This window comes from Cognatitamlana onchidii (assembly GCF_004804355.1).
Lineage (GTDB): Bacteria > Bacteroidota > Bacteroidia > Flavobacteriales > Flavobacteriaceae > Cognatitamlana > Cognatitamlana onchidii.
In genome coordinates this window covers 346,029-403,699 of the sequence record NZ_SRWZ01000003.1, presented here as the reverse complement: position 1 = coordinate 403,699, position 57,671 = coordinate 346,029, and the positions used below count along the sequence as shown (strand labels likewise).

At 34.6% G+C, this 57,671-nt stretch carries 54 protein-coding genes (2 of these 54 cut by a window edge); 32 read left to right on the top strand and 22 right to left on the bottom strand.

The genetic code is table 11. From position 1 onward, the window contains the following. Positions 1-393, top strand: partial view of a response regulator transcription factor gene (locus E5D58_RS08020; protein ID WP_136481331.1) — the 3' portion only. The gene continues 273 nt to the left of window position 1, outside the view; the window shows 393 of its 666 coding nt (coding positions 274-666); its start codon lies off the left edge, out of view; it ends in the stop codon at positions 391-393. Between the two features lie 143 nt (positions 394-536). Here E5D58_RS08020 and E5D58_RS08015 read toward each other — a convergent pair whose 3' ends face one another. The 7 genes from E5D58_RS08015 to E5D58_RS07985 form a co-directional block, all read right to left on the bottom strand. Beyond that, a complete protein-coding gene (locus tag E5D58_RS08015; RefSeq protein WP_136481330.1) occupies positions 537-1,406 on the bottom strand; it encodes an RNA polymerase sigma factor in 870 nt (289 codons plus the stop codon). Positions 1,407-1,463: 57 nt separating this feature from the next. Continuing rightward, positions 1,464-1,856 (bottom strand): YybH family protein, encoded by a 393-nt coding sequence (locus E5D58_RS08010; RefSeq protein WP_168796660.1) that lies wholly within the window; start codon positions 1,854-1,856, stop codon positions 1,464-1,466. A gap of 227 nt (positions 1,857-2,083) precedes the next feature. Beyond that, a complete protein-coding gene (locus E5D58_RS08005) occupies positions 2,084-2,455 on the bottom strand; it encodes a nuclear transport factor 2-like protein (protein ID WP_136481328.1) in 372 nt (123 codons plus the stop codon). A gap of 149 nt (positions 2,456-2,604) precedes the next feature. Further along, entirely contained in the window at positions 2,605-3,165 is a 561-nt protein-coding gene (locus tag E5D58_RS08000; RefSeq protein WP_136481327.1) for a Crp/Fnr family transcriptional regulator, read from the bottom strand. Between the two features lie 130 nt (positions 3,166-3,295). Further along, positions 3,296-3,757: a carboxymuconolactone decarboxylase family protein gene (locus tag E5D58_RS07995; RefSeq protein ID WP_136481326.1), complete on the bottom strand. Its 462-nt coding sequence runs from the start codon at positions 3,755-3,757 to the stop codon at positions 3,296-3,298. A 79-nt stretch (positions 3,758-3,836) separates the two neighbouring features. Continuing rightward, the gene (locus E5D58_RS07990) at positions 3,837-4,412 is read right to left on the bottom strand and encodes a Crp/Fnr family transcriptional regulator (RefSeq protein ID WP_136481325.1); all 576 of its coding nucleotides are present in this window, start codon (positions 4,410-4,412) and stop codon (positions 3,837-3,839) included. Continuing rightward, positions 4,409-4,708 carry a DUF1905 domain-containing protein gene (locus E5D58_RS07985; protein WP_168796659.1) on the bottom strand — a complete coding sequence of 100 codons (300 nt, stop codon included), beginning with the start codon at positions 4,706-4,708 and terminating at the stop codon, positions 4,409-4,411. Before E5D58_RS07985 ends, E5D58_RS07990 begins: the two co-directional genes overlap by 4 nt. Before the next feature lie 85 nt (positions 4,709-4,793). Here E5D58_RS07985 and E5D58_RS07980 point away from each other — a divergent pair, with 85 nt between their 5' ends. Genes E5D58_RS07980 through E5D58_RS07960 form a run of 5 tightly spaced genes read left to right on the top strand, consistent with a single transcriptional unit; the run spans position 4,794 to position 10,582 of the window. Further along, the gene (locus E5D58_RS07980; RefSeq protein WP_136481324.1) at positions 4,794-5,195 is read left to right on the top strand and encodes a MarR family winged helix-turn-helix transcriptional regulator; all 402 of its coding nucleotides are present in this window, start codon (positions 4,794-4,796) and stop codon (positions 5,193-5,195) included. A 46-nt stretch (positions 5,196-5,241) separates the two neighbouring features. Then, on the top strand, positions 5,242-6,033 hold the full coding sequence (locus E5D58_RS07975) for an SDR family NAD(P)-dependent oxidoreductase (RefSeq protein ID WP_168796658.1): 792 nt from the start codon (positions 5,242-5,244) through the stop codon (positions 6,031-6,033). Positions 6,034-6,042: 9 nt separating this feature from the next. Next, positions 6,043-8,373: an efflux RND transporter permease subunit gene (locus tag E5D58_RS07970; protein ID WP_136481322.1), complete on the top strand. Its 2,331-nt coding sequence runs from the start codon at positions 6,043-6,045 to the stop codon at positions 8,371-8,373. A gap of 27 nt (positions 8,374-8,400) precedes the next feature. Beyond that, positions 8,401-9,204 carry an outer membrane lipoprotein-sorting protein gene (locus tag E5D58_RS07965; protein WP_136481321.1) on the top strand — a complete coding sequence of 268 codons (804 nt, stop codon included), beginning with the start codon at positions 8,401-8,403 and terminating at the stop codon, positions 9,202-9,204. A 40-nt stretch (positions 9,205-9,244) separates the two neighbouring features. Beyond that, complete coding sequence (locus tag E5D58_RS07960; RefSeq protein WP_136481320.1) at positions 9,245-10,582, top strand: DUF1302 family protein; 1,338 nt, start codon at positions 9,245-9,247, stop codon at positions 10,580-10,582. Positions 10,583-10,988: 406 nt separating this feature from the next. Here E5D58_RS07960 and E5D58_RS07955 read toward each other — a convergent pair whose 3' ends face one another. After that, positions 10,989-12,329 (bottom strand): serine hydrolase domain-containing protein, encoded by a 1,341-nt coding sequence (locus tag E5D58_RS07955; RefSeq protein WP_136481319.1) that lies wholly within the window; start codon positions 12,327-12,329, stop codon positions 10,989-10,991. Between the two features lie 267 nt (positions 12,330-12,596). Further along, positions 12,597-12,815: a hypothetical protein gene (locus tag E5D58_RS15130; RefSeq protein WP_235835868.1), complete on the bottom strand. Its 219-nt coding sequence runs from the start codon at positions 12,813-12,815 to the stop codon at positions 12,597-12,599. 649 nt (positions 12,816-13,464) lie between these two features. Between E5D58_RS15130 and E5D58_RS07945 the strand changes: the two genes are divergently transcribed. The 3 genes from E5D58_RS07945 (at position 13,465) to E5D58_RS07935 (ending at position 19,970) form a co-directional block, all read left to right on the top strand. Beyond that, the gene (locus E5D58_RS07945) at positions 13,465-14,886 is read left to right on the top strand and encodes an MFS transporter (RefSeq protein ID WP_136481318.1); all 1,422 of its coding nucleotides are present in this window, start codon (positions 13,465-13,467) and stop codon (positions 14,884-14,886) included. Between the two features lie 126 nt (positions 14,887-15,012). Then, positions 15,013-18,534, top strand: coding sequence for a nitrate reductase (locus E5D58_RS07940; protein WP_136481317.1), 3,522 nt, complete (start codon positions 15,013-15,015; stop codon positions 18,532-18,534). After that, positions 18,534-19,970, top strand: coding sequence for a rubredoxin domain-containing protein (locus tag E5D58_RS07935; RefSeq protein ID WP_136481316.1), 1,437 nt, complete (start codon positions 18,534-18,536; stop codon positions 19,968-19,970). The genes E5D58_RS07940 and E5D58_RS07935 overlap by 1 nt, the downstream gene beginning before the upstream one ends. Before the next feature lie 121 nt (positions 19,971-20,091). On the opposite strand, the gene E5D58_RS07930 is transcribed toward E5D58_RS07935, so the two are convergent. From E5D58_RS07930 to E5D58_RS07870, 13 genes are all read right to left on the bottom strand, one after another. Continuing rightward, positions 20,092-20,643 carry a hypothetical protein gene (locus E5D58_RS07930; RefSeq protein ID WP_136481315.1) on the bottom strand — a complete coding sequence of 184 codons (552 nt, stop codon included), beginning with the start codon at positions 20,641-20,643 and terminating at the stop codon, positions 20,092-20,094. A gap of 12 nt (positions 20,644-20,655) precedes the next feature. Beyond that, positions 20,656-21,393 carry a methyltransferase family protein gene (locus E5D58_RS07925; protein ID WP_136481314.1) on the bottom strand — a complete coding sequence of 246 codons (738 nt, stop codon included), beginning with the start codon at positions 21,391-21,393 and terminating at the stop codon, positions 20,656-20,658. 103 nt (positions 21,394-21,496) lie between these two features. After that, a complete protein-coding gene (locus E5D58_RS07920; RefSeq protein WP_136481313.1) occupies positions 21,497-22,369 on the bottom strand; it encodes a helix-turn-helix domain-containing protein in 873 nt (290 codons plus the stop codon). Positions 22,370-22,401: 32 nt separating this feature from the next. Then, positions 22,402-23,409, bottom strand: a complete 1,008-nt coding sequence (gene moaA / locus E5D58_RS07915) for a GTP 3',8-cyclase MoaA (RefSeq protein WP_136481455.1) — start codon at positions 23,407-23,409, stop codon at positions 22,402-22,404. A gap of 77 nt (positions 23,410-23,486) precedes the next feature. Next, positions 23,487-24,398 carry a bifunctional molybdenum cofactor biosynthesis protein MoaC/MoaB gene (gene moaCB, locus E5D58_RS07910; RefSeq protein WP_136481312.1) on the bottom strand — a complete coding sequence of 304 codons (912 nt, stop codon included), beginning with the start codon at positions 24,396-24,398 and terminating at the stop codon, positions 23,487-23,489. 34 nt (positions 24,399-24,432) lie between these two features. Further along, positions 24,433-24,780: a four helix bundle protein gene (locus tag E5D58_RS07905; protein WP_136481311.1), complete on the bottom strand. Its 348-nt coding sequence runs from the start codon at positions 24,778-24,780 to the stop codon at positions 24,433-24,435. A 54-nt stretch (positions 24,781-24,834) separates the two neighbouring features. After that, positions 24,835-25,278, bottom strand: a complete 444-nt coding sequence (locus tag E5D58_RS07900) for a molybdenum cofactor biosynthesis protein MoaE (protein WP_136481310.1) — start codon at positions 25,276-25,278, stop codon at positions 24,835-24,837. 63 nt (positions 25,279-25,341) lie between these two features. After that, positions 25,342-26,433, bottom strand: coding sequence for a HesA/MoeB/ThiF family protein (gene moeB / locus E5D58_RS07895; RefSeq protein WP_136481309.1), 1,092 nt, complete (start codon positions 26,431-26,433; stop codon positions 25,342-25,344). A gap of 70 nt (positions 26,434-26,503) precedes the next feature. Next, positions 26,504-26,737 (bottom strand): MoaD/ThiS family protein, encoded by a 234-nt coding sequence (locus E5D58_RS07890; protein ID WP_136481308.1) that lies wholly within the window; start codon positions 26,735-26,737, stop codon positions 26,504-26,506. Further along, the gene (gene mobA, locus E5D58_RS07885; protein WP_136481307.1) at positions 26,721-27,305 is read right to left on the bottom strand and encodes a molybdenum cofactor guanylyltransferase; all 585 of its coding nucleotides are present in this window, start codon (positions 27,303-27,305) and stop codon (positions 26,721-26,723) included. Before mobA ends, E5D58_RS07890 begins: the two co-directional genes overlap by 17 nt. Position 27,306: 1 nt before the next feature. Continuing rightward, positions 27,307-28,047, bottom strand: a complete 741-nt coding sequence (locus tag E5D58_RS07880) for a sulfite exporter TauE/SafE family protein (protein WP_136481306.1) — start codon at positions 28,045-28,047, stop codon at positions 27,307-27,309. 53 nt (positions 28,048-28,100) lie between these two features. Then, complete coding sequence (locus tag E5D58_RS07875; RefSeq protein WP_136481305.1) at positions 28,101-28,439, bottom strand: winged helix-turn-helix domain-containing protein; 339 nt, start codon at positions 28,437-28,439, stop codon at positions 28,101-28,103. Positions 28,440-28,445: 6 nt separating this feature from the next. Beyond that, a complete protein-coding gene (locus E5D58_RS07870; protein ID WP_235835867.1) occupies positions 28,446-29,681 on the bottom strand; it encodes a molybdopterin molybdotransferase MoeA in 1,236 nt (411 codons plus the stop codon). Between the two features lie 69 nt (positions 29,682-29,750). On the opposite strand from E5D58_RS07870, the gene E5D58_RS07865 reads away from it, so the two are divergent. The 23 genes from E5D58_RS07865 to E5D58_RS07755 all read left to right on the top strand — a co-directional run. Beyond that, on the top strand, positions 29,751-29,990 hold the full coding sequence (locus tag E5D58_RS07865; RefSeq protein WP_136481303.1) for a hypothetical protein: 240 nt from the start codon (positions 29,751-29,753) through the stop codon (positions 29,988-29,990). Positions 29,991-29,992: 2 nt separating this feature from the next. Further along, positions 29,993-32,320, top strand: coding sequence for a molybdopterin-dependent oxidoreductase (locus E5D58_RS07860; protein ID WP_136481302.1), 2,328 nt, complete (start codon positions 29,993-29,995; stop codon positions 32,318-32,320). A 3-nt stretch (positions 32,321-32,323) separates the two neighbouring features. After that, complete coding sequence (locus E5D58_RS07855; protein WP_136481301.1) at positions 32,324-33,019, top strand: multiheme c-type cytochrome; 696 nt, start codon at positions 32,324-32,326, stop codon at positions 33,017-33,019. Beyond that, a complete protein-coding gene (locus E5D58_RS07850) occupies positions 33,006-33,635 on the top strand; it encodes a cytochrome c3 family protein (protein WP_235835866.1) in 630 nt (209 codons plus the stop codon). Before E5D58_RS07855 ends, E5D58_RS07850 begins: the two co-directional genes overlap by 14 nt. Before the next feature lies 1 nt (position 33,636). After that, positions 33,637-34,767, top strand: coding sequence for a 4Fe-4S dicluster domain-containing protein (locus E5D58_RS07845; RefSeq protein WP_136481300.1), 1,131 nt, complete (start codon positions 33,637-33,639; stop codon positions 34,765-34,767). Between the two features lie 221 nt (positions 34,768-34,988). Further along, a complete protein-coding gene (gene dsrP, locus E5D58_RS07840) occupies positions 34,989-36,209 on the top strand; it encodes a sulfate reduction electron transfer complex DsrMKJOP subunit DsrP (RefSeq protein WP_136481299.1) in 1,221 nt (406 codons plus the stop codon). Positions 36,210-36,350: 141 nt separating this feature from the next. Next, positions 36,351-37,100 carry a Crp/Fnr family transcriptional regulator gene (locus E5D58_RS07835; protein WP_136481298.1) on the top strand — a complete coding sequence of 250 codons (750 nt, stop codon included), beginning with the start codon at positions 36,351-36,353 and terminating at the stop codon, positions 37,098-37,100. A 194-nt stretch (positions 37,101-37,294) separates the two neighbouring features. Next, a complete protein-coding gene (locus E5D58_RS07830) occupies positions 37,295-37,708 on the top strand; it encodes a globin family protein (protein ID WP_136481297.1) in 414 nt (137 codons plus the stop codon). Positions 37,709-37,727: 19 nt separating this feature from the next. Next, positions 37,728-38,540, top strand: coding sequence for a c-type heme family protein (locus E5D58_RS07825; protein WP_136481296.1), 813 nt, complete (start codon positions 37,728-37,730; stop codon positions 38,538-38,540). A gap of 96 nt (positions 38,541-38,636) precedes the next feature. Then, on the top strand, positions 38,637-39,119 hold the full coding sequence (locus tag E5D58_RS07820; protein WP_136481295.1) for a hypothetical protein: 483 nt from the start codon (positions 38,637-38,639) through the stop codon (positions 39,117-39,119). A gap of 7 nt (positions 39,120-39,126) precedes the next feature. After that, on the top strand, positions 39,127-40,155 hold the full coding sequence (locus tag E5D58_RS07815) for a ferredoxin--NADP reductase (protein WP_136481294.1): 1,029 nt from the start codon (positions 39,127-39,129) through the stop codon (positions 40,153-40,155). Between the two features lie 18 nt (positions 40,156-40,173). Further along, entirely contained in the window at positions 40,174-40,881 is a 708-nt protein-coding gene (locus tag E5D58_RS07810) for a cytochrome c3 family protein (protein ID WP_136481293.1), read from the top strand. Between the two features lie 619 nt (positions 40,882-41,500). Next, a complete protein-coding gene (locus E5D58_RS07805) occupies positions 41,501-43,207 on the top strand; it encodes a DNA cytosine methyltransferase (RefSeq protein WP_136481292.1) in 1,707 nt (568 codons plus the stop codon). A 2-nt stretch (positions 43,208-43,209) separates the two neighbouring features. Further along, a complete protein-coding gene (locus E5D58_RS07800; RefSeq protein WP_136481291.1) occupies positions 43,210-44,628 on the top strand; it encodes a hypothetical protein in 1,419 nt (472 codons plus the stop codon). Beyond that, entirely contained in the window at positions 44,628-46,607 is a 1,980-nt protein-coding gene (locus tag E5D58_RS07795; RefSeq protein WP_136481290.1) for an SNF2-related protein, read from the top strand. The genes E5D58_RS07800 and E5D58_RS07795 overlap by 1 nt, the downstream gene beginning before the upstream one ends. Continuing rightward, a complete protein-coding gene (locus E5D58_RS07790; RefSeq protein WP_136481289.1) occupies positions 46,591-47,571 on the top strand; it encodes a DUF3883 domain-containing protein in 981 nt (326 codons plus the stop codon). The genes E5D58_RS07795 and E5D58_RS07790 overlap by 17 nt, the downstream gene beginning before the upstream one ends. A 708-nt stretch (positions 47,572-48,279) precedes the next feature. Further along, positions 48,280-49,674, top strand: coding sequence for a CmpA/NrtA family ABC transporter substrate-binding protein (locus E5D58_RS07785; protein ID WP_136481288.1), 1,395 nt, complete (start codon positions 48,280-48,282; stop codon positions 49,672-49,674). Between the two features lie 85 nt (positions 49,675-49,759). Then, a complete protein-coding gene (locus E5D58_RS07780) occupies positions 49,760-50,866 on the top strand; it encodes an ABC transporter permease (RefSeq protein WP_136481287.1) in 1,107 nt (368 codons plus the stop codon). 89 nt (positions 50,867-50,955) lie between these two features. Then, on the top strand, positions 50,956-51,801 hold the full coding sequence (locus tag E5D58_RS07775) for an ABC transporter ATP-binding protein (protein ID WP_136481286.1): 846 nt from the start codon (positions 50,956-50,958) through the stop codon (positions 51,799-51,801). Positions 51,802-51,812: 11 nt separating this feature from the next. Beyond that, positions 51,813-52,637: an ABC transporter ATP-binding protein gene (locus E5D58_RS07770; RefSeq protein ID WP_136481285.1), complete on the top strand. Its 825-nt coding sequence runs from the start codon at positions 51,813-51,815 to the stop codon at positions 52,635-52,637. 151 nt (positions 52,638-52,788) lie between these two features. Beyond that, a complete protein-coding gene (locus E5D58_RS07765) occupies positions 52,789-54,075 on the top strand; it encodes an alginate export family protein (RefSeq protein WP_136481284.1) in 1,287 nt (428 codons plus the stop codon). A gap of 110 nt (positions 54,076-54,185) precedes the next feature. Further along, the gene (locus tag E5D58_RS07760) at positions 54,186-55,721 is read left to right on the top strand and encodes a YifB family Mg chelatase-like AAA ATPase (protein ID WP_136481283.1); all 1,536 of its coding nucleotides are present in this window, start codon (positions 54,186-54,188) and stop codon (positions 55,719-55,721) included. 135 nt (positions 55,722-55,856) lie between these two features. Next, on the top strand, positions 55,857-57,671 hold the 5' portion of the coding sequence (locus E5D58_RS07755) for a S41 family peptidase (protein WP_136481282.1). Its footprint extends 1,404 nt past the window's final position; only the first 1,815 of its 3,219 coding nucleotides appear in the window; its start codon is at positions 55,857-55,859; its stop codon lies beyond the right edge, outside the window.

Sequence of the window (57,671 nt, the reverse complement as noted above, 5' to 3'; positions counted from 1 at the left end):
GTAGTACAAGCCATTCAAGCAGGTGCCGATGGGTACTTGTTAAAAGGCGCCAGTAAAGAAGAATTCTTAAAGGCCTTAAATAAAGTAGCATCTGGGGGTAAGTATTTTACAGGAGATGTTTCTGCAATTATCATGAATAACTTTGTAAACGGTAATACTAACACGGTTGTAGCAGCTAAGCCTGCACCTAAAGAGGCACCATTTAAGCTCACCAAGCGTGAAAAACAGATTTTAGGTTTGGTTTTGGAACTCAAAAATAATAAGGATATTGCCGACGAACTTCAAATTAGTAAACGTACAGCAGAGGTACATCGATTTAACTTAATGAAGAAATTAGAAGTCTCTAACTTAAAAGAACTTACAGATAAGGCTAAGGAATTCGGGTTAGTTTAAGAGTTTTTTTCCTCTTATTGATTGACGCTTCATAAATCTAATAATTAACCATAGAGCAAAGAGAGAAATCGTATAGAAGTTTTTACACTGTAATAATTCCTTCTGTTTTATTTTTGATTTTTTTAGCTGAGATTCTGTTTTTGTTAATCGAAATTAAATGTTTTATTTACAATTTTTGAAGATAATAATTTCCTTATAGAGTCTAACTTGTCTGGACTTTGTAAAAATGGATGTTCTTGATATAATTTTTGATATTCAGAAGTTATTTGACCTTTATAAGTTGCTATTTTTTTATCAATTACCTTGTCTATACTGTTAATAGTATTCTTTTGAAAATGTAAGTTTATTGGGTCGACAAATCCCATTTTTATAAAACCTGCTGTTTTTCGTGCGCAGCGACAAGGGTTATTTTTATTTATAAGTCCGCATTTATTATCCATAAAATTGTAAAGCTGTTTTTTTGCTCTATGCAGTTTAACTCTGAAATTTTCTTTTGAAATTTCCATTATTTCACTTCCAACTACATCAGTAAATTCAAACAATTCTCCAATGATATAAATTAGTCGTTGTTCCCTATCAAGACATAGTAACATGCCTTTCATACAACTAATTTTGGCTTCTTTTACTAATAATTTTTCTTCAACTTCGTAAGAATAATTAGAAAGCGCTTCATTTGGTAATTCGTCTATTCCCTGCCCAAATTGTTCGAATGTTGTTGCATTGATTTCATACTTACCTCTCTTCATATTCAAAAAATGGTTTTTAGCAATTCTATATACCCAAGTTCTAAAACTACTTTTTCTATTAAAAGAGTCTAGTTTTACAATAATTTTGATTAAAACTTCTTGGGTTAAATCTGCCGCCTCATCTTTGTCTCCTAGAAAAGTAAATGCAATATTATATATCCAATCTTGATGTTTTTTAACAAGGTTTTCCAACGCTTTTTTACTTCCTGAAAGAGATTGTTCAATTAGAACAGAGTCTGAAGTTGTAATGTTGATTGAATTAGTCATCTTATATTGTTAAAAATAGCATTTTGTGGTATTTAGGCAAAATGCTATTTTAGGTTGTTACTTTTTCATTAAGAATTGTCCGTGCGGATTATCTATGACCAGTAACCATTCTCCACTTTTTTGTTTTCTTAGTACGGCAATAGAAAGACCACTTTGTTTGATTTGAGTTCCGTCTTGTGTTTTCGCGGTCATTTCCCAAGGAGCTATATGAGTAGCAATGTCTCCAGCGATAAATACTTCGTGACCACTGTATGTGAAAACAGGATTTACTTGCGACATTCCTGTAAACATTTCTCTTAAAGTATTAGTGTTAGACACGGGTAATTCGGGCTCAAAGACCACGACCGAATTGGATTCATAACAAGATATAACCTTGTCAATATCTTTATTTTCAAAGGCTTTTGTCATTCTTTGGATTGTGTTTAATACGTTTTGTTGTTCTACTGTCATTTTTTTTGTTTTACTTGTTTGTGCTTTAATACTGATTGAAGTCATACAGAAAAGTATGAGGATTAATAATTTTGATTGCATTTTGTAAGTCATAAATTTTGTTTTTATTAAATATGTACTTGCTTTATGATTTAGACACAACCCAGAGATGGCTGTTACAGTAGATCTTAAATTATTCTGAAAAAATGCGTTTTCTTTAGAAAGCTTAATGGTTATATGGCAATAGTTTATTTACTTTTCATCTGCTTATAAAATTTTCGCCATTCAGAAGTGTCATAAATTAAGTGAGATTCTTTAATAATTCCATTTTCAAGTCTAAACCATTCTGAAGCTAAGTTTGATTCTAATCCAGGTATAGATGATTTGAAAATATAAAATGTGGCTACCCAATCAGAGTTTTCAATGATATTTGTAATATTTATACCAGTTACTACAGCACCAATTTCTTTAGCCAATGCGATAAATTCTGTTTTAGAATTTAACTGAATCATTGGATTTTTAAATTTATAATCCTCTGCTAACAAGTCTAATGAAGCTTTAATTTGTGTAGGGTTATTAAACCCATTTAAGAACTTGATTACAATGTCTTGATTTGTCATGGTTTCATTTTTTTGAGCTAAAGAATTAAGGCTAAACATTAAAATTGGTATTAAGAATAGTTGTTTCATTGATTTCATTTCCATTATTAATTTGTTTTAGACAAAACTCTTAAAAATGAATCACCTAAATCTTGGTATAAACCAAGATTTTAAATAGTAATTGAGTTAACCAACTTACTAAAATTAGTTGGGTCAATACGAAGATAGGATGCGATGTCTTTTTGTGGAACCATATTGAGGAGATGCGCACTTCTTTGCGTAAATTTTTTGAAACGTGTTTCAACATTAAAAGCCATTAATTCATGATGTCTTTCTATAACCTCTGATAAAAAGGTTTCCGTTATTTTTGCAAATAAATGTTCTAATTCTCTATTAGCTTTTATTAATTTACAATGTTTTGCATAAGATATACGCAAAAACGTACTATCAGTAATAGCTTCAAGATAGTATTTGGAAGGTGTTTGCGTGAGAAAAGATTCTACTATCCCACTAAATGAAGGGCTGTAAGCAAAAAACATAACATGTTGCTTTTCCTCATTTAAGAAGTAGGATTTTTGAATGCCTTCGTTTACAAAATATAGATAACGCTCTATCTTACCACATTCAGTAATTATTGATTTTTTAGGAACTGAATATTCTGACCAATGTGAGAGATATTCTTCTAGGGTGGATTCATTAACTCTATAAAATGATGACAGGAACTGTTTCAATGGGAAATTTATTTATTACAGTAATGTTTTACCAAATATAACAACTTGGGTTAAGTCATTTTTTTAGTGTTGAAGAATTATATAAAAAAGCATAAGCTCAATGCGCTTATGCTTTTCTTATTGATTTATTTCATGGCTTTTTAGTCTTTACAGAATAATTCCCTGGAGTAAATCTGAAAGTTTTCATTAATCTAGTCCAAGTATTAATTTGCGAAATGGCTAGAGTTAAATAGCTTATTTCTTCCTTGGTAAAGAATTCTAAAAGTCGGTTAAAAATATCATTCGAAATGGGTTTACCGTTTAATGTAGTTAACCTATCTGTAAACTCTAAAACAGCTCTTTCTTTGTCTGTAAAGTATGGAGTAGCTTCCCATACACAAAGTGAAGACAACCTTAGGTCTGTTTCATTTAATTCTTTCAATTCTTTGTGGTGCATATCCACACAATATGCACATCCATTTATTTGTCCCACTCTTAATCTTATAATTTCGAGTAAGTGCATTTCTAGAGTCGAGTTATTAATAAAACTTTCTACACTCAATAAATTTTCAAACATCCCTTTGGGAATGTCTTTATAAGAAATTCGTTCCATAATATGTATTGTTTTTAAATTAGAACACAAAACTATCGATGTAATTTTCTATTCTTCTTAAGCTATCTTAAGAAATATGTTATGAGTTGTTTTTTCTAATTTCACTTAAATATTCGGGCGTAATATTTAGGTAAGAAGCTATCATATATTGTGGGACTCTTTGTGCAAAGTTTGGAATAGATTTCACCAAATTAAAGTAGCGTTCCTTACTTGTTTTTTTCATATAAACTTCATCTTTTCTTTGAATGGCAATCAACATATTTTCTGTAATAATCCTAAAAGCTCTTTCTAGTTTTGGGACAGCTCTATATAAATAATCTAAGTTTGTTTTAGTTACAGCAAACACAACTGTTTTTTCAAGCGCTTGTATTGAAAGCCTTGAAGGTGTTTTATTTATAAAGCTATCTAAATTAGTAATCCACCAATGTTCTACGCCAAACTGCGTTATGGTTTCATTACCATTGCTAGTAATCTCATAAACTCTTATAAGACCTTCAAGAATAAAATATTTACTATTACATACTGCGCCTGCTGTTAATAGAAAATCTTTTTTATTAAATTGAACAACTTCTAATTTTTCAAATATGAGTTCTAATTCGTCATCAGAAAGATTGACATATTTATCAAAATATGCTTTTAATTTATGCTTCATCATATCGAAATGCTTACATTAATCAAATCGTTTAATTCTAAATGGGCCTTTTTTCTTATTACAGCCTTAACTGGTAATAAATAGGTATCCGTTTTGGTATCGAACCAAATTGCCGTGTCCCACTCAACATTCTTGATTGATGCAGAAGCTTTCATGCGTCCCCATCCTTCTTCTTGCCATTTAAGGTTGTCTCTAATTTCCTTTGAGATATTTTTAGGTAATGAGACAAAAACCCATCCTCCAGATGATGTATCTTTCCACAAATTGGCAGAAAACTTATAATTAATTTTAGCTTGCATTTGCTCAATTTTAAGTAAAAATAATAATTTATGTTGTATATGCAACATATTTTTATATATTTGTAGCATCATTTAAACAAATAGAATGAAGTTTGACGTAACACAATGTATTGGAAATAGGCTAAGATGTTTATCACGCATTGTAGATAACGAATTTAGAATAATGCTCAAGGATTTTGATATTACTGAAAGTCAGTTGAGTATTTTGTTTGCATTGTCTAAGTTAGGGAAAACGGAACAAGGCAAAATAGGTGAAACGCTTTTTCTAGAACGCTCTACTGTGAGTAGAAATATAAAATTGTTGGAGAACAGGGGAGTGGTATCACGTACCATGGCTTACCGACCAGAAATAGAAATGACTAAGCAGGGAGAAGTACTATTAAGACAAATTTTACCGATTTGGGAATCACTAATGACTAATCTATGTGATACTCTCGGGGAAGAAGGCTTATCGGGTTTAAAGACTTTAGAACAAAGACTAAATTAAAAAAAATTTAATCTAAATGTTGTATATACAACATAAATCAATAAAGATGAATACAAAAAAATATGGACCATGGGCTCTAATAACTGGGGCTTCGTCTGGAATAGGTAAAGCCTTTGCAGAAAAAACAGCTTCTGCAGGTTTTAATCTAGTAATCGTTGCAAGAAATGAGAACAAGTTAAATCAATTAACGAGCAGCTTAGAAAAGCAGTTTAATATTAGCGCTAGAGTGGTTGTAGCCAATTTAACAAATCATGACGACATTATTAATGTTTTACAGTTTACTGAAGACCTTGAAGTAGGGTTGCTTATTAACAATGCTGGTCGTGAAGATTCTAATGACTTTTTAAGTGTCACATCAGAAGAGCACATAAATACTATAGATTTAAATGTGAAGGCGCCTCTACAATTAATACATCATTTTGGGTCCAAAATGGTAACTAGAAAAAGAGGTGGAATTATAAACATGTCCTCGATTGTGGCTTTTCAAGGCGTGCCTTACATATCAAATTATGCCGCAACAAAGTCATATAACCTGATTTTTTCCGAAGGTATTTCAGCAGAATTTAGCAAACATAATATTGATGTTTTAGCAGTAACACCTGGTTTTACAGCAACAGATTTAGCTAGTGTTTATGATTTTGAAGGAACGCCATTTAAACCTTTAGAACCATCTTTTGTAGCTACAGAAGCACTTAAGGCTTTAGGCAAAAAACGTGTCGTTATTCCTGGTGGTGTAAATAAATTTCTTTTTTCTAGCGGAAAATTTCTCTTCTCCCGAAAACTTAACACAAAATCTTTTGGAATGGTATTTAAAAAAGTTCTAAGAAAAACATTATAAAATTCAATTATGAAAACTCAAAACAACACAGTAGTTTCATTTTTTAACTATGTAACTTCTCATCACAAAGTTATTCTTTTTATAAGTGCCGCACTAATTATATGTAGTGCCTTGTTTATCCCCAAAATGACTAAAGACACAAGTTATGATGCATTCTTGCCTAAAGATGACCCTATTCTTACGTTTAGAAATAAGACAAAAGAAGTTTTTGGATTAAAAGACCCTATGGTTATTGCTATAGTTAATGAAAATGGCGTGTTTAATACCAAAACACTAAAATTAGTTCAGGAATTAAGTGATGCTTTAAAGACTGTAAAAGGTATCGACCCAGACCAAATAACCAGCCTGTATACCGAAAACAATATTGTAGGTACAGAAGATGGTTTAGAGGTCAACCCCTTTTACGAAATTGATGAATTATCTAATGATAAAGCTAAAGACGTTAAACATGCTATTAATGATTTTGAGTTATATCAAGGAAGTTTAGTATCAAAAGACCATACCACTACGCTTATTCTTGCAGAAATGCTTGACACTTATGATAAAAAACAACATGAAGTTTATAAGAGCCTAATTAAACTATTAGATACCTATCAACCGAATAATTCAAAACTGTATTTGGCAGGAGAAGGTGCTGTAAGTGGTTACTTGATAAAGTATATTGATGAAGATGCGATGAAAACAAATCCATTTGCAGCAGTCGTTATTTCCATCATTTTAATTTTTGCGTATCGCAGGTTAAGAGGTGTAGTGATACCCAATATTATGGTGTTAGCCTCTGTCGGAATTGCATTGGGTACCATGGCTGCATTTGGTGTAGATTTTTATGTAATTACCAACGGTTTACCAGTAGTACTCATTGCTATTGCTGTAGCAGACGGCATTCATATTCTAGGTGAATATTACGAGGCTACCTCAATGCACCCTGAGTTTTCCCAAAAGGAACTAGTAATGCACACCATGGTAAATATGTGGCGTCCCATTGTAATAACTTCCATAACCACAATCGCAGGATTTTTGGCAGTTTCGGCATCTTCATATATGCCGCCAATGACCTATTTTGGTTTATTTGGAGCCTTAGGCGTTTTTGCTGCTTTGGTTTATGCAGTTTTCTTTATTCCGTCTGCTTTGATGCTTGTAAAACCTCAAACTAGCAAGGCTTATAAGTCCGACCAAAAGGTAGACCGATTTGGCAAAATAATGGAATTTGTTGGTGTTTTGGTTATCAAATATCCTAGAGTGATATTGGCCGTTGCTTTTCTAATTATTTTATTTGGAATTAATGGGGCGTCTAAGTTAGAAATAAATGAAGATAGAATTACCAATTTTCAGTCTGATGAATCTATTGTTAAAGCTGATGCCATAATTAATTCGAAAACAGATGGTACGTCTTATCTAGATATTTATGTAGAAACTCCAGAAAATGAAGATATTTTCAAACCTAATAATCTTCAGAAAATACAAGATTTACAATATTATGCAGAAACCTTACCTCATGTAAAAGGAAGCATTTCGATTGTAGATTTTCTAAAAAAAATGAATCAATCGTTACATGAAAACAATCCAGAATATTATAAGGTTCCAGAAAACAAGGATTTAATAGCGCAATACTTTTTACTGTATTCTGCAAGTGGAGACCCAACCGATTTTGATAATTATGTAGACTACGATTATCGTCTTGCTAATATCAGGTTACGTATGGATACAGGTAAGTACGAATTTGAGAAACCTGTTGTAGACGCTATAAATTCGTACTTAGGTAACAATTTTAATAGCGATACTATAAAGGCAACTACCACAGGGAAAGTTACCGTAGATGCATATTGGATAAATCGCTTAGGCTTCAATCATTTTTTAGGCGCAGGATTAGCATTATTGGTTGTGTTATTGGTTAGTGCTTTAAGTTTTAGGTCTTTTTCCGCTGGCTTATTAACCATTATTCCTGTATCTATTTCGGTACTGTTTATTTATACAGTTATGGGATTACTAAATATCTGGTTGGCCGTTGGCACTTCAATGTTTGCTGCGATAGCTATTGGAATAGGCGTTGATTTTGCGGTGCATACAGTTGATAGGTTAAAGTTTCTTTTAAATGACCAAGGTTTACCAGTTAAACAGGCTTATTCAGAGTTTTACAAATCTGCTGGACGTGCTTTGCTCTTTAATTTTCTAGCCTTAGCGCTCGGATTTAGTGTTTTAATGACAAGTTCAGTGCCACCACTTAGTAAGTTTGGGTTTCTAGTTGCAGTGGCTGTGTCTGTTAGCTTTATTGGTAGCATGACACTTTTACCAGCAATAGTTCTGGTGAGCAAACCCAAATTTTTCAACATTAACAAGTAATAGAATTAATAGTAAACCATTTAGATTATGAAAACATATAAAATTATTTCAGTAACAGTGCTAATGCTAATATTAAGTACAACAACTAATGCTCAAAATTTACCATTAGGGCAGCATATTGCCGAAAAAACACATGAAAGAAATGAGGGGATTTCAATGAAAAGAAAGCTAACCATGGCGCTTAAAGATAAGCGTGGTAAAGTTAGAATTAGAGAGACTATTTCTTTAAGAAAGTACTATGGAAAAGAAAAGCGTCTCGCCATATTTTACGAAACACCAAGAAGCGTTCAAGGAACAGCATTTTTAACCTATGATTATCCAAATGCTTCTGTAGATGATGACCAATGGTTGTATATGCCTGCATTACGGAAAACACGACGAATTTCCGCAGCTAATAGAGGGGATTATTTTCTGGGTACCGACCTTACTTATGAAGATATAAAGTTAGAAACACGAATTAGTTTAGACGATTATAATTACAAAACCCTTGGTAAAGAAATTATTAAAGGGCAAGCATGTTTTATTGTTGAAGGTACACCAAAAACGAAAGAAATTGCCAAAGAATTGGGCTATGGAAAAGTGAAATTTTGGATTGATGCTAAGATTTGGATGCTTAGAAAAGCTGAAAGTTGGGATGTTGCTCAAAATCATTTAAAAACAATTGAAATAACAGATGTTAAACAAGTTCAAGGTATTTGGACATATCATAAAATCTTTGTCAAAAATCACAAGACTGGCCATGAAACCATATTCTTAAATAGTGATATTGATTATCAGACAAATATTAGTGATGATACTTTCACTAAAGAAGCTTTAGTCAACGGACTCTAAGAAAACATTTCAAGAAACAACATACTAATAAAAAATAACTGTGTTTAGAACGTTTAGCTTAGTTATTACAGTTCTGCTTTTATGCATAAAAACTAATGCCCAAGCAAATAGAAGAAAATTTAAAGATGCTTTTAAGGCAAGCTTGGTTGCATTAACAGATTTTTCCTATGAATTTAAAGGAAATAAAATGCAGAAATCGGAAATAGTTTTAAAGCCAAGATTTGAATATCACATTAATCATGCATCTAAACTAGTCTTAATTGGCCAGGTTTATTCAGAATTGAATGATAATTTAGAACCAGGGAAATCTAAGGATTATTCTGCTTCTAAGTTTAGTAGACGTTTGTTTATTGGAGACCGAACGAATCTTGAGTTAAGGGAACTTTATTATCATGCTAAAGTGGGTAAAAACCTAAGAATTATGCTGGGTAAACAACAAATCGTTTGGGGAGAAACAGATGGATTAAAACTTTTAGACGTTGTTAATCCGCAAAATTTCAGAGAATTTATTCTGGATGATTTTGAAGATAGTAGAATACCCTTATGGTCCGCAAAAAGTGAATTTAATATTCTCAATATTGGAGTACAGTTGGTTTGGGTTCCTGATAATACATATCATATTATCCCTAGTTTTGATGCGCCTTTCTTTACTTCAAGTATATTTCCAAAACCGCCTGATGGTATTTCAACAATTATTAGGCGACCCAAAAGACCAAATCGGTTTTTAGAAGACTCTGATTATGGTTTTAAGCTTAGTTCCTTTATCAAAGGGTGGGATGTTTCGGTAAATTACTTTTATTATTATGACGATTTACCAGCATTTTACAATAGATTAGATTTAGATAATGAAAACGGACCAAGTGTTATATTCACACCAGAATATGAAAGGCAACATTTAATAGGAGGAACATTGAATAAGGTAATAGGTTCTTCTACTTTAAGAGCTGAATTGGCGTATGTTTTTAATCAAAATTTTATAACTACTAATCCTATTATTAGTAATGGGGTACAAATATCAAATGTTTATAAGTCCGCATTTGGAGTTGATTATGTAAAGGGTGAACATGTAATTAGTGCTCAATTGTTTAGTGATGTTATTACCGACGATATCTCGGCATATAATAGAGATCGATTTGAAACAAATACCTCGTTAAAATTGCAGCAAGAGATGATGAACGATAATTTAACTCTTGACGTTTTATGGGGTCATAATTACAATCATGGAGACGGCTATATCAGACCGCAAGTTGGGTATTGGATGAATTCTTCAGTTCGGCTGCATTTAGAAAGTAGCTTTTTTTACGGAAATGAAAATCAACTTTTCGGACAGTTTAAAGATAGAAATAGAGTGTCTTTGGGTTTTATGTGGGGACTTTGATCTTATAAGTATAAATTTTTTTGGTAACTAAACAGTCTCGAGAATGACAACGTTGTTGTTCTAAAAATTGCTTGAGACGCGATTAGAAAGTATCAGTTGTTTTTTCAGATATACATTTATTACTTTTTAATGATGAATAAGAATAGTTCTGTACGTTCGCTGAATATGTTAAATCTGCGTTTAAGTCTGCATACCAAAAGTTGGCCAATGCAATTCTAATTGATAAACCTCATTCCATTTTATTTGTCATATAAATAGCTCAATGCAAAGATGCAGACACAAAGAAGGAGGTAATGTGATTGGTTCGAAGGACAACTGTCGTGAGCATTGAATTTTGTAGTTATAAGCGACAAACAAACGAACTATAGCATTATCCTAATATAAACTAATTTCTATTTTTTTATATTCAGTCTAATTCATTCAAAATTGTCGGTAACGTCTGGTAAAAAATAAGGTTGGCCATACGAGGAGTTTCTGTTTGTGTATAGCCACTATTCATGGTAATTACTACATTTTTGTCTTTATCTACAGCCACTACCTGCCCATGAATACCAACCATGCATAGAAGTTTATGGCCTTTAATGTTCAGTATTCTAAATTGGTCTTTATACCAAGCGTCAGCAGCTAAATGACTTTCTTTACTGTCTTTCCAAGCGTTGCGAACTAATTCATTCCCTTCCCAAATCGCATCAATAAATTCCTTTGGAATAATGTTTTCACCAATATAATTGTTTCCATCATTAAGTAGCATTTTGCCTACTCTGGCTAAATCGCGAGTTGTCATATTTAAACCGCCGGAAGCAACAACATATCCGGAGGGATCGGCCATCCAGAAAGCATCGTTTTCTACACCAAGTTTGGTCCACATTTTATCTTGAAAATAGTCGGCCAAGTTTTTTCCTGTGGCTATTTCTACCACCATACCCAACACTTCTGTATTAGGGTCTTGATACTGGTATTTTTCACCAATGGGGTACTTTCGATCCTTAATAAGACTTAAGTATTCAGATATTCCAAATAGGCCGCTATCATTAGGACCATTCCACTCTTGTGACAAGGTAAATCTCGGGTCCCATGACAGGTGCTCTGGGGTTGGAATATCCAATCCTGTGCGCATGTCGGCAACTTCTTGAACCGTGGTACCATCGAATGCAGTTTCTTTAAGATAAGGTAAATAGTTAGTAGTTTGCTTGCTCATATCGAGCTTACCTTCTTTAACCGCAATTGATGCGCACATTGAAGTAAACGATTTGGTAACAGTCATATCTAAGTGAGTAGCGTTGTTGTCCATTCCATTCCAAAAGTGTTGATGTACAATATTATCATCTTTGATAATAACCATGGAATGATTCTTTAACCGTTCTCTTAACAAAGTTTCAAGATCCAGTTCCTGATCAGCATCATAAGCTTTTAACTGTTTAAGATTAAGTGTATTCGTAACTTCTAATACTTCTGGAGTAAGTACGGCCTCGGAAGCACCCAGCACGCCATGTGAAATTCGGTAATGACGTGTGTATTTGTAGGCATTAGTAAAGCTATACGCAGCATACTCTGGAGCATCCCACTTGGCGTGAGGGATACCGCCTTTTTCTGAATTCTGAATGAACTGCTCATTGGCTTCTAAGAGTTCCAACTTGGCTTTAACGCCATTGTGCTTCACAGTAGGTGTTTGTTTTGTTGTTTTAGTTTGACACCCATTCAGCAACAGAATGCATAAAAGGCCTAAGTAAAAAATATTTTTTTTCATGTTTGATAATTAAATTTTCATCAATTGTTATTTGAAGGTTCTCAATACCGTCTGATGACTTTGTCGTTTTTATACATAATGTTTAAAATTATGTAGCCTTTATTCAGGACGGGTCAAATGTTGGGTAACGGTCTCGTATAACCGTCAGTTACGGATTTATATGCGTTAATTTTCGGTTAAGCACTGACATTAGCAATTCCGAGTGGATTCGGACGTAGTCGAATCCGCCGTAATTGCGGTTATACATTGTTGGCAATAGTATTTTTTTCATTCAGTCAGATTTTCGCTCATAGATTTCAGAGTATCAATTTTCGGCATTTCCGTAATATCTGATTCTCCGTCTACTGAGTAAAATTCCAATTCGGTCGGCATTTGGTCAGTTCCGAACAGAGAAATTCCGACTAATTCTCCGTTTTTACCTTTTCCTGAGTAATCAATTATTAAATTTCCTTTTTGAATTTCCGAGTCAAATGTTTTTCCAAACATTATAGTCGGACATTTTCCGCAACACATCTCGCAATAACTTTAAGATTACCAATTAACTTATTCCATTCTGATTTTTCTTTCCCAAACAGATAAGTCAAAAATTCTATTTCAGATTTTGTCAATTCTCTTTTATCTGGAATGCTGTATTTCATTCAGAAAGCAGCTTTTTTCCTTTGGTAATCCATATTATTGGGCCAATAATTCCAATCATTGAAATCAAAATCCAAGTTGTTTTGTCTCCTTTAAATTCTTTTGTCAAAATCAGATAGATTGCTCTAAAAGTTGTTATTACTGACCAAAAGGCTATAATGATAAATGTTAGTATTAAAACTGGTTTCATCAGGTTGTTTTATATTATTGCCAACGTATGGATAAACGCAATTGCGTTTATCTACACTATGTTTATTTGAGTAAATATACGTATAATTCTTACAAAATAATTAAATATAGATATTGTATTACACCTTAAATCTTAGATAATCAAAGTATCTAATTCCAATATTTGGTAACAATGAACAGAATCATTTTATCAAATCAACAAAATCAGCACATCAAAATTGTCAACCTCATAATTTTTATATGATACTTAATTTTTGATACACGTAATTAAGTATAAATACGTAGTTTTGTACGTATAAAGTACTTAATTATGAACACACAAACTAAATCAACAACATTAAATTTATTAAATTTTAAGAACGTTTCAATTCGTACGTTTTGGATAACGGCCATATCATTTTTTCTATGCTTCTTTTCATGGTTTGGTATCGTGCCTTTTATGCCAGACGTTGTACGAGACCTAGGCTTAACACCCGATCAAAAATGGAACTCCATTATTTTAGCGGTTACAGGAACTGTATTTGCGCGTTTACTCATTGGTAAATTGTGTGATAAATATGGTCCAAGACTGTGCTATACTTGGTTATTAATGTTAGGTGCTATTCCTGTTATATTATGTGGCTTAGTGCAAACACCTACACAGTTTTTAGTATGTAGACTTTTTATTGGTTTTATTGGAGCATCGTTTGTAATTACCCAAGTGCATACTTCTTTAATGTTTGCGCCAAACATTGTAGGTACAGCAAATGCGACGTCTGCAGGTTGGGGAAATCTTGGTGGTGGAGCTAATAGATTAGGGATGCCTATTATTGCTGCTGCCGTAATAGGTTTTGGAGTTGCCGAAGGAGAGGCTTGGAGATATTCAATGGTAATTGCTGGTGCGGTTTGTTTTCTTATGGGTCTTGTATATTTCTTTTTTACCCAAGATACACCACAAGGGAATTTTAAAGATTTAAAAGCGTCAGGAATTAAAATTGATAAAAAGAAAGATCAAGTAGGTTTCGGTACTGTTTTAAAAGACTACAGAACATGGATTTTGTTTTTGGTATATGCCTCATGTTTTGGAATTGAACTGACTGTTTATGGAACCATGGATGATTACCTTCAAAATACATTTCAGTTAGAAAGAGTAACAGCTGGTAATATTGTATTATCGTTTGCTTTAATGAATATTTTCGCAAGAACTTTAGGTGGTTTCTTTGGAGACAGATTTGGTAAGTTAAAGGGTTTAAGAGGTCGTGTTTTATTCTTAGCAGCGATATTAGCTGTTCAAGGTGTTATGTTAATGACATTCTCAACGGCAACCAGCATTTATGTAGGCATAGCCTTTTTAATATTATTTAGTTTATCGGTACAAATGGCAGAAGGTGCTACTTTCTCTGTTGTGCCATTCATTAATAAAAAAGCTATAGGTTCTGTATCTGGAATCGTTGGAGCCGGAGGTAATGTAGGGGCATTTTTAGCTGCTATGTTGTTAAAATCTCAATCGGCCGTTGCAGAAAAAGCAGCTATTATGTCTAATCAAGGGTTAGGTGAAGAGGTTATAAAGGCTGCTCAATCGGCAGCATCAGCTACCGCAGTATCTAGTGGTTATTTCATAATTGGAGCCATTGTGGTTGTGACTGCGGTAGTTTCTTTAGCGATTCGCTTTTCAACGGAAGACGAAGAAGTAGAAGAAATAAACACAAATCTTAGCGAAGAAAACCTAGTACCTATAAAAGTGAAAAGCTAATTTTTCATTGTGAAATTTTATCAAATTTGAAATTAAATGAACCTTTTTTATGGTTTTCAAAATAATAGCTTAAGCATTTGTTTGCTGAAAAAAGATTGTATTATTTAGTATAAAAGATGAATCTGGATGATTAAAAGTAAGGTGAAAACAACGTGTTCATATTGTGGTGTAGGCTGCGGTATCATTGTTAAAAAGGACAATAACAACAAGGTTTTTGTTGAAGGCGATAAAGATCATCCAGTAAATAAAGGCATGTTATGTTCTAAGGGTATGAATTTGCATTATGTGGCAAACGATACGTCCGATAGAATTTTATACCCAGAAATGCGTTGGAGTCGATCGCATCCTCGAGAGCGTGTTAATTGGGATGATGCACTAGACAGAGCAGCCAGTGTTTTTAAATCTATTATAAAAAAATATGGTCCAGATAGTGTTGGTTTTTATGTATCAGGACAGAGCTTAACAGAGGAGTATTACATAGCCAATAAACTAACAAAGGGTTTTATTGGAACCAATAATATAGATACCAACTCACGTTTGTGCATGAGTTCTGCAGTTGTAGGGTATAAAAAAACCTTTGGAGAAGATAGTGTCCCAATTTCTTATGCGGATATCGAACTGGCCGATACATTTTTAATTACAGGAGCTAATCCAGCTTGGTGCCATCCTATATTATTTCGCAGGTTAGAAAAGCATAAAGAAGAAAACCCTGATGTTAAAATTATTGTGGTAGATCCGCGTAAAACGGATACTGCTAATTTTGCAGATTTGCATTTACAATTACTTCCAGGAACCGATGTGGTTTTATATAATGCTATTGGAAGATGCTTGTATAAAAGCGGGTTGATTGATGAAGAATTCATTGCTAAGCATACAGACGGATTTAAGGGATACAAAGAGTTAATCCTTTCTACTTCCTTAAGAGAAGCCTCGAAAATATGTGGAGTTGAAGAAGATGATATTAAAAAAGCGGCTAAGTACATAGGACTTTCTAAAGGGTTTATTAGTATGTGGGCTATGGGACTTAATCAAAGTGTTGTAGGAACCGATAAAAATGTATCGCTTTTAAACTTGTCGTTAATTACAGGACAGGTTGGAAAACCTGGAGCAGGTCCTTTTTCATTAACTGGGCAGCCCAACGCGATGGGAGGACGTGAGGTTGGTGGCATGGCAAATTTATTAGCTGTTCACAAAGACTTAATGAATGAAGAGCATCGTCGTGAAGTTGCACAATTTTGGGGTGTAGATAAAATAAACCCGAAACCGGGTTTAACAGCTACCGAAATGTTTGATGCTCTTGAAAGTGGAAAGCTCAAAGCTGTTTGGATTGCTTGTACCAATCCTTTGGTAAGTTTACCCAACTTAAATAGAGTTGAAAAAGCCATGAAAAATGCCAAGTTTGTAGTGGTTCAAGATATATCTCATAAATCGGATACCGTGGCATTTGCCGATTTAGTATTACCCGCAGCTGCTTGGTTAGAAAAGGAAGGTACTATGACTAATTCCGAGCGCAGGATTTCATATTTACCAAAAGAAATTGATCCCCCAGGAGAGGCTAGACCTGATGTTGAAATATTTTGCGATTTTGCACAACGTATGGGCTTTAGAGGATTTAACTTTAACAGTTCTAGCGAAATCTATGATGAGTATGCCTCAATGACCAAAGGAACTAACATAGATGTTTCTTTCTTGAATTATGATAGACTAAAAGCCGAGGGTACTTTTCAGTGGCCAGTGCCAGAGCATAGACATCAAGGAACTCCAAGACTTTTTGAAGATAAAAAATTCTATACGCCTTCTCAAAACGCACAGTTTAATTTACCAAGTACCACAAAAAATACTTCGGTCTTACCCAATGCCGATTACCCTTTAATACTAACCACAGGTAGGGTAAGAGACCAATGGCATACAATGACCAAAACAGGAAAGGTTTCTCGATTAAAAACACATTACCCAACACCAGTTTTAGAAATAAACCCTGTAGATGCCTACCTATATAAAATTATGGATGGGGATATTACAGAAATAAAGGGAGAAAATGGTGTGGTAAGAGTACGAGCAAAAATTACAGAAACCATTAAAAAAGGTGTGGTTTTTTTACCAATGCATTGGGGGAAGCAATTGCAAAGTAACCTAAATAGAGCTAATAATCTAACAAATACACATGTAGACCCCACCTCTAAAGAGCCAGATTTTAAGTTTACCAGAGTATCAGTTTCAAGATATAAAAAAGACTTTGAAAAAATTATTATTGTTGGAGCAGGAGCTGCCGCCTTTAGGTTTGTGCAAAACTATAGAGAGTTTAACGGAGTAGACGAAATTCACGTGTTTTCAAAAGAACCTAACTTATTTTATAACAGGGTTTTACTTCCTGAATATGTAACTGAAGAATTAAGTTGGGATCAGTTACTTAAAATCAAAGAAAAAGAATTAGGAAAGTTAAATATTCAGTTGCATCCTGAAACCTATATCACTAATATTGATAAGGGCTCAAAAGCGGTTACAGATAGTCGTGGTGAAACGCATAACTTCGATAAATTAATCTTGGCAACAGGAAGTCGCGCATTTATTCCAAAGGATGTTCAAATTGACTTACCCGGTCGTTTTACCATGCGTAATAAAATTGATGCAGATAAGTTTAAGTCCTATCTCGATGCTACAGGCTTGCCTCCAGAAGAGCAGCATGTAGTAATTGTAGGTGGTGGTCTTCTAGGTTTAGAGCTGGCAGCGGCCATGAAGCATAAAAATGCTAAGATTACCATTATTCAAAGAGCATCTCGTTTAATGGAGCGTCAATTAGATAAAATTTCAAGTAAGTTATTGGCCTTAGATGTTCAAGAGCGAGGTATTCAAATTTACTTTGATAACGAGGTGAGTACTGTCTTTGACGACGCAGATACAGGGGAGTTAAATATTACTTTAAAGAGTGGTAAATTAATTACGGCCAATGCCATAGTATATGCTATTGGTACGATTCCAAATGTGGAGATTGCACGAGAGAATGGTATAGCATGTAGAAGAGGGGTTATTGTAAATCAGCATTTGCAGTCGTCTCACCCAGATATTTTTGCTATAGGTGAAATAGCCGAGTTTAATAACCAGTTGTTTGGTATTACGTCGGCAGCAGAAGAGCAGGCCAACATTTTGGCTAATTTTATTGCTGGTGATATTAGTGTGGCCTACAATGGGTCTGTACTCATGAACATACTCAAGTTTAATGATTTAAGCCTTTGTAGTATTGGCGATATCTCTGTACCAGAACATGATGATAGCTACGAAGAAGTTATCTTTACCGACATTAAAAAGCGCTACTACAAAAAATGTATTGTTAAGGACGATTTGCTGGTGGGTGCAGTTTTAATGGGAGATAAGAATGAGTTTGCCGAATTTAAGACCCTTATCGATAGTAAGATTGAAATGGCCGATAAGCGTGATAAATTGCTTAGAGGATCATCAAACGATACGCCTGTTCTTGGTAAATTAGTATGTTCTTGTAGTCAAGTTGGTGCTGGAAACATAGAAGAAACGATTGCACAAGGTTGCACCGATTTTACAGAGCTATGCGATAAAACAGGGGCTGGATTGGGCTGTGGTAGTTGTAAAACAGAAGTTAGAGAAATACTTCATAATTCAAAAGTACTTGCATAATGATTGAGCCATATAGATTAATGATTAATGGAGGTGTATTGTCGCCAGGTGAACTAAAGTATATTTGTGAAGCAGCCGAAACCCTCGGTTTAGATGCTATCTCTTTCGGGTCACGGCAAGACATTATCTTTCCAGAGGAAATTGATGAAAGTAAGTTTAGTCAGTTTGATAAAATACAATTTGTTAAACCCAAGCATGATGGTGTTGAAAACATCGCCTCTTCCTATGTGTCTGCCGAAATTTTGCCAAGTACATCGTGGCTAACCAGTGATAAGTACCTCTATGTACTCGAGCAGTTTAAGCATAACCCAAAATTGCGCATTAATGTTATCGATCCTAAGCAGCGATTGGTTCCTTTATTTACTGGTAATGTTAACTTTATAGCTTCAGAACACGAGGATTACTGGTACCTATATGTAAGATTACCAGAATGGAATAAAACAAAAATGTATCCAGCACTTATTTACAGTTGGGATATGGATAAAATTGAACTGGCCATTGAAAACATATTGATTGAAGAGCCAGAATCTATTGAAATGGTGTTCGATTTAGTTAGCGATGCTATAGATACAAACAATAGAACGGTCGACAAACCATTAGAAGTTCCTTTTTACCCATTTCCATATTATGAGGGTATGAATAGAATTGGAACAGATAGGTATTGGTTAGGTTTGTATTGGAGAAACAACAGATACGATATTCCGTTTTTAAAAGCTATGTGCGAGTTGTGTTCAGACAATAAAATTGGAAAAATTTCAATCACACCATGGAAATCCTTCATTGTAAAAGGGATTCCACTAAAATCGAAACTTCAGTGGGAGAAGTTTTTAGGTAAATATGGTATTAATGTTCGCCATTCTATGTTGGAAATGAACTGGCATTTACCAGTAAATGATAAAGATGCCTTGAGTTTAAAAAAGTATTTAGTTACTAATTTTGACCAAAATGATATTAGTACTTATGGCTTAACCTTTGGAATTACAAGCTTTGAGAGTGATACTTATAACTTTACCTCCATAGTTATAGAAAAAAACAAACAACCCGAACTTAAAGGAAGTTTTAAAGTTAGAGACACCTATAATTTGCTCTATGCCAAAAACTTTGATCCTAATACCAGGGAGTATATTATGCATGTGCAAGATGTTGATAAAGTAGAATTACCTGGGTTGTTAATGGAGTTAAGTCAGCTGTATTTCGAACAACTGGGGACGGAAAGAGAGGAGGAGGACACTGAAATAGCGGTTAAGGAGACTTCAGAGGAAGAAGTATTCCAATGTTCAGACTGTCTTACCGTTTATAATGAAGCATATGGTGATATCACCCAGAATATTGGGCCTAATACACCGTTTGTAGATCTACCAGAGACCTACGAATGTTCACTTTGCGAAGCTCCAAAAAGCAGTTTTAAAAAGAAAGTTTTAATTAAGACCACTTAGTTTATAGTGCTCTAAATACCATAATAATTATTACGGCTATTATTCCATTAATTCCTGAACAATGGTTTGTTGCTCAGGAATTTTTATATCTCAAAAGAACTGTGCAATGAGAGTTGCTAGTTTAAATGGAATTAAAAACCTTATCAAATTTTAAAACCTTTCTTTCTCCCTTTTTATTTAAAGTGACTTTATATATAGTATAGGCTCCTTGATTTTGATGGTATTTAACAATAACCTTGTTGCCTGAAATTGTATATTCTGGATACGTTTTTTCTATGATTTGGACCAGTTTGAAAGGTAGTTTTATGTCCTTATACACTTCTTTACTTTTGGTTATGTTTCCAAGGTTGTTATAAGTTACCAGTGCCTTTGCATTTTTCTTTTTAAACGAAACTTCATAAGATGCGCTCTCAGAATTATCATAGATTGCCTTTGCTTTTAGATCATAATGGATAATCTCTTGTACCAATGTTCTGTATTTTTCATGTGTTTTTATCTTACCAAGAGCTTTGCTATAATCAATACTTTTCAGAGTAGAGGTGTTACCTTGATTGTTTACATTATTAAATAAGGTATGTAATGTTTTGTAGTTAACGGATGCAACTTTATACTCCTGAGCGCTTAACTTAAGTAGCATTAAGAAACATACGATTGTTAGAACTGTAGTTTTCATGATTTTATGGTTTTAGTTGTTATACTTGGTAAAAGGAATAAGCATCGGGGTATTCTTTTGGTACGATGTGTATTTGTTTCCAAACGCTTCTTTTAAGTCCTTTTCTTCAAATAAGGTCCCGATAATGAAGTATGCCGTTAAGCTAAGTGCAAATACTAAATGTGTAACAGTCATAGATGGAGTAGCCCATAGGCCTATTATGCCTCCAAAGTATAACGGGTGACGAACATATTTGTAAAACGATACCACTTTGAATGTGAGTGGTTTGTATGGTTTGTTTTGAAGTTCTAAATAAGTTTGTCTTAAACCGAATAAGTCAAAATGATTTATTAAAAATGTACTTATAAATAGGATGCTCCAACCCAAAAAGAATAAGGTATATAGTATGTAATATAGGCTGTTTTCTTTTGAAACCGTCCAGATAGAACCGCCCATTGGTTCCCATTGAAAGACCAGTAGAGTTAACAAAACACCAGATACTAATACAAAGGTACTACGCTCAACAGGTTTTGGGAAATGCTCAGCAAACTTTTCCTTGAAGGTTTTACGGGCCATAATACTATGTTGTAGGCCAAAAAGAAAAACGAGACCCAAGTTCTTCAAAAGAGCATAAAGAAATGGTTTAGTTGGAGGTTGGTCAATAGAAATTTCTGGAATGAGATGACTAACAGAAATAATCCATAATAGTAGGGAAGCAAACCCAATGAGGTAGGCTATTATTGAATACGAGAACATTAATACTTTTTTCATGACATATAGTTTTTAGTTACATGTCAAAAGTATTTCTAACCCGCCGATCTAGGTTTTCTTAAAAGTTCAAAAAGTTTGTTTTAAGGTTCAGACTTAAAATCTCTTATTTAGAAGCTGAAAACTGCCTACGAAATTGGTTTGGTGGATAACCGAATTTATTTTTAAAGCGGCTATTAAAATGTGAGGTGTTCTTAAACCCGCATTCATAGCAAACCTCATTGGTATTTAATTCGGAATTTTCAAGTAATGTTTTGGCGTACTCCAGTCGTTTGTTATTTAACCACCTACCAGGTGTTTCATTAAAGTAGGTCTTAAAATCTCTTTTGAAAGTAGACAAACTCCTCCCTGATAATCGGGCAAATTCTTCAAGTTGAAGATCGTGATGAAAGTGCTTCATCATAACATCATGAATACTTGTTTTTTCAATATGTTTAAGAGAGTTAAAGTAGCCTACTAAATCTTTATTTAAAGGGTTTAGAGTAATGTTAAACAAAAGTTCATTAAACTTAATTTCCACCAATTCTCTGGGAACATCCCCTCCCATGTTAAAATAATTAAATACAGAGAGAAATAAGGAATTTAATGAGTTTGTAACGTCAATGGGATAGATTAGACTATCATTAAAACTTGTAGCTTTTTTTTGTATTAATTTGTCATTATCTTTAATAAATCGTCTTATGAAATCCTCGGTTATAAAGAATAAAATGGTACAATAGTCTTCTTCAAAGTACTGTTTGGTGTTATAAATACCTTTCCTAATAAATAGTGCTTCACCGGATTTTAGGCTGTAAGTTTTGTTTACAGAGGTCCAATCCTTTTTTCCACTTATTACGTAGGTGAGAAGAGGGGTGCCTGTCCATAGCTTAAACTTTTCAACATCAATAGGGCACTTATACTCCACAAACATATAATCGTTGCCAACAAGTCGGTTATACTGCGGACTGTTCTTAAAATACTTATAAACATCAAGTGTCATATACCAAATTTAAGAAATAATTAATAGGGAAGTCAACCACCAATAGTAATCATACTTCTGTTTTTACCATGTAGTTGTGGTTTCTGAAGCTTTTCTAAAGTATCCATACCGCCACGGGCTTTAAACTTGGCCCTTACTGCTTTTTGAATAATAGGTTCGATGGATTTCCCTGCTCTTAGTGTAGTTAATAAATCAGATTCGGTAGCTGAAAACAAGCAGTTTTTTAACTGTCCATTGGCAGTTAAGCGCAGTCTGTTGCAGGAATCACAAAACGGATTAGTAACAGAACTGATAATAGCAAAACTGCCTTGATAACCTTTAATTTTGTAGTTTTTTGAGGTGTCGTTAGGCGCATCTTTTAAACGTAAGATATCGTCTTTGTGGTAGGCTTCATTGACATATTCCATGACTTTGGCATAAGAAACCATTTTACTAATATCCCACTTGTTACCATCAAAAGGCATGAATTCAATGAAACGAATAGATACAGGTAAATTTTTAGTGAAGTTAATAAAGTCAATAATTTCATCGTCATTAAAACCTTTCATTAATACCGCATTGACTTTAACCGTAAAGCCTTCTTTTACTAATAATAAAATGTTGTTGTACACCCGTTTAAATTCGTGGCGTCTGGTAATGTGTTTAAACTTGCCTTCATCCAAAGAATCTAAACTTACATTTACTTTTTTTATACCATTACGTTTTAAATCGTCGATAAACCTATCAATAATTACAGCGTTTGAAGTGATAGATAATTCTACGGGGAGGGTAGCTAGTTTTTCTAAAATTACAGGAATATCTTTTCTTACCAAGGGTTCGCCACCTGTTAACCGTATTTTAGTGACACCATGGTCAACAAAGGTTTTGGCAATATCATAGATTTCCTCATAGGTCATTAAATGGCTTTTTGGTGATAGTTGAACACCATCAGCAGGCATACAATACGTACATCGTAAATTGCATCTCTCAGTTAGAGAAATACGCAAATAGGCATGGTCTCTGCCGTGAGTATCTTTTAGTATGTTTTTGTTTTCGCTCATATCTTCACTTTGCTTAATCGTTGAACTGTTAAACTTGTAATCCACTAAACGATTTAGCGATTCCAAGTATAACCATTTTAGTCATGCCTCGCGCCCTTCAAAATTCTAAAGCTATGTAAAACAGCCGGAAATATAGCATCCATAGATTCTTTAGCGCCATTGGTAGAACCTGGTAAGGCTAAAACTAAAGTGTCTCCAATAGTACCTGCAACGCTTCTGGATAACATGGCAAAAGGCATACGTCCTTGTCCGTAGCTTCTAATAGCTTCTTCAATACCGGGAATTCTTCGGTCTAATATGGGTATTAAAGCTTCAGGTGTAACATCTCTGCCTGAAAGTCCTGTACCACCAGTATATATTACCATATCAAAACCTTGCTCATGGAACGCTTTCGCTTTGTTTTGTATGAGGTCTTTTTCATCTGGAATGATAACATATTCCTTAATGCTAACATCACAAGATTTAAGTTTTTCTATAATAGCTTTTCCTGCTTTATCTTCCTTTTGACCAGCAGAAATGGTGTCACTGCAAACCACAACAGCAGCTGTTAAATCTTTTCGAAATTTATCTCTAAAATCAGATTTTCCACCTTTCTTTTTCAGAAGTTTAATGGCATGAATTTCTATGCCTTTATCAATGGGTTTCAGCATATCATACATATTTAGTGCTACTACACTGGCACCATGCATGGCTTCAACTTCAACCCCAGTTTTATAGATGGTTTTTACGGTAAATAGTATGGTAATTTCTAAACCATCAATTTTATATTCCACCCCAGTAAATTCAATAGGTAAAGGGTGGCAATCGGGTAAAAGGTCTGGCGTGCGTTTAACACCAAGTAACCCTGCTGCTTTGCTCATGGCAAAAACATTTCCTTTTGGCACCGTATCGTTTTTAATAGCAGTAATAGTTTCTGGTTTACTAACCTTAACGACAGCTTGTGCAATTGCAGTTCTCAATGTGGTATTTTTATTTGTAATGTCTACCATTTCTTATGATTGATTATTGATTATTGAAAATTGATTATTTCTTACTTGCCGTCTTTCTGGAGGCCATAAATATCGCTGTCAGTTCGCTGGATTCTTTTAATAATAGTTCTATTTTATGTTTTTGAACTAAGTTTTCGTCTTGAGCGAATTCCAGCCAAAAGTTTGCCTCATCTACTTCTTCAATCACAATACTAATTTTAGCAATAAAACTTGCTTTTGATTGCGCAATACAAGTAGCTCTATAATTTGCTGCAACTGATGTTGAACACCTAATCAATTGTCCTTTAATATGATTGGCTAAATATTCGTTTGGTAGTAATTTTGTTAGCTTAACGCAATTATGCGCAAATATTTTTGTTCTATGTTTTAATACTTCTTTCATTGATAATCAATTATAGAGTATGAGTGATAATAATCAATAATAATTAGTCAATAATCAATTATTAACTTTCCACTTGTGAGTTTCATCCTCAAAAATCTCTTTACCAAATACTGGAACATCGGCTTTAATAGCTTCAACAATATATTCTAGAGCTTCAAATACTACCTTGCGCCTTGGTGATGACACGAATACAAAAAGGCATATTTCACCAGCGTTCACTCTTCCTAAACTATGGTAAATATGCATGCATGTTAATTCGAATTTTTCAAAAGCAGACTCTCTAATGTCATGGAACTTTTGGTTTGCCATGTCTTCGTAAGCCGTGTAATCAATGGCAGCTACCGTTTTTCCATCAATCTCATCGGCGCGTACTTGTCCGAGGAAAATATTATGGGCACCAATGCTTGTTTTTGTTTGGTGTTTGTAAATGGAGTTACCTATAAAATCAGAAGAAATTGGGCCTTCTCTAAATACGTTTTTTGGTTTTTTATCTTTCATAATTATAAATTTTTTGTCAGTTATGAAGCAATCTCTTCCTTAACCAGAAGATTACTTTAGCCGTTACTCCTTTGTAATGACATTATAATGTTCTAAATAGTTTTTTATATCTGCTGCACTTTCTTTCATACTGTAGCAGTTTTTAATACCTTGTGATTTTAAAAAATTAACGGCTTTTTTACTTCGTATTCCAGATTGACAGAAAAAGACTTTTTTCTTAATTGGATCAATACTATTTGTATGTGTTTCTAATTCGCTTAAAGGAATGTATGTTACATTCAATTCTGTCACTTTGGGTATTTCATGGGGCTCTCTAACATCAATAAATTGTATGCCATTTTCAAATTGAAAATCGGTAATTGAGATTTCCTCGGTTTCGTTGGTACAGTTTAGATTGATTTGATTGTCTTCGAAGGTATCTTTATCATTTAAAACCTTCTGAATGATAGATTCATTTCGCTTAATTTTTAAGGTTGAACTTTTAGATTTTAGAGCATTATAGCACAATAATTCCCCTGAAAGCACATCGCCTAAACCTAAAACAAGCTTTAATATTTCGTTGGCTTGCATACTGCCAATTATTCCAGGAAGTACGCCTAACACACCAATATCAGAACAGTTTAGAACCGTATCTTTTTGAGGTGGCGTAGGGAACAAACAACGATAACTAGGGCCGTTATTATGATTAAAAACAGATACCTGACCTTCAAACTTGTATATAGCGCCAAACACTAAAGGCGTATTGGTGATAATACAAGCATCATTTACCAAATAGCGGGTTTCAAAATTATCAGAACCGTCTACAATAATATCATATTGATTGAATAAGTTGATGGCATTCTGATAGGTGAGTGCTTCTGGGTAAGCAATGATAGTAATCTCTGAATTTAAATCCTTTAGGCGCTCTTTAGCAGCTATAGCTTTATTTTTTCCAATTGAACTAGACCCAAATAAAACTTGACGTTGCAGATTAGATAATTCAACTACATCAAAATCAATAACACCTAAAGTGCCTATACCGGCCGCAGTAAGATATTGTAGTACAGGGCAACCCAAACCACCGGCACCAATTACCAATACTTTGGCGTTCGAAATTTTATCCTGACCTTCAGGTCCGATTTCTGATAGAATAATATGTCTGTTATATCTGCTCACTTTTGTGTAATTGTTTATTTGTGAACCATTTAAACGGTTAAACGTATGAACGATTCAACATAGATTTAGATTACCCACCAGCAAAAGGCGGTAATAGTGCTATTTCGGCACCACTTATTGCTGTTTCATTGGTTACCAATTCATGGTTTTGTGCTATTTGAAAATCTTTCGATTTTAGTCCGTCATATTTTGAATATAATAGTTCCAATAGTTCAGAAATTAAGGTTTCTTTAATCTCAATTTGCTCTTCCTCTTTTTGAGTGACCTCGGCTATTTGTCCGAAATATTTAAGGGTTACTACCATTTGTAATTTGTTTAAATTCTTCTTTTGTGTTCACATTTATGGTGGTGTGTTCTAACGTTTTGTTTAACACAACGTTTTTATAGGCACAATTTTTAATGACGACTCTTAACCGACGTTCATCTTTTTGCAAATATTGGTAAAAGGTCTCTTTGACTTGCTTTTTATATAGCCCTACCAATGGCATAGATTTGCCCTGACTTTCTGCTTGAATAATTTCAGTGGTATCATCAATAGCTTCAATGAGTTTTTGCAATACTTCTGAAGAGATTAAAGGAATGTCGCAACTCAACACTAAATTGTATTTTGTTTTCGAAGCTTCCAATCCAGAATATATTCCAGAGACAGGCCCCGCTTCCTTAATACAATCGGTTACACGTTTATAACCTAAACTATCGTAAGTTGAATGGTCAGAAACTATAATAATTTCAGAAACCAAAGGCGTTAATGCATCAATGCTATACGCTACAAATAGTTTGTTGTTGAGTTCCAAAAATCCTTTATCAGAACCCATACGAGAACTTTTACCACCTGCTAAAATAATACCCGTTATGTTCTTTTTTTCTATCATTTTAAGTGAAAAATAATTTTGCACAAGCCACGATTAGTACTAAGGCTAACATATATCGTAGTTTCTGATTATTCATTTTTTTACTACCAAAGTAGCCACCTAGAATTCCACCAATTAAAGCGATGGCCACTAAGAGAAACGAGCCACTTTCAATAGACACCCCGCTATTTAGTTGCCCTACGAGTCCAGCAGCTGAATTTACCCATATAAATAAAGCAGAAACTGCCGCGGCTTCTTTCATTTTTCCCCAATGGAGTAATAGGATTATAGGGGTTAATATAATACCACCACCAATGCCTATAAGTCCTGAAAAGAAACCAATAACCCCTCCAACTAAAAGTCCTTGCCAAAGTTTAACAGCTTTAATGTTATTACTTTCTTTTCCAAAAACGTCGAGCATTTTCAGGATGGCAAAAATTAAAAGTAAGGCTAGTATTTTCTTGTAAAGGGAAGCGTTAACCTCTAACGTACCTCCAATATATGCTAAGGGAACAGAGGAAATAGCAAATGATAAAAAAAGTTTTCTGTTAAAATAACCTGCTTTAAAATAGTAGTAAAACGAAATGCCTGCCACAAAAATATTTAATAAGAGAGCAGTAGGTTTCATACTTTCTGGAGAAAACGAAAATAAGGCCATTAAAGCTAAATAACCACTTGCGCCACCATGACCTACACTAGCATACAGGAATGATACTATGGGTAGTATGATGATGAATAGGTATATATTTTCTATTTGTAACATTTTTGAGTTGTAAGTACTCTAAGTATTTCAGGCACTTTAAGTACTGTTTAATTTTATAATCTCTCAATTCTAGCCAATTCCTTATCCAAAAAAGCCCAACAATTACGATTAATTTCATTAAAAGCCTGAATTAATGACTGCCCATATTCTGTGAGTTCAGCACCGCCACCACCTTTACCACCAATACTGTTTATAGTCACTGGTTTTTTTGCGGATTTATTTACGGAATCTAAGAGTTGCCAAGCTTTCTTGTATGAAATATTTAACGATTTTGCAGCTTTTGACAGCGACCCTGTTTCATGAATGGCTTTGAGTAAATGAACTCTGCCTTCGCCTAAAAGCACATTGTTTTCAGATTCAATCCAGATTCTGCTTTTTATTTTGTAACCCATAACTATTTATTTTGGTAGTAAAATGACTTCTATGTGATCTCCAGCGTTAATGTTGTTAATGTCTTCAGGGGCTAATACCAAGGCATTGGCAAGAGCAAAAGTTTGTAACATTGAAGAATTTTGTCCATCCAAAATTTCAACCTTACCGGCGTTGTAGATGCCTTTTAAAAATTGGGGTCTGTCTCCTTTCTTTTTAAACTGGTTGGTTACAGTTGCAGTTATCCTTGGTAATTCTAAAGTGTCACGATTCATCATTTGTTGCAAAGCAATGTATACATAAACATAAAAACAAGATAAGGCGGCAGCAGGATTTCCTGGTAAAGCAAAAATTTTAGAAGTCTCACTTTTACCAAAAAATAAAGGTTTTCCTGGTTTTTGCTTCACCTTATAGAAGAGCTCTTCTACTTGCAATTCTTTAAGTGCCTTTCCAACAAAATCGTAATCACCCACCGAAATACCTCCTGTAATTAGCACTAAATCATTGTCGTTTATTGCTGAGTTTAAAGTATCAACGGTCTTAGTATAATCATCTTCAACTTTATAAAGCCTTACATCGTAAAACTTTAAATTATATAGCGCACTTAGCAACATCTTAGAATTGCTTTCGTATATTTTTCCGTGTGTTAATTCTTGGCCTGCTTCGATTAATTCGTTTCCCGTAGTGACAATGGCAATATTTGGTTTTTTGTAAACAGACGCCTTTGTTATACCAAGCGAAATTAAATAACCAATTGCTGCAGGGGTAAGCTTCGTACCTTTTTTTAAAGCAATAGCTCCTTTTTTAACTTGTTCGCCCAGAGGCCGAATGTTATGCTCTAAAGGAATGTGTTCTATAATTGAAATGTATTTGCCGTTTACTTCAACTTTTTCTTGCATCATAACGGCATTGGCCGAGTCGGGAACAGGGGCGCCAGTAAATATTCTAACCGCCTCACCAGGTTTTAGTTTTGGTTCATAATCATCGCCAGCCTTTATTTCTCCAATTAATTTATACGATAAATTGTCGTGTAAGTTTAAAGCGTAACCATCCATGGCCGATTGTCTAAAAGGAGGCATGTTTATAGGGGATAAAACATCTTCAAATAAGAGGTAACCACCAGCCTTTTCAACTAATTTTACAATAGGTTGTAATAAGGGAGCGCCATTTTGTTTAACAATGGAAATGGCTTCAGAAATAGAAATCATAAAAGAGGTTTCGTTATGTCTGGTCAAATATAACGAAAATATAGAAGTCCTAAACATGACAAAAGTCAGTTTTTTTTCTTATTTTAAAAGAGATATTTACATCCGAAATACTAAACTAAACCACACATGCCTATCAAAAGTTACTTGGCTCATCCACATGATGGGCAAAAGGATGAGCTGATAAAAGCACTGTCGCAGCTCTCCGTTTGCGACGTGATTCCTGCAGAGAATAGAGATTTGCTTATTGTCGTTACAGATACCGATAATAAAGATCAAGACCAACAAATAAAAGAAAAAATAGAAGCCATAGATAGCCTAAAATTATTAGCTATGGTCTCTGGATTTGATACACCTAAACAAAAATAAGTATGTACACCTCGTTAACAAACAGACGTAGTTTTATAAAAAAAATGGCTGTATTGTCGGCAATGACAGCAGCAGCTTCCATGTTCCCCGGTATTTTATTTGCAGAAGAGCAAGAAAAGAACTTACCAAAGGGCGGTAATTTAGATTGGAAAAAAGCACCTTGTAGGTTTTGTGGTGTAGGTTGTGGTGTACTTGTTGGTATAGACGACGGAAAAGCCGTTGCTGTAAAAGGAGACCCTAAATCTCCTGTAAACAAAGGGCTTTGTTGTGTGAAAGGCTACCATTCTATTATGGCTCTTTATGGAAAAGACCGATTAACAAAACCGTTAGTTAAGAAGAATGGTAAATATGTAGAAACTACTATGGAAGAAGCACTCGATTTGGTGGCTTCTAAAATGCAGGAAACCATTAAAGATCATGGAAAAGATGCCGTTTCCATATACGGATCTGGTCAATGGACCATTCCTGATGGCTATGCGGCTTCAAAATTGTTTAAGGGTTGTATTGGAACTAATAATGTTGAAGCCAATGCACGTTTATGTATGGCGAGTGCAGTAACTGGGTTTTTAACGTCTTTTGGTATTGACGAGCCAATGGGCTGTTATGAGGATATTGACCATGCCGATGTGTTTGTGTTATGGGGTAACAACATGGCAGAAATGCATCCTGTTTTGTTCTCCAGATTGTTAGATCAACGGTTAAAGCGAGGGGTTAAGATTATAGATTTTGCCACAAGAACTACGCGTACCAGTATGGCGGCAGACAAATCTATTTTGTTTTTGCCTCAAACCGACTTAGCAGTTGCTAATGCTATTTGCTATGAAATTATAAAGAATGGCTGGGTAAATAAATCGTTTGTAGATAAGCACTGTAACTTTAGTAAAGGGTTAACCAATATGGGCTACGGGCTTGAGGATAAATACAAATTTACCGACAAACCCGAAGGTATCAGTTTTGAAGATTTTAAAACCTTCTTAGAAGATTACACACCAGAAAAAGTTGAAAAAATCTCAGGGGTCTCTGCTAAGGATATCAAATATATGGCTTCCTATTATGGCGACCCAAATAAAAAAGTGATGTCTTTGTGGTGTATGGGAATGAATCAGCATTCTCGTGGTACATGGATTAATAATTTAGTGTACAACATTCACTTACTTACTGGAAAAATTTCAACCCCAGGAAATAGTCCGTTTTCATTAACTGGTCAACCCAGTGCTTGTGGAACAGTAAGGGAGGTAGGAACGCTTACTCATAAATTGCCTCATGGCGTAGTGATGAAACAAGAACATCGTGAGTTTGCAGCAAAAATTTGGGATGTCCCAGTTGAAAATATAGACCCTAAACCAACATATCATACGGTTGAAATGTTTAGAGCCTTGGATAGAGGTGACATTAAATTCATGTGGATTCAGGTAACTAACCCAATGGTTACGATGCCCAAGTTGAAACGTTATCGTGATGGTGCAAAAAAAGAAGGCCGTTTTGTTGTGGTGTCCGATATTTATCCAACGCCAACGACAGACATTGCTGATGTTATTTTGCCATCGGCGATGTGGATTGAACGCGAAGGGCTCTTTGGAAATTCTGAGCGTCGTACTCAATATTTTGAACAAATGGTGACGCCTCCGGGTGAAGCTATGAGTGATACTTGGCAGCTTGTTGAAGTGGCAAAGCGTATGGGCTTTGAAAAACAATTCTACTACAATGAGGAAAGCCATATAGAAGAAATCTATACGGAATACAGAAAGCATCACGATAACAAAAAGCATAATATGGCACCGTTGGAGGTGTTGAAAAACCAACCAGGAGCCATGTGGCCGTATGTAGATGGTAAGGAAACTAAATGGCGTTTTAATGCAAAGTACGATCCGGCCTGTAGTAATGGTGAGGACTTTCATTTTTATGGAAAACCTGATGGTAAAGCTGTCATATGGCAGCGTCCGTACGAGCCTGCTGCAGAAGAGCCGGATGCAGAATATCCATATTGGTTAAATACTGGGCGTGTGGTGGAGCACTGGCATACAGGGTCTATGACCAGGCGTATTCCGGTATTACACAAAGCCATGCCGCACAGTTATGTGGAATTAAATCCAGACGATGCTAAACGTTTACAAATAAGAACTGGTGATAAAGTAAAACTAACTACTAGAAGAGGAGAGATTGTATTACCAGCCTCTGTAAATCAACGCGGGGTGCCTGCGCCCATGCAAGTGTTTGTGCCATTCTTTGATGAGAATATGCTCATTAACGATATTACATTAGATTCTTTTTGTCCTATTTCAAAAGAACCAGATTATAAAAAATGTGCTGTTAACATCGAAAAAGTGTAACACATGAAAAAACGATTAGGTATCATATCATTGTTCGTTATCCTGTTCATTGCTTTTATAGTAGTTTGGAATATAAGCTATCAAGCAGGAAGAGAAGAGGCCTATGTGCCAGTAGAAGCAAAAAGTTCTGTAGATTTAATTCCGTCTGAAAGTGGTGTTTTTGAACGTTCTGAATATGCTTTAGATTATGCTAATATGCCTGTTGATATAAACCACGAGCGCTCTTTAAATAATTATTATGATAACAGAGCATTTCATGGGGCCCCACCAAGTATTCCGCACCCCGTAGAAGATGAATGTAATATGGGTGATAATGCCTGTTTAAAATGCCATCAAAATGGTGGGTATGTTGAGAAATTTAAGGCCTATACACCCGTAACACCGCATCCTGAGATGATAAACTGCAGGCAATGTCATGTGCCGCAACATACGGATAAATTATTTAAGGGAACGAATTTTTATAAGGCAGAGGCTCCTAAAGTTGGTGTAAACAGTGCTTTACAGGGCAGTCCGCCAGTGATACCACATCAGGTTCAAATGCATGAAAACTGTTTATCATGTCATGCTGGACCTAGTGCTCCAAGAGAAATAAGAGTGTCTCATCCAGAACGAATTAATTGTCGCCAATGTCATGTGCCTAATAACAAAGAGGTAAAAGATATAGGCATATTTAAAAGAGCGAATCATGAAATACAATAAAGATATTATGAGGCATTTATGTTTTGGTTTTGCTTTTTTACTATTGCTTTTTTCATGTAAGCATGGCGAAGGCGAATACCATGGTGTAAGCGAGCGTATTGAAGCTGAAAGTGAACATTATAAAGGGACATCTTTATCTTCAGAGAAATATCTTGAAGGTATGGAGACTATTGAAATTACTGAAGGCGGACACACGTTTTTAATTCCTGAGCGAAAAGGACAAATAAGATCTTATGCTTGTACAGAATGTCACACAGAACCGTTGCATAAAATGCAAAGTAAGGATGTAAAAAAGGCGCATTGGGATATAAAACTGGTACATGCTAACGAAAATACCATGAACTGTATCACCTGTCATAATCCAGATAATATGGACAATTTAAGGAGTTTAACAGGGAAGCAGATAGACTTTAATAACAGTTACAATTTGTGTAACCAGTGCCATACCAAACAGTTTGAAGATTGGAAAGGTGGGGCGCATGGTAAACGTATTGGCGGCTGGGCACCACCAAGAGCTTCTATGACATGTGTAAACTGTCATAACCCTCATAAACCACATTTTGAGAGTAAATGGCCAGCACGCTTTAATACCCAAAAAGTAAAAGAAAGAGAATAGTATGAGCAGCAATAACAAAAAATGGTTTTCATTAAACCTAGGTACCAAACCAAAAGCATCTAATAAATCTTGTTCTTGCGGAAAAACTTCTGGCGGTTGTGGCGGTGCACATTCAGAGCAACAACAACTGTCTGATGAAGAATTTGCAAAAGCAGCCATAAATGCCTCAATAGGAGAGGAGCGTGTTAAAGATGGTTTTGATCAAGTGTTTGATGTAAAAATGGACAGACGTTCTGCGTTTAAAAAATTAACAGCAAGTTTGTTAATTGGAGCCGGAGCTGTGAGTACGTCGTGCAGTGTAATAAGTGGTGATGAGGCCAAGGAAAAAGCGCAAATAGATTGGGAGGAACAGTTTAAGGGCAACTATAAACTGATGACGGATAAGGAGAAAGAAGCAACAGTAAACAGATTGGTGCGTTCTTACCAGTTAAGAACTGGAAAAACTATTAGTATGTCTTCTAAAAATGCAGAAGAAGATGTGTTGTTTGGCTATGCTTTTAATATTTCTAAATGCCAAGGATATATGGACTGTGTAAATGCTTGTGTTGAGGAAAACAACCAAGATAGAAATTCGCAGATGCAGTACATTAGAATTCATGAAATGAAGGATGGTAACGGATTTAGTTTTGATGAAGCCGACGATAATTATTATCACGAAGTACCTGCAGAAGGGCATTTTTATATGGGAACACAGTGTTTCCATTGCGATAACCCACCTTGTGTAAATGTTTGTCCCGTGCAGGCTACATGGAGAGAAGACGATGGTTTGGTAGTAGTAGATTACGATTGGTGTGTGGGCTGCCGCTACTGTATGGCCGCTTGTCCTTATGATGGTAGACGCTTTAACTGGAGTAAGCCAGAAGTTCCTGAAGCTGAGGTTAACCATAATCAGCATTATTTAGGTAACCGCATGCGTAAAAAGGGCGTCATGGAAAAGTGTACTTTCTGTGTGCAGCGTTCTAGAGCTGGAAAAAACCCAGCTTGCGTAGAAGCTTGCCCTACAGGAGCAAGAATTTTTGGAAACTTACTAGACCCAAATAGTACGATTAGATGGGTTTTAGAGAATAAGAAAGTATTTAGATTAAAAGAAGATCTGGGAACAGAACCAAAGTTCTGGTATTTTATGGACTAGATAAGGTGGCGTGTTGAATTGTATAATCGTTTAATCGGTTAGGTTTTGATTAAATAAATAAACAGTTTAAGGAATAAGCACAAAACATCGGATAACCCCTTGTTAGGGATTGCAAAGGAAAGCCCACAGCGGGATACGAGCAAGGACTTGGAATGGAAAACTTACCTACCGGCAGGCAGGTGTCCAAATCATAAAAAACGAAACGTACAATATACAGTTACATGAGTAGATTAAGAGTTTTTAGAAGTTTAGTAAAAGACAGCTTAGACGCCATAACGCATGGTTCTAAGCGCTATCATTTATGGATGGCGGCGTTAACCTTTATCATGCTGGTAGGAATGTATTGTTATTCCATTCAGTTAGATGAAGGCTTGAGTGTAACAGGGATGACAGACCGCGTAAGTTGGGGGCTATATATTTCTAACTTTACCTTTTTAGTTGGAGTGGCCGCAGCAGCAGTGATGCTAGTTATGCCTACCTATGTACTGAAAGATGTCGATTTTAAGCAAGCTGTTTTAATAGGTGAAGGTTTAGCTGTAGCTGCCTTAATAATGTGTTTAGCATTTGTTGTAGCCGATATGGGCGGACCGTCAGTATTGTGGCATATGATACCCGGAATTGGCGTGTTTAACTTTCCTAACTCCATGCTTACATGGGATGTATTAGTGCTTAATGGCTATCTGTTCTTAAACATAACTATTCCGTTTTACATTTTATTTAGACATTATCAAGGTAAGGAGTCTAAAAAGAGTGTGTATGTTCCTGGGGCTATTTTATCGGTGTTTTGGGCCGTAGGGATTCATTTGGTAACGGCTTTTTTATACCAAGGCTTGCAGGCAAGACCATTTTGGAATAATGCGTTGTTAGGTCCTCGTTTCTTAGCATCAGCTTTTGCTGCAGGACCCGCACTAATTATTCTGGTTTTGGCCATTATAAGAAACTTTACCGAGTTTAAAATTCAGGATAAAACCATAAAAAAAATAGCAATGGTGGTTACTGTTGCAGCACAAATTAACCTTATAATGTTGGTGTCTGAGTTGTTTAAAGAGTTTTATGCACCGACGCATCATAGTGAAAGTGCCTATTATTTGTTCTTTGGATTGCATGGTAAAAACGCTTTATTACCATGGATATGGACGGCTATTCCTTTAAATGTGTTAGCGACTGTATTATTAACCTTCCATAAATTAAGGAATAATTTTAAGGTTTTATATTTCTGTTGCTTTATATTATTTATAGCTATTTGGATAGAAAAAGGCTTTGGTTTAATCGTTCCTGGTTTTATCCCAGGACCTTATGGTAAAATTGCAGAATATACGCCCACAGGTATTGAGATAGGCGTTACGCTGGGTATTTGGGCATTAGGTGCCTTCGTATTTACTGTTTTAGCCAAAACAGCTATAGGTATTGAACTTGGGAAATTACGTTATAAGAAGCAGTAGTCTTATAAATTTCACATTTTAAATGTTCAAAAAACACCAATTGATTAATTTCGGTTGGTGTTTTTTGTTAGACTCGTAAAAATGAGCGCAAGACATTAAAAACTAAGTATTATTACTTATTTTTGATTTAGTTTAAAATTTATGACTTCAACTAGCCCTTATATTAGTACTAAATCTAAAGCAAAAACCAATGTGTCTTGTGAGGCTTGTATGAATGATAATTGTCTTATTAAACGCAGTTTACCTACACTTTCAGATTCAGAATTCACCAAAAACAAGAGTACTTTAAAGTGTAAAAAAGGGCAACAATTTATTATGGAAGGCGCACCTGTTAACGGGTTGTTTTTTATTTTAAAAGGTACCGTTAAGGTATTTAGAACAGGTATTAACGGTAGAGAACAAATAGTACGTTTTGCCAAAGAAGGTGAAATTATTGGACATCGTGGATTTGGAACAGAAGAGTATTATTCTATTGGAGCTATTGCTTTACAAGACTCTGTACTTTGCTATTTTTCTAAAGATAGTTTACAGAGTAAATTACTTGAAACTCCTAAGTTTGCTTATGATATGATGTTGTTTTATGCCAATGAATTAAACCGAAGCGAGAACAAGGTGAAGTCCATTTCACAAATGACGGTTCGAGAGCGTGTTATTGATTCCTTGCTGTACATTCATAGAAAGTTTGGAGACTTAAATGGGTACTTAAATTTACCATTAAGTAGAAGAGAATATGCAGATTACGCAGGTACTACAGAAGAGCAAGTTATTCGCGTGTTTTCGGCATTAAAAAAAGAAGACTTAATTACAGCAAAAGGAAAAAAGATTGGTATTAACGATGTGCGTATGCTTAAACAGGAAATAAGCGATCATAATTACTTTTTAGATACTTAATTTCAAGATGGGCCAAAGGCCTATTTTTTTTGCTCTTTTATAGACTTCCTGCTTTTTCACAGTTTTTTGCATGGCGTAAAAGATGCTTCCCTACTGCTATATTTCATAATTGGTTAAACATATACACTATACATTTGTCTTATGTAAGTATTAATACTTATTAGTTTAAGTAAGCAAACCAAAAAATAAATCTTATGGAAGCAAAAACAGTTACACTTGTACAAGAGTCATTTGAAAAAGTAAAACCTATAGCCCCTGCAGCTGCAGAAATATTCTATTCTAAGTTATTTGAATTAGATCCTGCAATAAAACCATTATTCCCAAGTAGTGATGAGGCTATGAAGGTTCAAGGTAATAAACTAATGAGCATGCTTGGAGCGGCTGTAGCTGGACTTAGTAACCTAGATGCATTAATTCCTGTATTAAAAGATTTAGGCAAGCGACATGTTGAGTATAAGGTGGAAGCTTATCATTACGAAACAGTGGGTGCTGCACTACTAGGCACTTTAGAAGCTGGTTTAGGTGATGCTTTTACTCCAGAAGTAAAAACAGCCTGGGCAGATGTATATGGAACTATGGCCGATGTTATGATTGACGCAGCCTATTAATAAATTAAAAAAGAAGACTATGAAGCGTATTTTAAAAACAATATTAGTTGGATCAGGTGTTATGTTATTAAATGGTTGTGGTGGGGTACCAGAGGAAAAAGCAGCTTCGGAGGCAGAAGAAAAAGCTTTTGCCGTCGAGGAAGTTTTAGAAATGGTGTCTAAGGAGAACGATGTAACCAGAACATTATATACTAAAGCTATAGTTGGAAAGGGTAAAAAGCAAGGGATGAAGTTTGATGAAGATTGGAGAAAAGATGATGTTGAGGCAGGCCCGCTTCCAGCCTTATTTTTAAGAGGTGTAGCCACAAGTATTAGGAAAAGCCCTGTGCCTCTTGGTTTGTACTTGGGGTCTGATTTCCCTGTAAATGCCGCCAATAAATTTGAAGGCAAACAAGCCGAACTTTTCAACCAAATAAAAGAAGATCAAAAACCACAGTTTTTTTACGACGAAGACCAAAAATTACACACCGCTATGTTTGCCGATTTAGCAAGCGCCGGGGCCTGTGTAACGTGTCATAACGACCATCCACAAACCGCAAAATCCGACTGGAAATTAGGAGATGTTATGGGAGCAACCACCTGGCAATATCCCAAAGATTCTTTAACCTATAAAGAAACCGTAGCTGTTTTAAATTCTTATGCTAAGGGTACCGTTGATATTTACATGGAATACTTAGATGAAATTGAAAACTTTAAAGACAGCGAAAAACCAGAAATTGGTGATAAATGGCCTGCAGAAGGAAATTATTTGCCCACAGCCGAGGTCTTTTTAGATAGTGTGAAAAAGCTATCATCTTACGAAACAATGAAGCACCTTGTTGCAATAAAATAGAGTTTAGTGTTCAGGTTGTAATCCTAACTTCCATTGCTTTTATGTTGTTGGCAATGGGAGGGATTACAACTATTAAATTACAAATCATCACTATTTATGGTTTTAAGTACTAACAAATCTACAGTACTAGGATTGGTATTACTCGTGGCTTTTCTGCTTCAATACGTTTTAAAGTTAGAGTGGGAATGGCTATATATATTGCAAGAGCAACAAATGTACAAACGCTGGTCTGGTTTAGCTTTAGCCCTTCTTATTACCTTTCAGTGGGTGCTAACGCTTACAAGAACTATAGGTAAATGGAGAAAACATGCCATGAACATGCAAACCATCCATAAATGGTTGGGGGCAGTAAGTCCGTTGTTCTTTTATATCCATAGCATGGCCTTGGGTTATGGTTATTTACTGCTATTATCATATATATTCTTCTCAAACACCCTGTTAGGATATCTTAACCTTGATGTCATAAAAAATAATAGTGATGCCTTATTTAAAGGATGGATGATTGCTCATGTGGCCTTATCTATCATAGTAACTATACTCATGCTGTTCCATATAGTCATGGTGTTTTATTATAAATAAATGAAGAATGAAGTTATTGGTAAAAGATATAATTAAAGAAACAGATGATGCCGTAAGTATTTGTTTTAAAAATGGTAACTTTTTTAGAAAGTTAAAATATAAACCCGGGCAATTTTTAACCATAAACGTTCCAATTGAGGGGGTTACCCATAAGCGGGCCTATTCATTTAGCAGTAACCCGTATACCGATAAAGAATTAAAAATTACTATAAAGCGAGTAGAACAGGGGTTGGTGTCTAATTACGTTCATGATTTTGTAAAGTCAGGAGACAAACTTAAGGTAGATCCTCCAGCAGGATCGTTTTGTGTTACCCCAGATAGTAAAGCTCAAAAACAATATGTGCTGTTTGCAGGAGGTAGTGGTATAACCCCTATGTTTTCTATAGTAAAATCGGTATTAACAGAAGAGAAGAACTCTAAAGTGCTCCTTATTTATGCCAATCAAAGTGAAGCCTCTATTATTTTTCATGATGAAATAAAAGCTTTAGAAAAAGCCTATCCGGATCATTTTAAGGCAGAACATATTATCTCATCAAACAAAACTTATAAGGATAACTACCACCCAGGTTTAGCAACACGACTAGTTGTAGATCGTATTATGATTATGCATAACCTTGAGTATAAAGATCATGTGTACATGATTTGCGGTCCTTTTGGTTATATGGAAAAGGTTAAGGAAATTCTAAAAGAAAATGGCATCACCAGAGATAAGATTAAAGTTGAGGTTTTTAAAGCGCCAACTATTAAGGTAACGGGTAAAAATTTATTGAGTGATGTGACGCTAAAACAGGATAATGAAGCGTTCACTATAAAAGTACGTGGTGATAAGTCTATTTTACAGCAAGCCATGTCTGATAATATAACGATACCATATTCTTGCAGATCGGGGATGTGCTCAACCTGCAAAGCCAAATGTGTAGAAGGTGAGGTTAAAATGGTTGACGGCCATTTACTACCAGAGAGCGAAGTAGCAGAAGGCGCTATACTAACCTGTGTTAGTTATCCGGTAAGCGAAAAAGTAGTTATTGAATTATAAACCAAAGCATAAAACCGAATGTTTAAAGTAAGTCCGTTACGTAAAAGACAAGTTATTGGAGGCATTATAGGGGTGGTGGTAGGCGTATCTTTATTCTATATGTTTACCTTAGAAGCTACTGAGGAATATGTGTCTATTGGTCCTATGAATACAGGACATCAAGAGCTTAATTGTTTTGCATGTCATGCCGATGCCAAAGGTAATTTGCTGCAGCAAGTACAATCTAATATAGCGCATGCCGTAGGAGCAAGAAGCACAGGTGTAGACTTTGGAACCCAAGATGTAACCGTAGATAATTGTTTGCAATGTCATGATCGTCCTAACGATAGGCATCCAACCTATCGATTTTCTGAGCCTCGATTTAAAGAAGCGGTGCAACATATTGATGCCACTACCTGTATTACTTGCCATACCGAACATGAAAACGAACGCGTATCTGTAGCAAATATCAATTACTGTATGAATTGCCACCAAGAGCTAGACGTTGAAAATGATCCGTTAGATATATCGCATAAACAATTAATTGCAGATGAGCAGTGGTCTACCTGTATTCAATGTCATGATTTTCACGGTAACCACAGGTACGAAGTACCTGAAAAGTTAAAAGATACCATTCCTATGAAACTCATACAAAGCTATTTTGATGGTGGCGACGACCCTTACGGAACCAACAAAAAATACATCGCCTTATCTCAAGAAGCATGGCTTAAAACCTTAGAAGAATAAAAAGCTAATTTTTGCTTTATACATCATGTGTATGTATGCTTCAGCAACCAGCCTTTATACCAAAAGGCTGGTTTTTTGTGTTTTTATTTCGAGCGTTATCTATATCCTGAATTTAGTTTAGGACTTACCGTGAATTTAGTTCAGGTATAGGTCGGTCCTGCCTGCCGGAAGGCAGGCTTTCATTACTCGCGCTCTGAGAGGAGCTCTAACATGCCGTTCTATCCCTAACGCGGGTGTACTAACTAACACCGTTACTAAAATTACAGTTACTCTAATCTTCATTTTGTTATTGCGAACGTAGTGAAGTAATATAGGGTTACCTAAGATGCTGTTGTCGTTGGCATCTCATGACTTGTAATGGTCATTTTGTTAATAAGTACATACAGTATATGTTGATTTTCTTGTAGGAAAGTTTGAACTTCGCTTATCATGCAATATAGTTCATTAAAATGGAACTATATTTTACCGTTGTGTTTCATACTGAAAAAAGCCAACCGCACAAACAGCACATTTGGTTTTTCCAGAAACACGAACCAACGCATAAAAAACCAAAAGAGCTGTTTTTTTGCCTATGCCGAACTGAATTAAAAAAAGAAAAAATCGTAGATTTGACCTACATATGAATAAACTAACTGTAATAGATTTTTTTTGTGGAGCTGGTGGATTTTCAGAAGGTTTTAGACAACAAGGTTATAAAATTGTTGCTGGATACGACCAATGGAAACCTGCTGTTGAAACTTATAATCATAATTTCGAACTAGAATGTAATCCAAAAAATATACTTGACTTTGAAAGTTCTACTGAAGAAATAGAACAAATCCCAGATACAGACATTATCTTGGGAAGTCCTCCTTGTGTAAGCTTTTCAAGTTCAAATAAATCTGGAAAAGCAGATAAATCTCTTGGAGTAAAACTTACAGAAACATTTTTAAAAATTGTAGCGGTAAAAAAACATAAGCCAAACTCTACACTTAAAGCTTGGTTTATGGAAAATGTTGTAAACTCTAAACGCTATCTTCAAACCGAGTATACATTTAAAGATTTAGGATTGTCTGACTGGGCTAATTCTCACAAAATAAGTCCTAACAAAATAGCAATTAATTTATACCAAAACACTACAATTGTAAACTCTGCTGATTACGGATCAATACAAGCTCGAAAAAGAGTTATTTCTGGTGAAATTATAAAGAAGAAAAAACTTATAATTCCGAAAAAGACTCATAGAAGTCCAAAAAATAAAGGAAGTTTACCTATTTATCGATCTATAAAAGAAATAAAAGAAAATTTTCCCAATCCTTACGAGCATAAATCAACAAATAAAATTAGTGATATAAATTACAAAATTTCAATACCCAAAAATGAAATAACGGATCATTTCTATGATACAGGGATATATGAAGTTGAATGGAAATTTTCTAGATTTTGGAAACAGAATCATCCTTATATGGGAAGAATGTCATTCCCTGAAAACAACGATAATCCTAGCCGCACAATAACAGCAACGAAAATTGCCAATTCAAGAGAATCAATAATATATAAATCAGAAATAAGAAGAAAAGGTAATGGCGAATATAGATTACCAACAGTCCGTGAAGCAGCTTTAATAATGGGATTCCCAATAACTTACCAATTTTTAGGGAGCGAAAATACCAAGTGGCGTTTAGTGGGTAATGCAGTATGTTGTCCAGTAAGTAGAGCTTTGGCAAAAACTGTTATTGAAACACTTAAATTAGAAAAGCCTAATGAATTAGTTGTAAATACAAAGCCTAACCTAGAAGGTGTAAAAAGTTTAAACAATTACAAAAGAAAAAAATTTGATAAACCTCCTGTTAAGAAAAAAGGAGCAAGATTTAGAAGACATCCAATAAAAGATGGAAATCTTACAGTAACACTATCTAATTACGATATAGATCAAAACAGTAAAACTAAGGGCAAGTGGTTTACTTCAATTCAATATGGTACAGGAGAAGGCTTTCCAATACAAAAAGTAAAAGATGGATATTTTATAGAAATAGAGAAGTTAATTAAGAAGTCTAAAAGTGGTAAGAAATTTTTAAATATAATCAATAACGGATTCTCTGAAAAAATTGGGACTAAATCTGAACTTCAAGAAATGTATGAAAAACAAGTTCCAATTAATAACTTAGAACAACCAACAGAGTTAGTTGATCAAATCCAAGAAATATTAGAAAAAGTAAAATGCCCTGATATACTTTTTGAACAAAACGGAACAGTTGTTTTTACAGAAAAGAATAAAGTTCCTTTAAAACAGCTATTTTCATTATATGCCATAAATAAAATATCTACCATTGCCAATCAGAAATAATTATGAGTAAAGAAGTTAGAATCCAACAAATAAAAAGAATAACTAAAAATGAAAAACCTGTTGGTCGTCTTGATATTCCTTGGAAAGACAAGTTAGAGCCAATGGATGTTTATCAAATTCCTTTAAATTATCTTATATATAATAAATATAATGGAAGAATTCTTAGCCGAACAAAATCTTACGAAAATCAGAATTTAAAAATAGATGCTGAAAGTGATGCTGGCAAAAAATTGATTGAAGATTTGTTATGGGATTCAAAAGAACAAAAGAACAAAGAAACTCTTGCAAGCTTAAAAAAAATTGGACAAGAAAAAGTTGGAATAATAACTGAAGATGGGATAATTATAGATGGAAACAGGAGAGCAATGCTTCTGAATAAAATTGACCATATAGATTATTTCAAAGCTGTTGTGTTACCAGTTGAATATGAAGGAAATCCTTTAGAAATTGAGAAATTCGAGACTAAATATCAATTAGGAGAAGAGAGAAAATTGGATTACAATCCAATCGAGATTTATTTGAAAGTTCAGAGTTTATATATGCAATTGAGCGGGAAGTCATTTTACTCTCCTGATACGGTTGATAAAAAAGCAATTAAAAAAATCTATGAATGGATTGGTAATTATAAGAATATAAAAAATGTAAATGATATTGAATATACTCTAGCTGTAATGAATTCAATGGATGAATACTTAGATTGGTTTGATTACAATGGTATTTACACTACTTTGGATGAAAGAGAAGAGCAATTCAGAGGATTAACTTCTTGGCTAATTAACTTTTACGGTGAAAATTCTAAAAAAGCTTTTGATGACTATCGTGATGATGATGTAGATGACTTAAAAACATTATGTTATGATTTAATCAGAATAAAGTATAAAAATGAAAAATTTAGATATGTAGCGCAAGGGCAAAAACAAAACCATTTTTTTGGAAATAGGGAGATTTGGGAATCATTTCAAAAGGAGCATAGAAAAATAACAAACTCTTTTGATGAGCCTAAAATTGATGTTAATATTAAAAATTTAGAAGCTCATTTAAATAGTATTGATAGCAAGTTTAAAGAAGACGTAGGAAAGCATTTAGACGAAAATGTAGATAATCATTATACTAAATTACGAAATAAGCAATCTCAAGATCAACCCGAAAAGTTAATAAACAAAGCTTTAGATTCATTTGAATCAATAAATAAGAACAATAAAAATTTTAACTCTAAATCTGTTCAAAAGCTTGTAGAAGAGCTCGGGAATAAAGTTTTTGATTCACTTCAAAAAAAATCACCTACAAGGGTTTTGTCCCATATTATAAATTTAATGGAAGCCATTGATATTGAACAAATTCCAGACGATGAAATCAAAGATGTTCAAAACAAAACTAAGAGGATACAACAAATTGGCTATCAAATAAACAAAAGCATATAATGTCTTTAATAATTGATATTAATAATGAAAAAAGCACTTTCAATTTATATAGTTTTGAAGAATCCTTATTGAAAAACAAAAGACTTTTAGTTTCATTTAAAAGACTTGGTTATAAATTGGAAAATGAAATTATTGTTATTCCTTTTCGTGAAGAAACACAAATTAAAACACTTCAAGAAATAGAAAGATTACTTAAAAAATTTGAAATAAATTACTCTGTATCTGAAGCAATAAAAGCTGAATTAGAAACCTACCATAAAGAAAAAGAAAATTTTGAGATTTTTAGTGAAAATGCAAGAGCAATTAGAAATAATGAATTTGAAGAAAATGACAAATTAGTTCAGCAATTTGACTCGTTTCAAAATGTTCTAAAACAAGAAATGGAAAGAAGACTTTATCCACTTCAATTGCTTTCTTCTTTTCATATGGCTTTTGCTCAAAACTCCTGTAATTTTGCTGTTCCTGGAGCAGGAAAAACATCTATTGTTTATGGTGCTTATGCATATTTAAAAAGCTTACCAAAAGAAGATTTAAACCACGTTGATAAACTTTTGGTTATTGGTCCACTCTCTTCATTCGCTCCTTGGGAAAATGAATATGAAGAATGTTTTGGAGTAAAACCAAGTTCTTTCAGAATGTCTGGAGACCCAAACATTTCCATTGAAAAAAAATTAGAGCACCTTTATTCACCAAATTCACCTGAATTATCGCTAATTTTTCACGGAGGAGTAGATCGTTTTCAAACTGACATTATTGACTTTTTGAAACGCAACAAAACTATGGTGGTTGTTGATGAAGCTCACAGAATTAAAAATCCTGAAGGGGTTTGGGGAAAAAGTGTTACCGAAATTTCCAAAGAAGCAATATCAAGAGTTATACTTACTGGAACACCAGTGCCAAATGGATATCAAGATATTTTTAACTTATATAAATTTATTTATCCTTTCAAATTCAAAGAAATACTAAAGTTTCATTATCACAATTTAGAAGATATGACAGCTAACAGCTCATTAGATTCTAATCGTGTACAAGAATTAAAGGAAAATATTTCTCCATATTTTATAAGAATTAAGAAAGAAGATTTGAATCTTCCACCTGTAGAAGAAACTTATGTTCAAATTGAAATGGAACCATATCAAAGAGAGATTTATGACTTCATAGAATCTCAGTATATCGAACATTTTAAAGAAGATAGTTCAGCAACAGTAAAAGACATATTAAATAAAGCAAAGTTAATTAGGTTAAGACAAGCTGCAACTAATCCTTCTCTCCTTTCCAAAACATTAAAGGACTCATTGGAAAACAATGAATTAACAGGAGAGTTTGATCCTAATACAATTTTCACAACTGATACAGATGAGTTTATAAATGATTCTGAATTTTTTAATAAAATAACTAATTACTCAAACCTTGAAGTTCCAAGAAAATTTAATACAATCTTGCATACCTTACAAAATGATATTTTTCTTGAAAATGGAAAGGTTATTATTTGGACTATATTTATTCAAAATGCTATTGAACTACAAGAATACTTAAAGGCTAATAACATCGAATCTAAACTTCTAATTGGTCAAATCCCACAAGAAGAAAGAGAAATAACTATAAAAGCATTTAACAACCCAAATAATAATGATTTTAATGTGGTTATCGCTAACCCATTCTCTGTTGCAGAATCTATATCACTTCACAAAGGGTGTCATAATGCAATTTATCTTGAAAGAGATTACAACTGTTCTAATTTCTTACAATCAAAAGATCGAATTCACAGGGTTGGATTAGCAGATAATCAAATTACAAAATACTATTACTTCGTTTCTACTAATTCCATTGATGAGGTCATAAATTCAAGATTGCATTTGAAAATCCAAAGGATGGAAGAAATAATAAATGATGAAATTCCTTTATTTAGACAAATTGACGATAATGATGAAACTGATATTATCAAAGAATTAATTGCTAATTATGCTCAAAGAACTTAGACATTACAGCAATTTTGGTACTCCAAATTATTTTTTCGAACTACTTACCACTCTTAAAAGTAAACAAGATGTAAGCTTTTTAATAAGCGATATTGAACAGCTTTTTTACAATAAAATCATTGATGGAAGGAGCGTGTTTGATGGTTGTTTAGAATTAGCACTAAATATAGATATTCTTAACACTTCAAATAATATTATCACAATAAATGAAGGGATTTTAGATTCTTTAAACAGTGTAAATCAAATGATGGATAAGTTCAATGAATTTCTATTTCTCGCACTTAAAAATGATGATGAATTTCATAAAATATTTTGTTCAGAACATTTATCATATGATATAATTTATAAATCACTTCAAATTAACAATGCTGCTTTTGGCTTAAAACATTCTAATTTCAAACAATTATTAATTGATTTTAGAGCAATAACGAATCACCCAACACCCGAGATTAATTGCTTTATAATAAATTCGAGGTACAAAAAATTATTTGATAAAGCTGTTTTACCTGAAATCAAAAAGAGAAAAATTGGAATTGAAGAATTTAAAAAATCAATGCAGCTTCAACAATTATATGGGGAAGAAGCTGAAAGGTTTGTTTTGGACTATGAAAAAAATAGACTCAATAACAAAAAAGAAATTGACTGGGTTGCAGAATATATAGTTAATGAAGGTTATGATGTCGCCTCTTATGATAATGAAAACGATATTATTCCAAATAGATTCATAGAGGTAAAATCTTATGATGGTAGTACACCTTACTTTTTTTGGTCGAGGAATGAATATCTTACAGCAAAAAGGAAGCAAGATAAATACTGGATATATTTAGTAAATAGAAGAGAAATGAACAATAAGAATTATAAACCTATAATGAAACAAAATCCATATAAATCAATTTTAAAAGATGATATTTGGGAAAAACAAGTTGACAAATATAAAATTGAATTATTAAATTCCAACGCTTAAAGCCATACACATATGCAATTCGCTTCAACCTACACACAAGCCAAAATTGCAAAAGAGTATGTCTTTGCCAACGCAACAAACAGAACAGAAATAAAGTACGAAAACACAACAACGAATAAAAATAGCGGTTAAAGTGCTTAAACGAAAACGAATTTTATAAATTTAAGATCAGTTATAAACCGAAAAGTTCGTGCTAAAAACCCGCTACTTTTCATATACAAGACCGATAAACGTAGCGTTAACAAACTTATAACGTTTCAAACCAAAAGCTTACCATGCTGATATAGATTGAGAAATCTACGTATCTTTCATCCTCAAACCCACACTTTCCTGTTCAAACTTATCTGTTCTAAGTAAAACATACGTAAAATGTTATTAACAAACACCTGTTTATACGTAGTGATTTACGTAATGTAAACAGTGTGATTTTATGAGTTAGTAGTCTTAAAACCAGTAATTTACAATAAAAACCTGTAATTGTGCAGGTTTTTTTATGGATTAAAAAGAGGTTTATATATGGGTATCTCCATAAGCTAAAACTAATACTACTTATATATTTGCTTCAAAATAAGTATTAATACTTAGTTAATAATTAAAACATAAATAATGAAACCGACAGGATTAAAATAATCATTTAAGCGAAGTTTAAATATTAGTTTAATCATTAAAGGTTACATGTGACAATTAAAAATCATTAAAAACAAACTCATGAAAGCTCTATTAAAAAGAACAACTTGGATGTTACCCGTAGCAGCAGTATTATTTGCTTGTGGTGGTAAAGAGAAGAAAACAACCATAGCTGAAAACACAGCTGCTGAAACTTCTACAACAAAGACCTTAGAAATTGAAAAGCCACAATTAACATTTGGTTTTATCAAATTAACAGATATGGCACCTTTAGCCATTGCTAAAGAAAAAGGATTTTTTGAAGATGAAGGCTTATTTGTTTCTGTTGAAGCACAATCAAACTGGAAAAATGTATTAGACCGCGTTATTGATGGTCAGTTAGATGGTTCCCATATGTTAGCAGGTCAACCAATTGCTGCAGGAGCAGGGTTTGGTCGACAAGCAGAGTTAGTAACACCATTCTCAATGGATTTAAATGGTAATGGTATTACGGTATCCAATGATGTATGGTCTAAAATGAAGCCAAATGTACCAAAAGGTGCCGATGGTAAGCCTGTACACCCTATTAAAGCTGAGGCTTTAAAACCTGTAATTGAAGATTATAAAAACTCTGGTAAAGCCTTTAAAATGGGTATGGTATTTCCTGTATCTACGCATAACTACGAAATTAGATATTGGTTAGCGGCGGCTGGAATTCATCCAGGCATGTATACTGCTGAAAACGTACAAGGACAAATTGATGCTGAAGTTTTATTATCTGTAACACCTCCGCCACAAATGCCAGCTACACTTGAAGCAGGAACTATTTATGGATACTGTGTAGGTGAACCATGGAACCAACAAGCGGTTTTTAAAGGTATTGGTGTACCTGTTACTACCAACTACGATATCTGGAAGAACAACCCAGAGAAAGTATTTGTAATGACAAAGAAATTTGTGGAGCAATACCCTAACACAGCTGTTGCGGTTACTAAAGCATTAATTAGAGCTGGTAAATGGTTAGATGAGCCAGGAAACAGAGCTGAAGCTGTAAAAATCTTATCAATGTCTCAATATGTAGGTGCTGATGAAGCGGTATTAGCAAACTCAATGACTGGTACGTTTGAATTTGAGAAAGGTGATAAAAGAGAAATGCCAGACTTTAACGTATTCTACAAGTACAATGCAACATACCCGTTCTATTCTGATGGGATCTGGTTCTTAACTCAAATGAGAAGATGGGGACAAATTCCTGAGGCTAAGCCAGCAGATTGGTATGCAAACACTATCAAAGATATTTACAGACCTGATATCTGGACAAAAGCAGCTAAGTTATTAGTGGAAGAAGGAAACATTCCTGCAAGCGATATCCCAACTACCGATGGATACAAGCCTGCAACTGCCGATTTCATTGACGGTACGACTTACGATGCTAAAGATCCGATAGGATACATTAACAGTTTTAAAATTGGTAACAAAGACCAAGCTGTGCAATAAACAACAAAGACTTTTGTCATGCTGAACTAGTTTCAGCATGACAAAAGTAAACACAAAACACTAAACACTATTTAAATAAAGAATTATGAAGCAAAGTGTCACATTAGGAAAAGTAAGCAAATTTATGGGCTTAGGTTTTTTAAGCACATTTAAAGACCTATTTACTGGGAAGCTAGGAAAGGAAGATTACAAAAACTTCCTGCGAAAAATTATTGTACCTATTGGTTCCGTTCTATTATTTATTGGATTATGGCATTTAGGTGCAAGAACGCTTTACAATACGGAAGCAGACTTTAAAATTAACAAAGCGCTTACAGAGCAGGGGCAAGCTGCTGCCGATGAAATGGCTGCTTGTATAGCTTCGGGAGATATTAGCTGTCAACCCAATACCTTACCTTCTCCATCACAAGTTTGGGCATCGTTTCAATCTTTATTAAATGATCATGCCTTAATTAGTGCCGATAAAGCTGCTTTTGCTGAAAAAACGGCTGCATTAAACGAAAAAAGAGTTGCAGAGGGTAAAGATCCTATTGTTTATACGGGTAGACCTTCGTTTGTTGATCAAATCTTTAGAAGTTTAAAAACCGTATTTGCAGGATTCTTTTTAGCCTTATTGATTGCCGTGCCACTTGGTATTTTTATAGGATTGAGTCCAACGCTTAAAAGTGCGTTTAACTGGTTTATTCAAATTTTTAAGCCTGTATCGCCTGTAGTTTGGTACTTATTAGTGTTTATGATTGTAAAAACGTTGTTGATTGATTCTAGTGAAGATAGTTCATTTACCATTTCGTTTATAGCTGTTGGTTTGTGTTCTATGTGGGCCACATTGGTTAACACATCCATGGGGGTTTCAACGGTAGATAAAGATTATATTAATGTTGCTAAGGTTTTAAAGTTAGGGCCTTTTCAAAAAGTATTTAAGGTTGTATTACCATCGTCTTTACCATTAATTTTTACAGGTTTAAAAATTACATTATCTGTAGCCTGGATGGTACTTATTGCTATCGAACTTTTAGCACAGAGTCCTGGTTTAGGGTTGTTTGTTTGGGAAGAATTCCAAAACGGAGCTAACGACTCCAATGCAAAAATTATAGTTGCCATGTTTGTAATAGGTATTATAGGTTTCTTGTTAGACCGATTGATGTTAACTATTCAAAATGCAGTGTCTTTTGAAAAAACAGATGCGATATAACTAAATGTTGAATTGTTGATTTGTTGAAATCGTGTAATCGAAAACTACGATTAAACAGTTAAACGAATGAACGCATAAACACTAACAAAATGGCATATTTAGAATTAAATAACGTATATAAAACTTACGGACAAGGAGACGACGAATCCGAAGTGCTTTCAAACATTAATTTATCAATAGAAGAAGGGGAGTTTGTAGCTATTGTAGGTTTTACTGGAAGTGGAAAAACAACTTTGGTAAACTTAATAAATGGTTTGTTAGAACCAACTAAGGGAGAGGTATTGTTTAAAGGGAAGCCCGTGCAAGGTACAAGTCATGAACGCGGTGTGATTTTTCAAAATTATTCATTGCTACCTTGGTTAACGGTAGAGCAAAATGTTATGATGGCTGTTAAAGAGGCGTTTCCAAAACGAGAAAAAGCGGTTTATAAGCGTAAAGCGGCGCATTATATAGACATGGTTGGTTTAACACCTGCTATTAATAAGTTACCAAAAGAATTATCAGGAGGCATGAGACAGCGTGTTGCGGTTGCAAGAGCTTTATCTATGAAGCCAGATATGATTATTATGGATGAGCCTTTAGGTGCTTTAGATGCCTTAACAAGGGGAACCCTTCAAGATCAAATTTTAAATATTTGGGGTAAAGATAAGCGTACCGCGCTATTGATTACCAATGATGTTGATGAAGGTATTTATATGGCAGACCGCATTATTCCATTACGTCCAGGACCAAATGCAACCCTCGGGCCAGAATTTAAAATTGATATTGAACGCCCTCGTGATAAAACCGAGCTGAATGATAATGCCAATTTTAAAGAAACAAGAAATGCTATTATTGAGTATTTAATGGATATTGGAGATGAACGGAAATCGAAAGCCAGAGAAGAAATTGTGCTTCCAGATTTAACGCCAAAAGATTTTGTTAACCAGTTTTAAAAGCCGAAACCATGAGTACAATTATAAAAGAAACCACTAATGCAACGCATAACGGCATTTTTCCTTCAAACGAAGTGATGCTGGATTTAAAGAAATTAAAGAAAGTGTATCCTACACCCAAAGGTGACTATGTGGTACTTGAAGATTTGAATCTTCAAATAAGAAAGGAAGAATTTGTTACTATTATAGGGCATTCTGGATGCGGTAAAACAACCATGCTGTCTATGATAGCGGGACTTAATGAAATTTCTGGAGGCCATATTTCGGTATTGGGAAAACACATTAAAGGCCCTGGGCCAGATAGAGGTGTTATTTTTCAGGCACCTAGTTTAATGCCATGGATGACCGCTTTACAAAATGTGTTATTAGGGGTTAACCAAGTATTCCCAGATGCTACCAAAGCACAACGTAATGATATTGCAAAATACTATTTACAAAAGGTAGGTTTGGAAGATGCTTTTGATAAGCGTGCTGCCGACTTATCTCAAGGGATGCAACAACGTGTAGGTATTGCTAGAGCCTTTGCCATAAAGCCTAAAGTACTGTTATTAGATGAGCCTTTTGGAATGTTAGATTCTTTAACCAGAGGTGAGTTACAAGATATTTTAATAGAGATTTGGAACAAAGAAAAAATTACAGCCGTGATGATTACCCATGATGTGGATGAGGCTATATTTTTAGCCGATCGCGTGGTGATGATGACCAGCGGACCTCGTGCCAAAATTGGTGATGTTCTTGAGATTGATTTTGAAAGACCTAGAACACGAAAAGCCGTATTAGAACACGACGATTACTATAAATACAGAAAACATTTAATTGACTTTTTAGAACACTAAAACATAAATTAAAGCCTGCAAAGACAGCAAAAAAATATGAGATAAGTCATAAATAAGACCTTTTTGTCGTTTTATATTTGCCAAGACTTACTTTTTAAAAACTTAATTCAAAATAAAAACTCAAAACAATCAAATTTAAAAACAAGAACGTATGAAAAAACAATATGTAATATTAGGATTATTACTGGTGTGTCTAAAATTTGCTCATGCACAGTTTACTCTAGATGGAGAATTTAAACCGAGAACAGAATATCGCCATGGATTTGGATCCTTAATACCAGCTAATGCCGAACCTGGGTTTGGTATTTCTACTAGGGCTAGATTAAATGCAGGATATGCCACCGAAACTTACAAAGTATATATAAGTTTTCAAGATGTTATGGTATGGGGTGAAAACAGACAAATTCTACCTTGGGATCAAAACAATTCTTTCGCAATTTTTCAAGCCTGGGCAGAGCTACAGTTAGGTTCTGGTTGGTCCACAAAACTTGGTCGTCAAGTATTATCGTATGATGATCAGCGTATATTAGGTGGTCTCGATTGGGCGCAACAAGCAAGAAACCATGATGCAGGTCTTATCAAATATAAAAAGGATAAGTTTGCATTAGATATTGCTCTAGCATGGAATCAAGATTATTCGCACCCAACAGGATTTATATCTGAAGGAAATGCTTATAATACTTCAGGATTCTTTTCGTATAAAACGATGCAAATGGTGCATGCTTCAAATGCATGGGAGAACTTCTCAGGAAGTGTATTGTTAATGAATAATGGTTTTCAAAATGCGGCTGCTGGTTTAGGCGATGTTGCTAATTTACAAACCTTAGGGACGCATTTAAAATTTGGTAAAAATGCATTCAGTGCAGCACTTAATGCCTATATGCAAACAGGTAAGGCTATATACGGTACATCTTACAAAGATGTGAAAGGCGCTTACTTACTAGGTTTAGACTTAGGGTATAAAGTATCTTCAAAAGTTGGTTTAGGAGCTGGTCTTGAAATTATTAGTGGTAACGATAAAACGAATACAGACGAAACAGGAGCATTTTTCCCATTATATGGAACCAACCACAAGTTTAATGGTTTCATGGATTATTTCTACGTAGGTAACCATGCCAACAGTGTTGGTTTATTTGATGTTCATGTAGGGGCGAATTTCAAGTTAGGAGAAACTACAAGCTTAATGGCTAAAGTACTTAACTTTAGTGCCGAAAAAGAATTGCCAAGTGGTGAGAAGTCTTTAGGTACTGAGGTTGATTTAGTATTCTCAAAGAAGTTTAAAGGCTATGGTTTAAAAATAGGTTACTCTCAAATGTTCGCTAGCGATGGTATGTACGAGCTAAAAGGTGTTGCTAAAGCTGATGCCGCCGATGTACAAAACTGGGCTTGGGTACAGTTGTTAATTAAACCTAAGTTTTTAAACACGGCAAGTAAATAGTCATAAAAAACATATTTCAAGATTTTAAGAATCCCCTTTTTTGGGGATTCTTTTTTTTGGTTATAGATGTTTAAAATACTTTTCTTACATTTAATTCTTAAAGTAAGAATATGCTTAAAAAAGTTTATGGTAGTGCCGTTTTTGGTGTTGAGGCTACCACCATTACCGTTGAAGTAAATGTTGATAAAGGGGTAGGGTACCACTTAGTTGGTCTTCCAGATAATGCTATAAAAGAAAGTAACTTTAGAATTGCTGCTGCCCTTCAAAATAATGGTTACAGAATTCCAGGAAAAAAAATTATAATCAATATGTCACCAGCCGATTTGCGCAAGGAGGGCTCGGCATACGATTTAACATTGGCCATTGGTATATTGGCGTCTTCTGCCCAGATAAAAGCGGAACATCTAGATAGCTATTTAATTATGGGAGAACTTTCGCTTGATGGAGGTTTACAACCTATAAAAGGAGCGCTACCTATTGCGGTTAAAGCCAGAGAAGAGGGGTTTAAAGGGTTTATTCTGCCGGCTCAAAATGCCAAAGAGGCAGCTATTGTTGATAACCTAAAAGTGTATGGGGTTGAGAATATAAAACAGGTGATTAACTTTTTCGACCAAGGAGAACACCTAGAACAAACTATTGTAGATACGCGTGAGGAGTTTTATAAAAATTTAGAATTTCCAGAGTTTGATTTTGCCGATGTAAAGGGCCAAGAGAGTATAAAACGATGCATGGAAATCGCCGCTGCGGGAGGCCACAACATCATTTTGATTGGGCCTCCGGGTGCAGGGAAAACCATGCTAGCAAAACGTTTACCGAGTATTTTGCCGCCTATGACTTTGTATGAGGCTTTGGAAACGACAAAGATTCACTCGGTGGTAGGACGTATTAAAGATACGGGCCTAATGTCTCAGCGACCGTTTCGAAGTCCGCATCACACCATATCGAATGTGGCTTTAGTAGGAGGGGGGAGTTATCCACAGCCAGGGGAGATTTCTTTGTCTCACAATGGGGTTTTATTTTTAGATGAGTTGCCAGAATTTAAACGAGAGGTTTTAGAAGTCATGCGACAGCCTTTAGAGGATAGGGAAGTAACCATTTCAAGAGCTAAGTTTACAGTTACTTATCCGTCGTCTTTTATGTTAGTAGCGAGTATGAATCCCAGTCCTGGAGGGTATTTTAATGATCCAGATGCACCTGTTACCTCTAGCCCTGCAGAGATGCAGCGCTATTTGGGGAAAATATCAGGGCCCTTATTAGATAGAATAGATATTCATATAGAAGTAACACCCGTACCTTTTGATAAGTTGAGTGATGACAGAAAAGGCGAAAGCTCTGTTAGCATTAGAGAACGTGTTATTAAAGCCAGAAACATTCAAACACAACGGTTTTTAGAGTCAGAATCGGTACATTATAATGCCCAAATGAACACTAAGCAAATTCGAGAATACTGTGTTTTAGACGAATCCAGTAAAACCCTTTTAAAAGCTGCAATGGAACGTTTAAACCTATCAGCCAGAGCTTACGACAGAATTTTAAAAGTGTCCAGAACCATAGCCGATCTTGAAGGTTCAGCGCAAGTTAATGGGTCTCATATTAGTGAAGCTATTCAATACAGAAGCTTAGATAGAGACGGGTGGTTGGGGTAAAGCTTTCCTGGAAACAATGGGCAACAAGGCTTTGTGTTTAGAAGGTAAAAGTAAATGTTAAAGAATAATTAATTTTATTTTTCAATGCTTAGATAAGGGGTATTTTTGAGAGTTATGTAACGAAACTTTTAAAATATGAAATCACCAATAAAGTTGCTAGCTGCTTTATTTCTTATCTCTTCAGTCAATTTTGCCCAAACTACATTAATTAATGTACCAACATTGAGTCCAAATGGACAGTCTATGGCCTTTAATTTTCAAGGCGATATTTGGATAGCGGATGTCAACGGTAAAAACCCAAGAAGGCTTACTATTCATGAAGCTTACGACACAAATCCGCTATGGAGTCATGATGGGAAAACCATTGTATTTGAGAGCGATAGATATGGTAATAAGGATATTTTTACCATACCAGCCAGTGGGGGCGCAGTGAAGCGTTTAACGTATCATTCGGCTCATGATGTAGCTTCCGATGTTACTAGTAAAGGAGATGTTTTGTTCGCAACGAGGCGATATTTTGCACAAGTGGAAAAAGAATCTGAAATATTTATTCTCAAAAAAAATTCAGGGACTCCAACAAGATTTATGGATGCTTTAGGTTACCATGCAAAACTATCTCCAAATGGAAAGTTTATAGCTTTTACAAAAGGAAGGTGTCGCCTAGAACGAGAAGCTTATCAAGGACCTGCGAATAGAGATATTTGGCTATATGATATTACAAACGATACGTATAAACAAATTACTACGTTTGCTGGAAACGATTTTTATCCGCAATGGGGTAATGATAGCACCTTGTATTTTCAATCGTCTAGAACGGGTAGATATAATGTGCATAAGGTAAGTATATCTGAAACAGGAGCGAAGGATGGAATCATTACCGCTATAACAGATTTTCAAGACATGGGACTTTCTTCATATCATATTAGTAGAGAAGGTAATACGCTTGTTATGAATAAAGGGGATAAGGTATTTAAAATGAATTTGAATACAAATAGTCTTGAAGAGGTGAAAATTAACATCCATTCAGATTACAGATTTGACCCTATAGTTCATAAAACCTACAACAGTAACGTTAAAGATATTGCTCTATCACCAAATGGTAAATATGTTGCGCTTTCTATTCGTGGTGAGCTATTTATTAGAAGTACCAATAAAGATAAAAAGCGAACCGTTAATGTGTCTAACTCGGCATATAGAGACCGTATGCCAACATGGTTAAATGATAGCACCTTATTATTCATTTCAGACAGAGCAGGGCAAAATGACTTGTACGTTGTAAAATCAAGTGATAAAGAGGAGTCAAATCTTTTTAAAACCTTAAAACATGAGATCACTAGAATAACAGAAACAGAGGAAGATGAAAGCTTACCTGTATTAGCTGCTAATGGTAGGTCTATAGCTTATGTAAGAGGGCGCGGTGAATTAATTGTAGCTAAGATTGATGGTAATGCTAATCTTTACGATGAAACCGTGTTATTAAATGGTTGGGATACACCAAATGGCGTTTCCTGGTCTCCAGATTCAAATTGGTTGGCTTATAGTTTAAATGATTTAGATTTTAATAGGGAGGTTTACATACATAGCGCAGATAATAGCAAAGAACCAGTTAATATTTCCATGCACCCAAAGCGCGACACAGATCCGGTATGGAGTCCTGACGGAAAAAAACTAATGTTTTCATCGAATAGAAATAATAATGATTATGACGTTTGGTTTACTTGGTTGTCCAAAGAAGATTGGGAAAAGACCAAGCAAGATTGGGAGGAAGAGCCAGATGAAAAAGAGGATTCAAAAAACAAGAAGGATACTGAAAATATCAAGGAGAAAGCATCTGTTGAGCGTATAAAAATAGATTTTGAAAATATTCATGAGCGCCAGGTGCAGGTAACAGCTTTTGTAGGAGGAGAATTTGGAAAGTTGTTTTCAAAAGATAGTGAAACCATCTATTAT

Bases quoted from the DNA above. Each gene is read 5' to 3' on its own strand.
- E5D58_RS07925 (WP_136481314.1), bottom strand. From the start codon at position 21,393: ATGAAAAAAGTATTAATGTTCTCGTATTCAATAATAGCCTACCTCATT.
- E5D58_RS07790 (WP_136481289.1), top strand. From the start codon at position 46,591: ATGCTCAAAGAACTTAGACATTACAGCAATTTTGGTACTCCAAATTAT.
- E5D58_RS07995 (WP_136481326.1), bottom strand. From the start codon at position 3,757: ATGGAACGAATTTCTTATAAAGACATTCCCAAAGGGATGTTTGAAAAT.
- E5D58_RS07850 (WP_235835866.1), top strand. From the start codon at position 33,006: ATGAAATACAATAAAGATATTATGAGGCATTTATGTTTTGGTTTTGCT.
- moaA (WP_136481455.1), bottom strand. From the start codon at position 23,409: ATGAGCGAAAACAAAAACATACTAAAAGATACTCACGGCAGAGACCAT.
- E5D58_RS07815 (WP_136481294.1), top strand. From the start codon at position 39,127: ATGAAGTTATTGGTAAAAGATATAATTAAAGAAACAGATGATGCCGTA.
- E5D58_RS07980 (WP_136481324.1), top strand. From the start codon at position 4,794: ATGAAGTTTGACGTAACACAATGTATTGGAAATAGGCTAAGATGTTTA.
- E5D58_RS07970 (WP_136481322.1), top strand. From the start codon at position 6,043: ATGAAAACTCAAAACAACACAGTAGTTTCATTTTTTAACTATGTAACT.
- E5D58_RS07905 (WP_136481311.1), bottom strand. From the start codon at position 24,780: ATGAAAGAAGTATTAAAACATAGAACAAAAATATTTGCGCATAATTGC.
- E5D58_RS07975 (WP_168796658.1), top strand. From the start codon at position 5,242: ATGAATACAAAAAAATATGGACCATGGGCTCTAATAACTGGGGCTTCG.
- E5D58_RS07990 (WP_136481325.1), bottom strand. From the start codon at position 4,412: ATGATGAAGCATAAATTAAAAGCATATTTTGATAAATATGTCAATCTT.
- E5D58_RS07825 (WP_136481296.1), top strand. From the start codon at position 37,728: ATGAAGCGTATTTTAAAAACAATATTAGTTGGATCAGGTGTTATGTTA.
- moaCB (WP_136481312.1), bottom strand. From the start codon at position 24,398: ATGGTAGACATTACAAATAAAAATACCACATTGAGAACTGCAATTGCA.
- E5D58_RS07985 (WP_168796659.1), bottom strand. From the start codon at position 4,708: ATGCAAGCTAAAATTAATTATAAGTTTTCTGCCAATTTGTGGAAAGAT.
- mobA (WP_136481307.1), bottom strand. From the start codon at position 27,305: ATGATAGAAAAAAAGAACATAACGGGTATTATTTTAGCAGGTGGTAAA.
- E5D58_RS07870 (WP_235835867.1), bottom strand. From the start codon at position 29,681: ATGTTTAGGACTTCTATATTTTCGTTATATTTGACCAGACATAACGAA.
- E5D58_RS07880 (WP_136481306.1), bottom strand. From the start codon at position 28,047: ATGTTACAAATAGAAAATATATACCTATTCATCATCATACTACCCATA.
- E5D58_RS07765 (WP_136481284.1), top strand. From the start codon at position 52,789: ATGAAAAAACAATATGTAATATTAGGATTATTACTGGTGTGTCTAAAA.
- E5D58_RS07810 (WP_136481293.1), top strand. From the start codon at position 40,174: ATGTTTAAAGTAAGTCCGTTACGTAAAAGACAAGTTATTGGAGGCATT.
- E5D58_RS07845 (WP_136481300.1), top strand. From the start codon at position 33,637: ATGAGCAGCAATAACAAAAAATGGTTTTCATTAAACCTAGGTACCAAA.
- E5D58_RS07805 (WP_136481292.1), top strand. From the start codon at position 41,501: ATGAATAAACTAACTGTAATAGATTTTTTTTGTGGAGCTGGTGGATTT.
- E5D58_RS08005 (WP_136481328.1), bottom strand. From the start codon at position 2,455: ATGACAAATCAAGACATTGTAATCAAGTTCTTAAATGGGTTTAATAAC.
- E5D58_RS07865 (WP_136481303.1), top strand. From the start codon at position 29,751: ATGCCTATCAAAAGTTACTTGGCTCATCCACATGATGGGCAAAAGGAT.
- E5D58_RS07785 (WP_136481288.1), top strand. From the start codon at position 48,280: ATGAAAGCTCTATTAAAAAGAACAACTTGGATGTTACCCGTAGCAGCA.
- E5D58_RS08010 (WP_168796660.1), bottom strand. From the start codon at position 1,856: ATGACAGTAGAACAACAAAACGTATTAAACACAATCCAAAGAATGACA.
- E5D58_RS07875 (WP_136481305.1), bottom strand. From the start codon at position 28,439: ATGGGTTACAAAATAAAAAGCAGAATCTGGATTGAATCTGAAAACAAT.
- E5D58_RS08015 (WP_136481330.1), bottom strand. From the start codon at position 1,406: ATGACTAATTCAATCAACATTACAACTTCAGACTCTGTTCTAATTGAA.
- E5D58_RS07900 (WP_136481310.1), bottom strand. From the start codon at position 25,278: ATGAAAGATAAAAAACCAAAAAACGTATTTAGAGAAGGCCCAATTTCT.
- E5D58_RS07770 (WP_136481285.1), top strand. From the start codon at position 51,813: ATGAGTACAATTATAAAAGAAACCACTAATGCAACGCATAACGGCATT.
- E5D58_RS07955 (WP_136481319.1), bottom strand. From the start codon at position 12,329: ATGAAAAAAAATATTTTTTACTTAGGCCTTTTATGCATTCTGTTGCTG.
- E5D58_RS07940 (WP_136481317.1), top strand. From the start codon at position 15,013: ATGATTAAAAGTAAGGTGAAAACAACGTGTTCATATTGTGGTGTAGGC.
- dsrP (WP_136481299.1), top strand. From the start codon at position 34,989: ATGAGTAGATTAAGAGTTTTTAGAAGTTTAGTAAAAGACAGCTTAGAC.
- E5D58_RS07945 (WP_136481318.1), top strand. From the start codon at position 13,465: ATGAACACACAAACTAAATCAACAACATTAAATTTATTAAATTTTAAG.
- E5D58_RS07930 (WP_136481315.1), bottom strand. From the start codon at position 20,643: ATGAAAACTACAGTTCTAACAATCGTATGTTTCTTAATGCTACTTAAG.
- E5D58_RS07860 (WP_136481302.1), top strand. From the start codon at position 29,993: ATGTACACCTCGTTAACAAACAGACGTAGTTTTATAAAAAAAATGGCT.
- E5D58_RS07795 (WP_136481290.1), top strand. From the start codon at position 44,628: ATGTCTTTAATAATTGATATTAATAATGAAAAAAGCACTTTCAATTTA.
- E5D58_RS07890 (WP_136481308.1), bottom strand. From the start codon at position 26,737: ATGGTAGTAACCCTTAAATATTTCGGACAAATAGCCGAGGTCACTCAA.
- E5D58_RS07800 (WP_136481291.1), top strand. From the start codon at position 43,210: ATGAGTAAAGAAGTTAGAATCCAACAAATAAAAAGAATAACTAAAAAT.
- E5D58_RS07855 (WP_136481301.1), top strand. From the start codon at position 32,324: ATGAAAAAACGATTAGGTATCATATCATTGTTCGTTATCCTGTTCATT.
- E5D58_RS07760 (WP_136481283.1), top strand. From the start codon at position 54,186: ATGCTTAAAAAAGTTTATGGTAGTGCCGTTTTTGGTGTTGAGGCTACC.
- E5D58_RS07780 (WP_136481287.1), top strand. From the start codon at position 49,760: ATGAAGCAAAGTGTCACATTAGGAAAAGTAAGCAAATTTATGGGCTTA.
- E5D58_RS15130 (WP_235835868.1), bottom strand. From the start codon at position 12,815: ATGTTTGGAAAAACATTTGACTCGGAAATTCAAAAAGGAAATTTAATA.
- E5D58_RS07835 (WP_136481298.1), top strand. From the start codon at position 36,351: ATGACTTCAACTAGCCCTTATATTAGTACTAAATCTAAAGCAAAAACC.
- E5D58_RS07820 (WP_136481295.1), top strand. From the start codon at position 38,637: ATGGTTTTAAGTACTAACAAATCTACAGTACTAGGATTGGTATTACTC.
- E5D58_RS07935 (WP_136481316.1), top strand. From the start codon at position 18,534: ATGATTGAGCCATATAGATTAATGATTAATGGAGGTGTATTGTCGCCA.
- E5D58_RS07775 (WP_136481286.1), top strand. From the start codon at position 50,956: ATGGCATATTTAGAATTAAATAACGTATATAAAACTTACGGACAAGGA.
- E5D58_RS07830 (WP_136481297.1), top strand. From the start codon at position 37,295: ATGGAAGCAAAAACAGTTACACTTGTACAAGAGTCATTTGAAAAAGTA.
- E5D58_RS07965 (WP_136481321.1), top strand. From the start codon at position 8,401: ATGAAAACATATAAAATTATTTCAGTAACAGTGCTAATGCTAATATTA.
- E5D58_RS07920 (WP_136481313.1), bottom strand. From the start codon at position 22,369: ATGACACTTGATGTTTATAAGTATTTTAAGAACAGTCCGCAGTATAAC.